This window comes from Alcanivorax sp. DSM 26293 (genome assembly GCF_900107995.1).
GTDB lineage: Bacteria > Pseudomonadota > Gammaproteobacteria > Pseudomonadales > Alcanivoracaceae > Alcanivorax.
This window is the reverse complement of sequence record NZ_FNUM01000007.1, coordinates 174,344-219,710: the sequence shown is the minus strand read 5'-3', so window position 1 is coordinate 219,710 and position 45,367 is coordinate 174,344. Positions and strand designations below refer to the sequence as shown.

Annotated in this window: 37 protein-coding genes (1 of these 37 only partly in view); 16 read left to right on the top strand and 21 right to left on the bottom strand. The window is 57.8% G+C overall.

What is annotated here, in order from left to right; genetic code table 11:
- From C4S63_RS13700 to C4S63_RS13670, 6 genes are all read left to right on the top strand, one after another.
- Nucleotides 1-843: hypothetical protein (locus tag C4S63_RS13700; protein WP_235000025.1), on the top strand; the 843-nt coding region annotated here is incomplete at its 5' end.
- A gap of 239 nt (nucleotides 844-1,082) precedes the next feature.
- Nucleotides 1,083-2,033, top strand: a complete 951-nt coding sequence (locus C4S63_RS13695; RefSeq protein WP_103917902.1) for a helix-turn-helix transcriptional regulator — start codon at nucleotides 1,083-1,085, stop codon at nucleotides 2,031-2,033.
- Between the two features lie 145 nt (nucleotides 2,034-2,178).
- A complete protein-coding gene (locus C4S63_RS13690; RefSeq protein ID WP_103917901.1) occupies nucleotides 2,179-3,354 on the top strand; it encodes a helix-turn-helix transcriptional regulator in 1,176 nt (391 codons plus the stop codon).
- Between the two features lie 291 nt (nucleotides 3,355-3,645).
- Nucleotides 3,646-5,298: an adhesin gene (locus tag C4S63_RS13685; protein WP_103917900.1), complete on the top strand. Its 1,653-nt coding sequence runs from the start codon at nucleotides 3,646-3,648 to the stop codon at nucleotides 5,296-5,298.
- Between the two features lie 566 nt (nucleotides 5,299-5,864).
- Entirely contained in the window at nucleotides 5,865-7,700 is a 1,836-nt protein-coding gene (locus tag C4S63_RS13680) for a hypothetical protein (protein ID WP_146063385.1), read from the top strand.
- A gap of 339 nt (nucleotides 7,701-8,039) precedes the next feature.
- The gene (locus C4S63_RS13670; protein WP_146063384.1) at nucleotides 8,040-10,061 is read left to right on the top strand and encodes a hypothetical protein; all 2,022 of its coding nucleotides are present in this window, start codon (nucleotides 8,040-8,042) and stop codon (nucleotides 10,059-10,061) included.
- A gap of 63 nt (nucleotides 10,062-10,124) precedes the next feature.
- Here the strand turns inward: C4S63_RS13670 and C4S63_RS13665 are convergent, their stop codons facing one another.
- From C4S63_RS13665 to soxR, 5 genes are all read right to left on the bottom strand, one after another.
- Nucleotides 10,125-11,234, bottom strand: a complete 1,110-nt coding sequence (locus C4S63_RS13665) for a helix-turn-helix transcriptional regulator (protein ID WP_103917896.1) — start codon at nucleotides 11,232-11,234, stop codon at nucleotides 10,125-10,127.
- Between the two features lie 189 nt (nucleotides 11,235-11,423).
- Entirely contained in the window at nucleotides 11,424-12,635 is a 1,212-nt protein-coding gene (locus C4S63_RS13660; protein WP_235000024.1) for a helix-turn-helix transcriptional regulator, read from the bottom strand.
- Complete coding sequence (locus tag C4S63_RS13655) at nucleotides 12,628-13,749, bottom strand: helix-turn-helix transcriptional regulator (protein ID WP_103917895.1); 1,122 nt, start codon at nucleotides 13,747-13,749, stop codon at nucleotides 12,628-12,630. The genes C4S63_RS13660 and C4S63_RS13655 overlap by 8 nt, the downstream gene beginning before the upstream one ends.
- Before the next feature lie 520 nt (nucleotides 13,750-14,269).
- Complete coding sequence (locus tag C4S63_RS13650; protein ID WP_103917894.1) at nucleotides 14,270-15,289, bottom strand: isocitrate dehydrogenase; 1,020 nt, start codon at nucleotides 15,287-15,289, stop codon at nucleotides 14,270-14,272.
- Nucleotides 15,290-15,393: 104 nt separating this feature from the next.
- On the bottom strand, nucleotides 15,394-15,843 hold the full coding sequence (soxR, locus tag C4S63_RS13645; RefSeq protein WP_062815437.1) for a redox-sensitive transcriptional activator SoxR: 450 nt from the start codon (nucleotides 15,841-15,843) through the stop codon (nucleotides 15,394-15,396).
- Between the two features lie 158 nt (nucleotides 15,844-16,001).
- Here soxR and C4S63_RS13640 point away from each other — a divergent pair, with 158 nt between their 5' ends.
- Both C4S63_RS13640 and C4S63_RS13635 read left to right on the top strand, forming a co-directional pair.
- Nucleotides 16,002-16,967 carry an ABC transporter ATP-binding protein gene (locus C4S63_RS13640; protein WP_062815438.1) on the top strand — a complete coding sequence of 322 codons (966 nt, stop codon included), beginning with the start codon at nucleotides 16,002-16,004 and terminating at the stop codon, nucleotides 16,965-16,967.
- A gap of 2 nt (nucleotides 16,968-16,969) precedes the next feature.
- Entirely contained in the window at nucleotides 16,970-17,731 is a 762-nt protein-coding gene (locus tag C4S63_RS13635) for an ABC transporter permease (RefSeq protein ID WP_062815508.1), read from the top strand.
- A gap of 158 nt (nucleotides 17,732-17,889) precedes the next feature.
- Here C4S63_RS13635 and C4S63_RS13630 read toward each other — a convergent pair whose 3' ends face one another.
- Complete coding sequence (locus tag C4S63_RS13630) at nucleotides 17,890-18,840, bottom strand: AraC family transcriptional regulator (RefSeq protein WP_062815439.1); 951 nt, start codon at nucleotides 18,838-18,840, stop codon at nucleotides 17,890-17,892.
- A gap of 676 nt (nucleotides 18,841-19,516) precedes the next feature.
- On the opposite strand from C4S63_RS13630, the gene C4S63_RS13625 reads away from it, so the two are divergent.
- From C4S63_RS13625 to C4S63_RS13610, 4 genes are all read left to right on the top strand, one after another.
- Complete coding sequence (locus tag C4S63_RS13625; protein WP_103917892.1) at nucleotides 19,517-20,701, top strand: efflux RND transporter periplasmic adaptor subunit; 1,185 nt, start codon at nucleotides 19,517-19,519, stop codon at nucleotides 20,699-20,701.
- An 82-nt stretch (nucleotides 20,702-20,783) separates the two neighbouring features.
- Complete coding sequence (locus C4S63_RS13620; RefSeq protein WP_103917891.1) at nucleotides 20,784-23,978, top strand: efflux RND transporter permease subunit; 3,195 nt, start codon at nucleotides 20,784-20,786, stop codon at nucleotides 23,976-23,978.
- Nucleotides 23,971-25,380: an efflux transporter outer membrane subunit gene (locus tag C4S63_RS13615; protein WP_103917890.1), complete on the top strand. Its 1,410-nt coding sequence runs from the start codon at nucleotides 23,971-23,973 to the stop codon at nucleotides 25,378-25,380. The genes C4S63_RS13620 and C4S63_RS13615 overlap by 8 nt, the downstream gene beginning before the upstream one ends.
- A gap of 185 nt (nucleotides 25,381-25,565) precedes the next feature.
- Nucleotides 25,566-25,925, top strand: coding sequence for a DUF4189 domain-containing protein (locus C4S63_RS13610; RefSeq protein ID WP_062815443.1), 360 nt, complete (start codon nucleotides 25,566-25,568; stop codon nucleotides 25,923-25,925).
- Nucleotides 25,926-26,001: 76 nt separating this feature from the next.
- On the opposite strand, the gene C4S63_RS13605 is transcribed toward C4S63_RS13610, so the two are convergent.
- Both C4S63_RS13605 and C4S63_RS13600 read right to left on the bottom strand, forming a co-directional pair.
- Nucleotides 26,002-27,231: a trans-acting enoyl reductase family protein gene (locus tag C4S63_RS13605; RefSeq protein WP_103917889.1), complete on the bottom strand. Its 1,230-nt coding sequence runs from the start codon at nucleotides 27,229-27,231 to the stop codon at nucleotides 26,002-26,004.
- Between the two features lie 193 nt (nucleotides 27,232-27,424).
- Nucleotides 27,425-28,606, bottom strand: coding sequence for an alkane 1-monooxygenase (locus C4S63_RS13600; protein WP_103917888.1), 1,182 nt, complete (start codon nucleotides 28,604-28,606; stop codon nucleotides 27,425-27,427).
- A gap of 164 nt (nucleotides 28,607-28,770) precedes the next feature.
- On the opposite strand from C4S63_RS13600, the gene C4S63_RS13595 reads away from it, so the two are divergent.
- Nucleotides 28,771-29,799, top strand: a complete 1,029-nt coding sequence (locus tag C4S63_RS13595; RefSeq protein WP_103917887.1) for an AraC family transcriptional regulator — start codon at nucleotides 28,771-28,773, stop codon at nucleotides 29,797-29,799.
- Nucleotides 29,800-29,847: 48 nt separating this feature from the next.
- Here C4S63_RS13595 and C4S63_RS17655 read toward each other — a convergent pair whose 3' ends face one another.
- Nucleotides 29,848-31,269 carry a fatty acid desaturase gene (locus tag C4S63_RS17655; RefSeq protein ID WP_103917886.1) on the bottom strand — a complete coding sequence of 474 codons (1,422 nt, stop codon included), beginning with the start codon at nucleotides 31,267-31,269 and terminating at the stop codon, nucleotides 29,848-29,850.
- A gap of 253 nt (nucleotides 31,270-31,522) precedes the next feature.
- Between C4S63_RS17655 and C4S63_RS13585 the strand changes: the two genes are divergently transcribed.
- Nucleotides 31,523-32,992: an NAD(P)/FAD-dependent oxidoreductase gene (locus C4S63_RS13585; protein WP_103917885.1), complete on the top strand. Its 1,470-nt coding sequence runs from the start codon at nucleotides 31,523-31,525 to the stop codon at nucleotides 32,990-32,992.
- A gap of 93 nt (nucleotides 32,993-33,085) precedes the next feature.
- Here the strand turns inward: C4S63_RS13585 and C4S63_RS13580 are convergent, their stop codons facing one another.
- Both C4S63_RS13580 and C4S63_RS13575 read right to left on the bottom strand, forming a co-directional pair.
- A complete protein-coding gene (locus C4S63_RS13580) occupies nucleotides 33,086-33,526 on the bottom strand; it encodes a YchJ family protein (protein WP_103917884.1) in 441 nt (146 codons plus the stop codon).
- Nucleotides 33,523-34,107 (bottom strand): TetR/AcrR family transcriptional regulator, encoded by a 585-nt coding sequence (locus tag C4S63_RS13575; protein ID WP_103917883.1) that lies wholly within the window; start codon nucleotides 34,105-34,107, stop codon nucleotides 33,523-33,525. The genes C4S63_RS13580 and C4S63_RS13575 overlap by 4 nt, the downstream gene beginning before the upstream one ends.
- Nucleotides 34,108-34,199: 92 nt before the next feature.
- Between C4S63_RS13575 and C4S63_RS13570 the strand changes: the two genes are divergently transcribed.
- The gene (locus C4S63_RS13570) at nucleotides 34,200-34,616 is read left to right on the top strand and encodes a VOC family protein (RefSeq protein WP_103917882.1); all 417 of its coding nucleotides are present in this window, start codon (nucleotides 34,200-34,202) and stop codon (nucleotides 34,614-34,616) included.
- Nucleotides 34,617-34,716: 100 nt separating this feature from the next.
- On the opposite strand, the gene C4S63_RS13565 is transcribed toward C4S63_RS13570, so the two are convergent.
- Nucleotides 34,717-35,274, bottom strand: coding sequence for a gamma-glutamylcyclotransferase (locus tag C4S63_RS13565; RefSeq protein ID WP_063508360.1), 558 nt, complete (start codon nucleotides 35,272-35,274; stop codon nucleotides 34,717-34,719).
- Between the two features lie 77 nt (nucleotides 35,275-35,351).
- Between C4S63_RS13565 and pdxH the strand changes: the two genes are divergently transcribed.
- Nucleotides 35,352-35,981, top strand: a complete 630-nt coding sequence (pdxH, locus tag C4S63_RS13560; RefSeq protein ID WP_103917881.1) for a pyridoxamine 5'-phosphate oxidase — start codon at nucleotides 35,352-35,354, stop codon at nucleotides 35,979-35,981.
- A gap of 146 nt (nucleotides 35,982-36,127) precedes the next feature.
- On the opposite strand, the gene C4S63_RS13555 is transcribed toward pdxH, so the two are convergent.
- The 9 genes from C4S63_RS13555 to uca form a co-directional block, all read right to left on the bottom strand.
- Nucleotides 36,128-37,042 (bottom strand): bile acid:sodium symporter family protein, encoded by a 915-nt coding sequence (locus tag C4S63_RS13555; RefSeq protein WP_103917880.1) that lies wholly within the window; start codon nucleotides 37,040-37,042, stop codon nucleotides 36,128-36,130.
- Between the two features lie 164 nt (nucleotides 37,043-37,206).
- On the bottom strand, nucleotides 37,207-37,902 hold the full coding sequence (urtE, locus tag C4S63_RS13550; protein ID WP_062817181.1) for an urea ABC transporter ATP-binding subunit UrtE: 696 nt from the start codon (nucleotides 37,900-37,902) through the stop codon (nucleotides 37,207-37,209).
- Nucleotides 37,903-38,119: 217 nt separating this feature from the next.
- Nucleotides 38,120-38,965, bottom strand: a complete 846-nt coding sequence (urtD, locus tag C4S63_RS13545; RefSeq protein ID WP_103917879.1) for an urea ABC transporter ATP-binding protein UrtD — start codon at nucleotides 38,963-38,965, stop codon at nucleotides 38,120-38,122.
- The gene (urtC, locus tag C4S63_RS13540; protein WP_103917878.1) at nucleotides 38,962-40,122 is read right to left on the bottom strand and encodes an urea ABC transporter permease subunit UrtC; all 1,161 of its coding nucleotides are present in this window, start codon (nucleotides 40,120-40,122) and stop codon (nucleotides 38,962-38,964) included. Before urtC ends, urtD begins: the two co-directional genes overlap by 4 nt.
- Nucleotide 40,123: 1 nt before the next feature.
- A complete protein-coding gene (urtB, locus tag C4S63_RS13535; protein ID WP_103917877.1) occupies nucleotides 40,124-41,755 on the bottom strand; it encodes an urea ABC transporter permease subunit UrtB in 1,632 nt (543 codons plus the stop codon).
- A 91-nt stretch (nucleotides 41,756-41,846) separates the two neighbouring features.
- Nucleotides 41,847-43,148 carry an urea ABC transporter substrate-binding protein gene (gene urtA, locus C4S63_RS13530; RefSeq protein ID WP_062817177.1) on the bottom strand — a complete coding sequence of 434 codons (1,302 nt, stop codon included), beginning with the start codon at nucleotides 43,146-43,148 and terminating at the stop codon, nucleotides 41,847-41,849.
- A 25-nt stretch (nucleotides 43,149-43,173) separates the two neighbouring features.
- Nucleotides 43,174-44,139, bottom strand: a complete 966-nt coding sequence (locus C4S63_RS13525; RefSeq protein ID WP_146063383.1) for a hypothetical protein — start codon at nucleotides 44,137-44,139, stop codon at nucleotides 43,174-43,176.
- 106 nt (nucleotides 44,140-44,245) lie between these two features.
- Nucleotides 44,246-44,953: a GntR family transcriptional regulator gene (locus C4S63_RS13520; protein ID WP_063509889.1), complete on the bottom strand. Its 708-nt coding sequence runs from the start codon at nucleotides 44,951-44,953 to the stop codon at nucleotides 44,246-44,248.
- 11 nt (nucleotides 44,954-44,964) lie between these two features.
- Nucleotides 44,965-45,367: the 3' portion of an urea carboxylase gene (uca, locus tag C4S63_RS13515; protein ID WP_103917876.1), read on the bottom strand. 3,221 nt of this gene lie beyond the right edge of the window; only the last 403 of its 3,624 coding nucleotides appear in the window; its start codon lies off the right edge, out of view; it ends in the stop codon at nucleotides 44,965-44,967.

The window sequence follows — 45,367 nt, the reverse complement described above, 5'->3', positions numbered from 1 at the left end:
AAAATCGTGACTTCTTCATGCAGAATCTCCTTCGTGCTAGGTTACGAGAAAATTCTACTTTTGAGCAGGGCTAAATTTCGGGGTGATTACCCTTTGTTGCCAGACAGATCGATAGTGGTTCGTGGGATTTCAAGGAATGATTTCATACCAGTCATCAAGATTGACTCTCAAGGTGGTGTATTGGGTGAGTTGGACATTCAGCCCATGAAATGGAAAGGCCTTGCCAAGGAAATGGGGGTTGCTGAACGCATGGTGCGTTATGCCTTGGAGAGGGAAGGCATCTACTCAGAAGAGGATGTGACGATTGAAACGCCGAAAAGGTTAGACGATGTGTCCGACGTTGAAGACCGGATGGTCATGGTGACTGTGAATGGGAAAAATATTTCCCTATTTCCACATATCGCCAATGCCAAGATTCTGTTAGCGGGTGAAGCGCGAGAATGGAACCCGAATACTCTGTATATGGCTCCTAAGGCCCGCCAATGTTTCCTCGATTCCAGTCGTGAAGAAGGTTATAGCTGCGAGGAATGGAGAAATTTTGTTATGGAAACGGATTTTGAGTCAATGCAGGAGCTAATTAACCAGTTTCAGGAAGCTTCCACAGGAGGAGGTGGCGGAGGGTCTTGTGCGGATTTTCCCGAGTTGCTAACTGAGCAAGAGCGGCAAGCTGCACAGTCATGTGGTACCCAAACATCGCTACAGTTTCAGACTGCTGATGCTCTTTATGATGCCATTGAAGCTAACTGTGAAATGGGGGATTACGAGTCCGCTGAAATAAACTATGAAAGCTACAAGACGCAGGTGGAGCTGGCTCGTAAAACTTACGATACTTACTGTCAGTGAGTTTCATGGAAAGCGGGGCTGCCGACACGGGATCGTGTCGGCAGAGGCATGTATAACACTCGAGACAGTTTTTCAATCGATCAATCCCCACACATAGCGATGCGCGTTTAGGTGTTAGTGCAAAACGCTTGTTTTGCTTGTATTGAGTGATTGGCAGGGCTCTATATACCCCAAATTGGGGATGTGCGACCCGCACACAAAGACTACGGTAATACTGACGATCAGGAAGGGAGCCTGGGGTGCTCGGGGATGATGAACTGACAGAAGTGATGGATGCGATCTATTTCGCCCCCCACCAGAAAGGAGGCTGGCAGGATTGTCTGGCGCGGATAGCCCTCCTTTGCGCGGCGGACTCTGCCCGGCTGTTAATGCTGAGCAAGGATAGCGGCGAGCCAGTCGTGGCGTATCAGAGTCGGGGTTCAGCGCGGCCGGAAAGAGAGCGTGATGCCGACTTGAGCCTGTGCGAGGTTCGTCACGACATGGATGAGGCTCATCTGGGGCTTGTAGTTCAACGCCCGGTGGGCGAGGGGCCGTTCTCCGAGGATGACAGGCGGCACCTTGAGGCACTGATGCCCCATATCGCCAGGGCCATGCGCCAGGAAGTGGTGGCCAGGGTGCTCAATGACCGGCAGGCAGCGGTACAGCAGCACAAGCAGGGAGCCTTGCTGTTACTGGATGGCCAGCAGAATGTGGTGTTTCTGTCTTCCGAGGCAGAGGACTTGCTAAGTCGTACCTCCGCCATGAAGCTTGAAGAGGGGCGCTTGTGTCTGGTCCGGCGCCAGCAACAGGTGGCGCTGGATGCCCTTATTCAGAAATGTTTTGATAGTAAATTCAGCGGGATGATCAATCTGAACGGCAGTGACTCGGAGGCATCGCGCCTATTGGTCAGCACGGTGCAGCCTCGGGATGACAAGCTGTTTCCTTCCCATGGTCTGGTCGCGGTGTTTGTCGTAGCCGGGGAAAGTGAGGAAACCGCCAAAGAGGATGTGATCGGGCAGTGGTTGGGTCTGACCGGATCGGAATCGCGGATTGCCAGCCTTGTTGCCCGGGGGCGGCGTCCGGCGGAGATCGCTGAGGAAATCGAGCTGTCGGTGCATACCGTGCGCCATCATATCAAGAGCATCTACCGCAAGACGGGAGCGCACTCTCAGTCCCAATTGACCGCGCTGGTGCTGAATTTGCCCGCATGAGTCATGAAAGCAGGAGTGCAGGGTGCTATTGTGAAACGTCATGAGGGTTATTATTAACCCGGTAAGACGTCGTCATGCCGGGCTCGACCCGGCACCTTCTCGGCCATGGTACTGAGAGGTTGTCGGCAAAAAAGAGGTTGCCATCGTGTTTGCTGGCAAGGGGTTGAGTGCGTTACTGGATACCCTGTATTACGCACCGTATGAGAAATCAGGCTGGCAGGAATTCCTGAACCGGATGGTCAGCCTGTCTGACAGCCGTTCCGCTCGCATTCTGGTGATGAACAAGAATGCCGACCAGGTATTTTCCGGGGTACAGGTCAATACGGATGCCAAGGCCCACAAGGCCTTTGTGGATCATTTCGTCAATTTGTGTCCATGGCGGCCCGGGCTGGCAACATTGCCGCCCGGCCAATTCTATTCTTCCTTTCTTGACGGCATCTGTGACCAGAAGACGTTCTACCGGTCCGAATTCTTCAATGACTGGGCCCGTGAACTGGATATCCACCATGGTGCCAGCGGCACGATCTGGCAGCATGAGGGGCAAACCATCCAGGTGTTCATGCAGCGCACCGGTGGACAGGGCCATTTCACCCGCGCCGAGACCAATGCCTTCAATGCCCTGGCGCCCCATATTCGCCGGGCGCTGCGGCTGGAAGCCATCATGCATCAACAGAATCAGCAGCAGGACTACCTGGAACGGCAAGGCCGTTTCAATGCCTTGTTGCTGCTTGATGCCCACCAGAATGTGGTCCACATTTCCGAGCAGGCCTGGCAACTGATTCAGGACAATACCGAGCTATACCTGCATGGACAAAAACTCAGACTGCAAGACAAGGCGGCACAGGAAAAGCTGGGCAAACTGCTGACAGCCTCCTTTGCCAGCAAGGCGTCGTTGGCACCGGTCACCGGTGGCGTGATCCCTCTGCCCCGTTTTGCCAGAACCCCGCTTCTGATTCAGGTCATGCCCCTGCACCCGGATGCGGATCGGGCGTTGATGCCGGTGCCCGCCCATTGTGCGCTTTTTCTGCTGGACGGTGAGGCGGAAACGGAATTCGACCTGGACAAACTGGTGGTCCTGTTGGGTCTGACCCAGGCAGAAGCGCGAGTCGCAGCCCTGGTGGCCCAGGGCGAAAAGGTGGCTGACATCGCTACCCTGTGTCAGGTGTCTCCTCATACCGTACGCAGCCAGATCAAGAGCATCTTCCTCAAGGCCGAAGTATCCAGCCAGGCGCAGCTCACCGCCCTTGTCAGGGCCCTGCCGGTGCTACGCTACCAGCCCGCTCCACAAACCCCGTTTCTGTCCGCCGCATCCGGAGAGTAGGCGCAGCGAATAACCCCGGAGTGACGAATTTTCCACCCACCTCGCAAATAACCACCGTCATCCCGGGGTTATTCGCTGCGCTCACCCCTTCGGGGCCAGCCTCCGGCTGTTCTGCGCTGCGCTTGTGCCCGGGACCTCCCTTCGTTGGCAGAGCCTTCGGAAAGGCCACCATGATTTGAAGGGGATAGGAAAAGAGGTTAGTGCCCACTCATCCCCAATTTTGGGGATGCGCGGGAGGGGGCCGAGCAGTGATGATCGAGTCATCTCAATATCGATATGACTGGAGGGATCATGAAAACCTTGAAAATCAGCTCACTGGCGCTGGCCGTGGCGTTAACGGCTTGTGGGGGTGGTGGCTCCTCGTCTGGTGGCTCGTCAGCCCCGGCCGGGCCTTCCACAAAATCCGAAACCGGTGTTTTTACCGACAGTGCCGTAGCGGGTATCAACTATCAAACCAACCCGGGCGGCCTGAGCGGCAAGACCAATGCGCTGGGGGAATACAATTATGTTGAGGGTGATACCGTCATCTTTAGCATTGGCGATACCGAACTGCCAGCCGTAACGGCAAGCGGGCGTGTCACGCCGGCGGATATGGCCGAAGGTAACGATGCGGATGTGGTCACCAATGTGCTGCGGTTGCTGCAGACCCTGGATGATGACGGCAATCCTGACAACGGCATCACCATTAGTCAGCAAACGCTTGATAGCTTTGTTGGCAAGGATGTAGAGGTGAATCAGCCTGCCGCCGCCTTTGAAAGCGAGGCCGAGGCCGCTATTGGCGAAACCCTGGTAACGGAAGGAGAGGCCGAGGCGCATTTCGCCGCTTCTCAGCAGGCGGATCTACGCGGCAGTTGGCTGTTTGAAGATGACTATGGCCGCAATGTATTGAGTTTCCTGGATTATGATCGCTACATCATTGCTCATTCAAATGCTGATGATGGTGATCAAGAGGCTGCAACTGCCGAATGGGGAACCTATACCTGGGATCCCGTATCTGGCGACTTAACCCTGACGGTGTCCGGTGAATCCGATAATAGTGGTGGGTTGTCTGATCTATCAGATGAGACCGTAAAATTGGAGCTGGTTGATAATCAGTTCGTTCTTTCTGTCGGTGAGCTGTCTGATGATCAGTACGAAGCAGACGATACGATAACCTTTACAGCGATTAAAAACGCGGCGAACCCCCTTGTCGGGGCCTGGTATCTGGCAGAAGAGGGCGGCGCTTTCAATGTGCTGACGATTCTGGACGATTCCAACTACACCATAGCGCACAATGCCAATGAGGAATCCTATGAGGGCGCCTCTCCGATAGAGGTGTCTTCCGAGTGGGGAACCTATTCGACTAGCGGTGGCGCTTTCACTATCTCCAGTGTTGAGGCTGAAACGGACGGGCCGGGGGGTCTGTATGATGCAGATTCTCCTAATGCGCTTGAGTCCTATGAACAGCAACCGTGGGGCGACCTGGCCTTTACTCATGCCGACGACGGCAGCTTTAGTTTCAGTCGTATTGGCCGTTTCGCTGTGGAGCTGGAAGACCTGGCCGGGAATGCCAGTACTGTTATCGTCGAGCGTGAAGAAGAAGGCTTCTTCGAAGGGATGAATATTGACTTCAGTATTGACCTGGTTGGCGAAGATGACAAAGCCAATATTTCTCTCAACGAAGATGGCACGGGCACGATGACCTTCTCTCCTGGCTCCGGGGCCGGAGAATCAAGCACCATTGATGCGCCTTGGAAAGCCACCACAAGCGGTACTCTGGTTTTCACTGAAACCATGTCGGACGAGTCCACCGGAAGCTGGACGCTTGCGCCTATCAAAAGCAGTAACTCGGATGCCGTGATTGTTGACTTCCGTCATGTTGATGGCGGCAGCGAGAGTTTGCTCGGGTTCTTTGTCAGTGATGTGGCAAACCCTGTTGGCGAAGGCGAGGTTCTTCCTCAGTAATTCCTTGTCTGTATCCAGAAAAAAGGGGAGCGATGTCTCCCCTTTTTGCGTTTGCTAGATGGTTCGGAGAAAAGGGGCGGCATTCTCCTCAATCCATTGAATATAACCAGTATCATTCCAGGCTCTAGGGGTATCCTTCCGCTGGCAGAGCGTTTGGAAAGACTCCGATGCTTTGAGGTAGACTCCGGGGTGAGATCGGAGTGACGCTGGTTTGATGTATTGTTGTGCTCTTTGCCGTCATGCCGGGCTAGCCCCGGTACCTCCTTCCATTGGCAGAGAACTAAAAAAAATAGAGTGTCCGAGAAGTAAGTATTGTAAAGATAGTTTTGTCGTTGGCGTGGAAATCGAAGTGGCAGCAGATGGGGATATGCGCAAGGCGGGGTTGTCGAATCAGGATAGCATCAAGGCCTTTGTGCTTTATCAGGTGGATTTCTCCGGGTTTATTAAATGATTCTATGAGTGGGGCTTTAGATATGGCTTTTGGTGCTTTTAATAAGTGGGTAGTCAGGTGGTCAATAGCCGTTTTGGTGGCTTCCCTTTCTATGCTGTCAGGTTGTGGTGTAAGCATGGAAGGTAGAGCCAAAAAAACTTACCAGTATCTTGATGGTTATGAAAAAATGAATGGTAGGGAGACTTGGGATATTGGAGGTGGACAAAAATTGAGGGTGACGCCACTGCTTGCGGCAATAATGATCGATCCGAAACGTGCAGAAGAAATGATCAAGGCTGGTGTTTCCGTAAGTTATTCTAGAGATACGTATGCCTCACCTCTTTATTGTGCTGCCTCCAGGAATGCCTGTCGATCGACCTTTGGGATGCCGCCTTACACTGGTGATTACGATGCCGTCGCTATGATGTCGCTTCTTCTTGAGAAAGGTGCGGATCCTGAAATTCGTTTACCTGATGATGCTGGTGAGTGGCATGGAATAGATTCGTATTATGAAAGATATCTCGTCATGAAGCGACCTTTCCCGGAAGCGTTATTCTGCTATTACAATAACTATAGAGATAAAAGTGTAAAGCTTCATGATATCGGCCCCGACCATATGAAGAAATTGAAAGTATTGGTTGATTATGGCTTGGATATTGACGATGGATCGAAGCGGCTCTCCTCTTGCGAGGATGCCGCAAAGAAAATTGTTGGAAGAAAAGGGCAGGTTCCTGAAGTGAATTATAATAATGCCGAGATTAGCCTTGCCATGATGTCCGATATTGATAGGCATGGGGCAGAGGCGTTATCTCGCTGGAAAAACCCGCAACAGTATTATGCTGAATATAAAGAAAAAAGAGAAAAGGAGAGTGCCGAGCGTCAACGTCAGCAGGAAATTGCCCAGGAAAGGCTTAAGGCCAAAAAACAGGCTGTCAGTTCCTATATTGCCTCCCGCCCAGACCTGAGTAAGGCGCTGAATGAAGTGGTGAAAATTGGGGCTGAGAGAGAAGCCGTTTATTCATTCATCAGTAAAAACGGGTTCGGCCGCTTATGCGAAACAGGGAGCAATAATACCTTCTATCAATCTAAAACCTGTTTATCGGAATGGAAGGTTGTCAGGAGGCAGGCGTCGAGCCATTACTCCAGCTTGGATTCTACGTACAAAAAACAGCGGGACTGGTTCGCTGGTCTATTCGGCCAGAATGCCAGTGTCGCTGCAGCGGTCGTGGATGACCGTGTCGCCAGGACTCCGTCAGACAAGAATGTCAAACAGCAATATGCACCGATCGAACAGCAACTAATCCGTATCACGGAATCGGAAGCCCGCGCTGAACGCGCGGAATCACGGCGCCGTGAGCAGCAGCAGATGGCGGATTTCATGAATCATATCCAGACCACGTTCGAGAGAACGAATCGCATGCTGGACCGCAATATGGCGCAAACCCACCGTGTTGTGAATCAGGCGTATGCGTCGCAGCGGGTGCGTGATGTGAGCTCCAGCTCCGGCTATCGGGTGCGTAGTGCTCCGGCAATGCGTGACCTGAACAAGGAGCTGGAAGAGATTGATCGTTCGTTTGATGTCTCGGCCAGCAGTGGTTCAGGCGGTATGAAATCCGGTGGTGTTGCAACAGCGGGGGCAGGTTCTTCTGGGAAATCAGCCTATCGGGTGTGTGGCGGCCCTACTACCGTTCCGGCAATGAATCAGGTGTTTGATGTCCGTGGCCTCAACAGCGGCAAGGCAAGCCCGGACTATCAGTGCCCGGCGGGTGGCAAACCTGTCGTAGCAGGTGCCTATAATCTGGAGACGGGAAATATCACTTGGTTAAACCGGCCGCCGACTTACAAGCAGGAGCCGGTTCGTGGTGAGAATGGCCGGCCGAATGGTGCCCGTGTTTCCTGGGATGCCTACCGTTACGTGTGCCTGTGCAGTAATAGTGGTTCCGGTACTCCGGCTGGTGGGTATCAGCAGTAGGTTTGCTCGAGCTCGCCCTGAGACTCCTTTCGTTGGTAGGCGCTTGGAAAGGCTGCAATGGTTTGAGGGAGGCTCCGGGGCGAGCCCGGAGTGACGAATTTACCACACGCCTCGCCAATAACCACCGTCATCCCGGGGTTATTCGCTGCGCTCACCCTCCGCTCCGGACTTTGAATATAACCAATGTCATCCCGGGGCAAGCCCGGGATGACGATTTTCAGAGGTTCGCTAATTTCCGGATTTTGTCATTAATTCCTATGACATCCCCCATATTGGGGATGTCCTCTGCCGAGAAATCATGCACCTTCAGTATCAAACGAATTATCGGGGGGGATTCGGATGAAAGAACAGTCTTCGGCATGGAGCAGTACCATTTCAGTTTGCGCAAGGATGCTGGCTACATTGCTTTTGGCCAGCATACTGTCTGCCTGTGGTGGTGGCGGTGGGTCTTCTGGTGATTCTGGCTCTCCAGGATCAAGCCAGACCGTTCGCGGAGGACACATTGTGGACTACCCTGGTAGCCTGAAAAGCGGAAAAGCCTATACCATTCGCTTTAACAAGCTAGAAGGGCCCAATGAAATTCTCATTTCAGGCGAGACCCAGCAAGGCTTTCTCCGGGACAAGAATGGGGAAGCGGAAACCGTTTTCCTGCAGTTGGTCAGAACCGATGAACTGGATCTTCGTTTTATTCTTCCCCCTGGCATCGAGAATGGCGAATATGTTCTGACTGTCATTCTTGACAACCTGGACCCCTTTGATTTCAGCATCAAAGTAACACAGCCAGACTTTGTGGAATTTGAAACCGCACGCTATTACCTTCAAGACCACATCAATACCAGCCTCTTGGAGTTGGATGCCCTGATTGCCCAGTTACAGTCACAAAACACAGCCCCTGAAAATGTGAATGACGTTATTGATGCCCGCAACGCCCTTGAGGCGGTCAACCTCGACCAACTGACCCTTGAGGATATCAATTTCCTTTACCGGGTTATTCAACAGCAGCAGGCAATGCTCGTGGGTACTGAGGCCAAGGCACGTGCAGCCTATAATGAGCTGACTTGCAGCACCATGAGCGACCAGAAAATCAAGGAGGTCATTCGCGTCGCCAGGGGCGCTGGCCTTATTGCCATTGCCAGCTATGGCGCCACCGCAGCACCGCCTCTGGCCGCTGCCATGGCCGCTATTGGCGGTGCCACCCTTTACGTCAACGCGAAGAAGCTGGTTGATGGGTTTGATGACTACTGGGACGGGTGCGTTTACCCGGCAGATGCCGATTTGGTTCCTGGCCTCCTTCAATCAAAATCCGCAATGGCCAGATCAGCCCCTGCCATCGATTACCCGAACGAACTTGAACTCAACGCCGGAACCGCAAAAACTTACCAATTAAACCGGACTCTTGGGGTAGCGGAATCTCTGCGGGGTGACTTCTATCAACTCATCAGTTCGATTTCCGAAATCGCCGAAGATTACCCATACCTGGTTCCCGAAGTTATCCGGAGTAAAATCACCTCTTACCTGCAAGATGAAGAGTTTCATGCCAGAAGCAGTGCTCTCAGCATCCAGAGCATATCGCCATCAAATATCCAGGGCGAAATCATCGCCATTGATGACGCTACCTTCTCACTTTCCTTCACCGCAGACAGCGATTTCTATACCGAAAATAGCGAAAGCCAATTTGAGTTCAATCTTTACGATGCAGATTACGAACAAAACATCCGCTTTATTGCGAATTTAGGCACCAAACATTGCCCAAGTTATTTCACCAAACCCTCTGACACCATCAGCATCGTAGAGACGGAGGATAACTGCCTTGTCACAGTGATCGATTCTCCAAGCAACCCGTCAGACAGTGAGATTACCGAGTTTGTTTATGGAGAAAAGCGCCGGTTTGAGAAACGTGAAAAAGATCTGGTTGTTTATAAAGAGGATTATTGGCTGAACGGCAACCTGGCCAGCGTGGTCGATTACTATCCGCTAAGGCAGAACAGCAACGGCACCTGGGTTAACCTGGTTGAAAGCATCTATCATTACTACGAAAGCGGCCTCATTAATAGTGAAGAGCTATCAATGGATCCCTTTCAAGCCAAGGGACAGTGGTTCAGCCCAACTAAAACTCTCGTTGCCTATGACGAGCTTGATGCCGATGATCACGGAGAAGTTTACACCGAATATCTTTGGTCTGACCCATTGCTTAATGATGATGGAAGCTATGCAGTCTGTGAGCAAAGCAGAACCCACTGGAATTACGGCTACTATACCGCCTTTGAACATCAGGAAGAGTTTGATGAACAAGCCGGTTATTGGACGTCTATAGATTCAGACAACATCAATCATTGCGATTATTACCCTCAACCCTATTAATCGGCTGTTGTGCGCCCCGGGGTGACGTTAGTTGAGTCATGTACGGAGTGACGGAGGTGAGTACTACCGCAACAACGCGGCCAGAATCCGGCTGATCAGTTCCCCCTGCCGGGAACAGCCGGTTTTCTGGAAAATCTGTTTTATCTGTGAGCGCACCGTGGAGACGCTGCGGCCCAATTGATCGCTGATTGCCTGTACGTCTTTGCCGCTGACCAATGCCTCACAGACCTGGGCTTCGGCCGGTGTCAGGTCGAAATAGGCGGCGATATGTTCCGCTCCGGGGAGCTGGCGGTTGTCCGGTTCGTAGACGCTGACCAGGGCACCACCGGCAAGCAGGTCGCTGCTTTCGATGGGACGGATCACAAAGATCAGTGGTGTTCGGTCTTGGCGTTTGAGGAACAGGGTTTCGCTGCAATAGTCTTCCTTGCCCATACTGGAGCGAACGACCTGGGCAGAGGTGCGGAAGAAGGCGGCCTGTACATCCTTTTCGGCAAAGTTGAAGCGCTCGTCGCGGATACTCAGGCAGCGTTCACGGTTGATCAGCTCGCGCGCTGCCTTGTTGGTGTAGAGGATGGTCGCCATGCTGTCGAGGACAAAGGTGGCGTCGGGGAGGACGTCAATAATGGCGGCCAGTGAGGAAGCGGCCTGGTTGCGGGTTTCCAGTTGCCGGTAAAGTTGTACCGTCTGGCGAATATGCGGTACCAGCCGATTGAGCGCATCCAGTTCGGCTTGCTGATAAGGGCCTTGTGCAACGGTGCGCTGGATGGTGAGTACGAAGCTGTGGGTGCGGGTGTTATCGACCAGCAGCCAGGCGGAGTCCAGCATGTCCTGCTCATTTTCCCATTTGGAATAGTCTTCGTCGGGCTGGAAATCCGGCAGCAGTGGCAGGGCCGACTGGAACAGGCCCGGCGTCTGCTTGACCGTCTGATTGGTGACCACGTCCTGGGCGATCATGTTGTTTTCCAGATACCAGGTGATGAATTCTTCGGACAGGCCGTGATACCAGAGGTGCTCCATACGCAAGGGGTGCCGGTTGATGACCAGTAGCTGAGCGGCACAGCCCTTGATAGCGTTGGTCAGTTTTTCCAGAAAGGCATGAAAGCCTTCCCGATGAGTCAGAGAGCGGTAGAGAGCTTGAATCAGATCTGGCTCATTCTGTAAGACGAGTGCCATGGTCTTTTCCTGTTTGTCACTGGGCCCACTTCATGCGTGAAGTGAACAATATCATTTCGGAGCTATCCCCGGATCAAGCCCTGGGCCTCAATCAGATCATCGCGACGTTTCCAAACCGCTCCGCCAACGGAGTGAGATCCTAGGTGAGCCCGGAATGATGTTGGTTCTTTCAGCGTTAGCAGAGGATTCTCACCCCAACGCCCTGACCAGCATGGAAACCAGCTCGGTCTGTTTGTGATAGCCATTTTTCGCCAGCAGGTTTTTGATGTGTTGGCGGGCGGTATGGATGGATATCTGTTTTTCCTCGGCGATGTCGCTGGCGCTGAGACCTCGAATTAGCTCCACAGCGACTGCCGCTTCTGCCGGCGTGCATTGAAACAGCGATTGCAGTCTGTCCAGGTCGGGGGTCAGGTTGCTGTCGAAGCTGAACAGCTCTGCCAGTACGCCATTGTTCTCGGGGCTTTCCGTTACCAGAGGTGTCAGGCAGACGGAAAGACGCTCGTCGCCGTTGCGGATAAACAGGGTGCGCGATGCCAGGTTGCCTTTATGGGAATGGACAATGCAGGTGGTGATGGCGTCCTGAAGTTTACGGGTCAGGCGTTTGTCACTGCTGTGCAGGCGCTGGTCATCACCAATGAAAAGGTTGCCGGTGTTGTCGAGCAGCCCTCTGGCGGCGTTATTGGCCTGGGCGATGTTGCCCAGGGCATTGAACACGATCAAAGGCTTGTTGACATGGTTGAGTGCCATGGCCAGGTTTTCGTTGTCGCTGTTTGACTGGTATAGCTTCAGGTGCAGGGCAACGGCATTTTCGATATGCGGCGCCAGCAGGTTCATCTGCAATATTTCGTCATCGGTATAGGGGCCGAAATCCCGATGTCGGTTGGCCATGAAAACCACACGGGTATCGCTTTCCAGGGTCACCAGCATGCCGGCGCTGTCACCCATGCCCACGGTTTCCGCCCAGGCCCGGCTTTCCGGGCCGAGAATATCCAGTATGGTGCGGCTGCTGTCGCCGTGCAGAAAGGAATCGAACTGACGCGGCGGCAATTGCACATAGCGGGTCAGGGCTTCATCCCGTTCCGGCAGGTCGCTGTTGATAAACCACTCCTCGAACCCTTCCGGGTAACCGAAGGTCCAGGCGTAGAGCACGCGCTGCGGATTGGCGGTGACGCCCATAATGCCACCTTGCAGTGCCTTGAAGTGTTGCTGGAAAGCATCGAAGAACGGCTGGAAGCCGGCATTGTCGTGCAGGCAGCGGTAGAGGGTGCTGATCAGTTGGTTGTAGGCATGCAGCTCGTTGCTATCCAGAGAGGGAAGAGGCAGTGATGGTTCCTCCCGGTCGGCTTGTGGAGACGCTGCAAGAGAGAGCTCGTTCATGATGCCGGTGCTTTTATTATCCAACCTGCATCACTCCTGACAGCAGGGTGCGGATTACGTCCTGCTGTTTCTTGACGCCCATCTTGAAGTAGATGCTTTTCAACTGGCTGCGCACGGTATCGACGCTGACACCATGCTGCTCGCTGATCTGGTTTGGTGATTGGCCGTTGACCAGGGCCAGGGCCACGCTGGCTTCCGCCGGGGTCATGTCATACAGGGAGCGCAGGGCCTCGGCCGGCAGATTGAAGGTGGAATCAGGGGCGCACAGATACAGCGCCACGCTGCCGGCGGGTTGGGGGGCGTCGGTCAGGAAGCCTTCCAGTGGTGCGAGCATCAGGTTTATTGAATGCTCGCGGTCCGGGTGGTTGAGCCCCATGGCCTGGTTGTGGGTGGTGACGTCCTGTCGGTCGGCAGTCATTAATCGGGTCAGCAATTCCTGTAACTGCTGGTTCTCCTGCGGGTAGTGGGCTTGGAGGTGGTTGTGGCGGTTGATGGTTAATGCCTGGTGTTGCGAGAGCATGGCCTCGGCAACCGGGTTGCAGTAATTCACGGTGCCGTCTGGCCCCAGAATAATCAGCCCGGTCATGAAACGGCCCAGGGCGGACTCGAGGGTCTGCTGCCGGGTGCGCAGGCGATGAAACTCCTTGTGAATGCGCAGGGCCCGTTTGAAGTGCGGGTAGAGCCGTTGCAGGGTCAGGCAGTCCTCGGCAGAGAAAGGTTCAGCCTGGAAAGAACGGTGCAGACCGATGCCCACATGCCATTCGTCGTCGTTATAGACATTCATGCCGGCCAGAAAACCGATGTCGTTGGGCTTGAGAATAAAGCGGTAGTAGAACGGGTGGTCGGCCTGGATTTCCCGGGCCTGGATGATCTGGCGGGCCTTGCCGAGTGGCTCTTGGCGTTGCAATTGGAAGGTGTGGTCGTATTTCGATATGCCGAACCGGTAGGCCGTCCTGACGGCTCGTGGCAGGCCATGGGCGCCGATCATGCCGCGGATGCGACATTCATGATCGTCCATGATGATGGCGCCGGAACGGGCATTGAGCAGCTCGCACAGGCCGGTGGCAACAGTATCCCAGTGCCCCGGGTTATAGGAGGCTTCGTAGATCTCCCCCACAAAATTCAGTAACGCGTCCATGGCTGGGCAATTCCCCGTCAGGCCTGTTTCGCTAATCCTCCAGGAATGCTGAAACTGGCCGCGCCCTTTATTGTGGGCTGTAACCCCCGAGTGGGTTTGAATTTAATAGAATATAGGTAAATCGGCTTAAAAATGGAAGTGGGTCACAAAGTGGTTGTGACGGGGCAGGGGGTTGCCCCGGTATCACCCACCCCTTGCAGATAACCAACGTCATCCCGGGCTGGCCCCGGGACCTCCCTCCGTTGGCAGGGCACTTGGAAAGGCTACGATGGTCTGATGGAGGCTCCGGGGCGAGCCCGGAGTGACGAATTTCGCACCCGCCTCGCAGGCAGCCAACGTCATCCCGGGGTTATTCGCTGCGCTCACCCCTTCGGGGCCAGACTTCGTCTGTTCTGCGCTGCGCTTGTGCCCCGGGACCTCCTTCCGTTGGCAGAGCATCGGGAAAGGCTACGATGGTTTGAAGGAGACTCCGGGGCAGGCCCGGAGTGACGAAGGCTTGGCGGGGAATCATGATCAACAATTAACGGTTCTGTTCCAGCCTGCGCACCAGCTCATCAGTAAACTCACTGGTGCTGGCGCGGCCGCCCAGGTCCGGGGTGACGATCTCGCCTTCGCCCACCACCTGGCGCACGGTGCGGCGCAGCTGTTTGGCCTTGTCGTGCATCTCAATGTAGTCGAGCATCAGCGCCCCGGCCAGCATGATGGCAGTGGGGTTGGCGATGCCCTGGCCGGCAATATCCGGGGCGCTGCCGTGGACGGCTTCGAACAGGCCACCATGCTCGCCGATGTTGGCGCCGGGGGCCACGCCCAGGCCGCCGATCAGGCCGGCGCAAAGATCGGAAAGGATGTCGCCGAACAGGTTGGTGGTGACGATCACATCGAAGCGATGCGGGTTCATGGCCAGCTGCATGGCGCAGGCGTCCACGATCATTTCCTCGTGTTCCAGCTGGGGGTAGTCCTCGCGCACCTTGCGGGCCACGTCGAGAAACAGGCCCGAGGTGGACTTCATGATATTGGCCTTGTGCACCACGGTGACCTTCTTGCGGCCCTGCTTCACCGCGGTTTCGTAGGCAAAGCGCAGCAGGCGCTCGGATTCCGTGCGGGTGATGCGGCTGCGCAGCTCGGCGGTTTCGCCATCCTCGCTGACGGTCTGGCCCAGGCCGGAATAGATGCCTTCGATATTTTCCCGCACGGTCATGATGTCCACGTTGTCATAGCGGGACTTCACCCCGGGAATGGACAGGGCCGGGCGCACGTTGGCGAACAGGTCGAAGGTCTTGCGCAGGGTCACGTTCACGGACGTGAAGCCGCCGCCTACCGGCGTGGTGATCGGGCCTTTCAGGGCCAGGCGGTTGCGGCGGAGCACTGCCAGGGTTTCTTCCGGTACCAGATCCAGCCCTTTGTCCAGGGCGGTCTGCCCGGCAATGGCATATTCGAATTCAAGGCCGCAATCCAGGGCTTTCAATACCCGCACCGTGGCATCCACGATATCCGGTCCGATTCCGTCGCCGGGAATCACGGTTACGGTATTCTTGTTCATGCTGCCTCCTGATTGCGAAAGTTGCCAGCATCACATTGTGCCCGCTGAAGATGTCAAAATGAATGCCGACCATGGTCGCAAGGGCGCTGTAAGCCTGAGCCCCCCTAGAAATGGGGCCCCGGGCCTTTCTCCGAGAGGGAGTCAAAGGGATTGCGTAGCCGGCAGGCCTTGATGGACAGGCAGCCACAGCCGATACATTCGTTGAGCTGGTCGCGCAGTACGGTCAGGTCATTGATGCGCTCGTTCAGGTGAATGCGCCATTTGGCGGACATGCGCTTCCAGTCGCGGGCGGTGGGGCTGCGGCCATCGGGCAACTCGGCCAGGGCCTCGGCAATCTCCGCCAGCGGGATGCCGATACGCTGGGCCACCTTGATGACGGCCACCCGGCGTAACACATCGCGATGATAGCGGCGCTGATTGCCGGCACTGCGTGAGCTTTGTATCAGGCCTTTTTTTTCATAAAAATGCAGGGCGGAAACGGCCACGCCGCTACGTTCAGCCACCTCGCCAACGGTGAGGGCCTTGTGAATATCGTCTGCACAGGACAGGGTCATGATGGAAGCCTTTGCTGATGAACGTTGACCTTAACCAAGGTTAAGGTCTTATGCTGCCAAACCGTTATCATCCTTGCCAGCGGGTGGGCGTTATTTCGGGCATAATATGGCGGCTCAGGGGAGACTCTGAGTCAGCAGGTCCAACAAAGGAGAAAGTGGTGAGTGCTGTTATTTCCGTGAAAGACCTGAACAAGATCTATCAGGGTGGTTTCCAGGCCCTGAAGCACATCAATCTGGATATTCATGCCGGGGAGATCTTCGCCCTGCTGGGGCCCAACGGGGCCGGCAAGACCACTCTGATCAGCATTATTTGCGGTATCGTCAACCCGTCCAGTGGTACCGTGCTGGCGGACGGTTACGATATCGTCCGCGATTATCGCGAAGCCCGCAGCGCCATTGGTCTGGTGCCCCAGGAATTGTCCACCGACGCCTTCGAGACGGTCTGGGATACGGTGAGTTTCAGCCGGGGCCTGTTTGGTAAACCCCGTAACGATGCCCATATCGAGAAGGTCCTGAAGGTGCTGTCCCTGTGGGACAAGCGGGACAACAAGATCATGATGCTGTCCGGTGGCATGAAGCGGCGGGTAATGATCGCCAAGGCACTGTCCCACGAACCCAAGATCCTGTTTCTGGATGAGCCTACTGCCGGGGTGGATGTGGAATTGCGCCGGGAAATGTGGGAGATGGTTCGCCAGCTTCGCGAACAGGGCGTGACGATTATCCTGACTACCCATTACATCGAGGAAGCCGAGGAGATGGCAGACCGGGTGGGTATTATTCGTCAGGGAGAAATTATCCTGGTGGATGACAAGGCCCGTCTGATGCAGAAGCTGGGTCGCAAGCAACTCACCGTACATTTGGCCGAACCCCTGGAAAGTCTGCCAGCCGGTCTGGGCAGCGATGCGCTGGCCTTGTCGGACGACGGCTATGGGCTGATTTATACCTATGATGCCAACCAGGAAAGCACCGGCATTGCCGAGCTGCTGCGGGCATTGAATGCTGCGGGCATCGAGTTCAAGGATCTGCATTCCCGACAGAGTTCCCTGGAAGATATCTTTGTGGACCTGGTCCACAACGGCCAGCCCGCCACGGAAAACGCCACCCCAGCCGGAGAGGCCCGATGAAACTGAATATCTATTCCATTCGCGCCATCTACAAGTTCGAAATGGCGCGCACCTGGCGCACCCTGATGCAGAGCGTGGCCTCCCCGGTGATCTCCACCTCCCTGTACTTTGTGGTGTTCGGCTCCGCCATTGGTTCGCGCATGGTGGAAATTGGCGGCGTCAGTTACGGGGCGTTTATTATTCCCGGCCTGATCATGCTTACCCTGATGACACAGAGCATTTCCAATGCCTCGTTCGGTATCTACATGCCCACGTTTTCGGGAACGATCTATGAGGTGCTGTCGGCGCCGGTCTCCTATGTGGAGATCGTCATCGGTTATGTGGGAGCAGCCGCGACCAAGTCATCGATACTGGGCGTTTTGATATTGATCACGGCGCGCTTCTTTGTGGACTATGAGGTTCAGCATCCCTTCATGATGTTCGGCTTTCTGCTGCTTACCGCGATTACCTTCAGCCTTTTCGGGTTCATTATCGGGATCTGGGCGGATACCTTCGAGAAATTGCAGATCATTCCCCTGATGATCATTACCCCGCTGACCTTCCTGGGCGGCAGCTTCTATTCCATCGACATGCTGCCACCGTTCTGGCAAACCGTGACCCTGTTCAATCCGGTGGTCTATCTGATCAGTGGTTTCCGTTACAGCTTCTTCGGCAGCGCCGACGTACACATCGGCATCAGCATCGGCATGACCCTGTTCTTCCTGGCCATCTGTATCGCTCTGGTGTGGTGGATTTTCCGGACGGGATATAGGCTTAAGAGTTGACAGTTGATAGTGGACAGTTGACAGCTACGCGAGTGATTTTTCGGTAGCTAAAACGCAAGAGGCCGCGCCCATAGGTTGGGCGCGGCCTCTTGCGTTTCAGTTTAAATCGTTGCCTGTCCGCGACGCTGTCAACTGTCCACTATCAACTGTCCACTGATTCACGCGCTTATCTGCTCTCCCCGCAACTTCAACACATCCGCTTTCGGTGGCGCGCCAAACATGCGGCTGTATTCGCGGCTGAAGTGGGAGGGACTTTCGTAGCCTACCCGGTAGCTGGCGGTGGCCGCTTCCAGGCCCTCGGTGAGCATCAGGCGGCGGGCTTCGTAGAGGCGCAGTTTTTTCTGGAACTGCAGTGGCGACATGCGAGTGACCTGCTTGAAGCTGTGGAACAGGGTGGACTCGCTCATGTTGGCTTCTTCTGCCAGCTCCTTCACTCGCAATGGTTCGGTGTACCGGCCACGCAGGGTGGAGATTACCCGGGAAATCCGGTTGGCCTGGGAGTCCGCAGCCACGAACTTGCGCATGCGCGGGCCCATCTCGCCGATCAGTGCCCGGTAGATGATTTCCCGCCGTGCCAGCGGTGCCAGCACCTGAATATCTTCGGGGGAATCCAGCAGGCTAAGCAGTCGGTACAGGGCGCCCTGCATGCGTTCGTCCATGTAGGACATGCACAGGCCGCAACTGATTTCCGGGCAAGGACTGTCCGGGTCGAAACTGGCTACCTTGTCACCCAGTTCCAGCACCAGGTCCGTTACCTCCTGCGGATCCACGGTGATCTTGGCAGCGAGATAAGGGCGATCCTTGCAGGCATCGACGATCTGTCCCTGCACCGGCAAATGCACGGAACTGGCCAGGTAGCTCATGGGGCCATAGACAATTTCCCGGTCGCCGAGCTGAATGGTCTTGGTGCCCTGCAGAATAAAAATCAGTGAGGGTTCATAGACGGTGGAACCGCAGGCCGTCAGCCCATCAGAGCGATACAAGTCCACACCTTCGATAGCGGTTTGGCGCATGCCGCTGCCATCGGCCCAGCGACCGACGATATCAGCCAGTTGCTGCTGGGGTCCGGCGCTGAGATTGCGGGGTAACTCCGGGGTTGTCACGGTCATGGCCTGTCCTCCTGTTGCTGGCAGTATACGCAGAGCGCTGCCAGCCCGTGTGCCCATTGAGTCACTTTCTGCAGGATCAGGCAATCACTGCGCAGAAACCGGCAATACGTCATGACTACCCTGGTGGATACGGCAAGCCGGGATACGGCGCCCGGCTTGTCCAAAAGCCTGGCAGGTCAATACGGTGTGCTTGAGGTAATGGCCTTTGCGTAGGGTCATTTGAGAATGCAGCCTGGTCGCTCACCTCATCCTTCGTTGTTGTCACTTGCCTGAAATTACAATGCAAGGCGGCCTTCATATTGCCGGATCGCCCTTGCCGGGTTTATCACTTTTTGCCTTGCTAACAGAATCGGGCAATCTTCACGCAGTAACCCGCTACCGCCGAACTGGCGCCTCTCCGTATCGTGTTTTCCCTGACTGGCCGATCTGTTGGTGATCGTTTGCTGTTCCGTCTGGCTTACGGCCAGAGACGGCGCCTATGAGGAAGATAGCAAAAGGCCGAATCGAATCTGTATTGACCTCAACTTAGCTTGAGGAAATAGAGTGGCTGATCTGTTGGGGGTGATTGGCTTCACCAGAGAATCAGTCATCCCGGTTTTTTTTGTGCGCTGTCGATTGTTGTCGTGGGTATTCGATAACTCGGCAGAGCTGGGTGGTGATAACAGGAGTTGCGGAGATGGAAAGTTTGAGTGGCGAAAGCGCCAGTGGTGCCGGTGTCTATTGGGCACTATTGGTGGCATTGATGGCGGCCGTGTTTCTTGCCGGTTGCGATGCCCGTAGTGAAGCCGGACAACAGATGCCGGCGCCGGAGGTGGATGTGGCCCGGGTGATTGCCGAGCCGGTGACGCTTTGGGAATCCTTTACCGGCCGGGTAGTGGCGCCGCAAACCGTGGAGCTGCGGCCCCGGGTCAGTGGCTATATCGACCAGGTGGCGTTCGAGGAAGGGGAGCTGGTGAAGGCCGGTGATCTGTTGTTCCAGATCGATCCGCGTCCTTACCGGGCACGTTTGCAGGCGGCTCGCGCAGAGCTGGAGCAGGCCAGAAGCCAGCTGGAACTGGCAAAGAGCGAAGCGGGCAGGGCGAAAACCCTGCTGGAAAGTCGCGCCATCTCCCGTGAGGAATATGACCAGCGCAGTGCTGCCCTGCTCAGTGCCAAAGCGCTGGTAAATGCCGCTCGTGCGGCGGTGGATACGGCGGAGCTGGATCTGCAATACACCCGCGTTACTGCCCCGGTGGATGGCCGTACCGGCCGTGCCATGGTGACCCGGGGCAATCTGGCCAATGCGGACCAGACCCTGCTGACCACGCTGGTATCGGTGAATCCCATGCATGTCTATTTCGAGGCCGATGAGCAATCCGCGTTCGACAGCCTGCAGGTGCCTGGCGCGGGGAAGTCCGCCACGGTGCGGATCGGCCTGTCCGGGGAAGCCGGGTATCCGCACCGTGGCACGCTGGATTTTATCGACAACCGTCTCAACAGCGGCACCGGCACCCTGCAGTACCGGGCGGTGCTGGACAACCCGGATGGCATTTTTAAGCCGGGGCAGTTCGCGCGGGTGGAAATGCCGGTGGCCAAACTGGACCGCGCCCTGCTGGTCAGCCGCAAGGCGGTGATGACTGATCAGGACCGTCGTTTTGTCTACGTGGTGGACGACAACAACCAGGTGGTGCGTCGTCAGGTGACACCGGGCCGGTCGGTGGAGGATCTGCTGGTGATTCATCAGGGGCTGGAGAGCGGCGACCGGGTGATCGTCAACGGTATCCAGAAAGTGTTTGGCGATGGCATGCCGGTGCAGCCCAACCAGGTGGCCATGCGTTCTGCCAATGACGAGCAGCCTGCCATCGCGGTAGCGCAACCGTAATCCATCAACGCCGGGTAATCGCCCGGCAAGGGAACGACAAAGCGCGGCTGTGCGTCGGCACGGCTGACAGGAGTCTTTTGCCATGAATTTCTCGCGTTTTTTCGTCGACAGGCCGATCTTTGCCGCGGTGTTGTCGATCATCATTTTTGCGGTGGGCCTGATCTCGCTGCCCAGCCTGCCGGTGAGTGAATACCCGGAAGTGGTGCCGCCGTCGGTGGTGGTACGTACGGTGTACCCCGGCGCCAACCCCAAGGTGATTGCCGAAACCGTGGCCACGCCGCTGGAGGAATCCATCAACGGCGTTGAGGGGATGATGTACCTCAAGTCCGTGGCCGGGTCCGATGGTGTGCTGCAGATGACGGTGACGTTCCGCCCGGATATCGATGCGGACGATGCCACCGTGCGGGTACAGAACCGGGTGAGCCAGGCGCTGGCACGGTTGCCCGAGGATGTGCGGCGGCAAGGGGTCACCACCCAGAAGCAGTCGCCCACCTTCCTGATGGTGGTGCACCTGACTTCCCCGGACGGCCGCTACGACACGCTTTACCTGCGCAACTATGCCCGCCTGCATGTCCGTGATGCGCTGGCGCGGATTCGCGGTGTGGGCGATGCCCAGGTTTTCGGTGGGGGTGACTATGCCATGCGTGCCTGGCTGGACCCGGACAAGATTGCCGCCCGCAGTCTGACCGCGGCGGATGTGGTGGGCGCCATGCGCGAACAGAACGTGCAGGTGTCCGCCGGCCAGCTGGGCGCCGAGCCCATGCCGAGCAGCGATTTTCTGACTCTGATCAATGCCCAGGGTCGTCTGCGCACGGTGGAAGAGTTCGGTGACATCATCATCAAGACGGGCACCAATGGCGAGATCGTTCGTCTTTCCGATGTGGCCCGTCTGGAGTTGGGCGCCGGGGATTACACCCTGCGTGCGCAACTGGACAGCAAGGATGCGGTGGCCATCGGTATTTTCCAGGCCCCTGGCGCCAATGCGCTGGAAATTCGCGATCAGGTGGTCAGCACCATGGACGAAATCGCCACCCGTTTCCCGGCCGGGGTGGATTACGAAACCGTCTATGACACCACCATCTTTGTCAGTGATTCCATCAAGTCAGTCATCAAGACCCTGCTGGAGGCGGTACTGCTTGTCGTGCTCGTGGTGACCCTGTTCCTGCAGACCTGGCGGGCGTCCATCATTCCCTTGCTGGCGGTGCCCATTTCCATCGTCGGGACATTCGCGGCGCTCTATCTGCTCGGCTATTCCATCAACACCCTGACCCTGTTCGGGCTGGTGTTGGCCATCGGTATTGTGGTGGACGATGCCATCGTGGTGGTGGAAAACGTGGAGCGGAATATCGAAGAAGGGCTGACGCCCCTGGCCGCTGCCCACCAGGCCATGAAGGAAGTGTCCGGCCCCATTGTGGCTATCGGCCTGGTGTTGTGTGCGGTGTTTGTGCCCATGGCATTTCTGGATGGGGTTACCGGGCAGTTCTACCGGCAGTTTGCAGTGACCATCGCCATTTCCACGGTGATTTCCACGATCAATTCGTTGACCCTGTCGCCGGCGCTGGCAGCCATGCTGCTCAAGCCTCATAGCGCGCCGAAGGATCGCCTGACCAAAATCATCGATGCCTTGTTTGGCTGGTTGTTCCGGCCGTTCAATCGCTTCTTCAACGCCAGTTCGGAGCGCTATCAGAGTGGTGTGGCCCGTTCCCTGCGCCACCGCGGCATGGTGTTCGTGATCTATGCGCTGTTGCTGGCGGGCACCGGGTTGATGTTCAAGGTGGTGCCGCCGGGCTTTATTCCCACCCAGGACAAGATGTATCTGATCGCCGGGGTAAAACTGCCGGAAGGGGCGTCTCTGGAGCGCACGGACCAGTTGCTGCAGCGGGTGGTGGATATCGGCATGGAGACCGAAGGCGTATCCCACGCGGTGGCCTTCCCCGGGCTCAACGCCCTGCAGTTCACCAACACATCCAATACTGGCCTGGTGTTCTTCCCGCTGGAGCCCTTTGATCAGCGCAGCCGGACTGCCGCGCAGATCAATGAAGAAATCAACGGGCGCATCGCCGGCCTCAAGGAAGGTTTTGCCTTCTCCTTTATGCCGCCGCCGATTCTCGGACTGGGTAATGGCAATGGTTACCAGATGTTCATCGAGGATCGCGGCAACCTGGGCTATGGCGAGCTGCAGAACGCGGTGAATGCATTCCAGAATGCGATCGCCCAGACACCGGGCATGGGTTTCCCGATCACCAGCTACCAGGCCAATGTGCCGCAGCTGAATGCGGAAGTGGATCGTGAACGGGCCAAGGCCCAGGGCGTGCCGCTCACCGGGTTGTTCGATACCCTGCAGACCTATCTGGGCTCCACCTACGTGAACGACTTCAACCGTTTCGGACGCACCTGGCAGGTGATCGCCCAGGCGGATGCGCCGTTCCGTGACAGCGTGGCTGACATCGCCAACCTGAAGACCCGCAACATCCATGGCGAGATGGTGCCCATCGGCTCCATGGTCACCATCAGCGAGGATTTCGGTCCGGACCCGGTGTTGCGCTACAACGGTTATCCGGCAGCGGACCTGGCCGGTGAGGCGGACCCCACCATGCTGTCCTCCGCCCAGGCCATGGACGTGCTGAGCAACATCGCCGAGGACGTGTTGCCCGCCGGCATGACGTTCGAATGGACCGACCTGAGCTATCAGCAGGCCACCCAGGGCAATGCCGCGTTGCTGGTGTTCCCGCTGTCGATCCTGCTGGTGTTCCTGGTGTTGGCTGCTCTCTACGAAAGCTGGACCCTGCCGCTGGCGGTCATCCTGATCGTGCCCATGTGCATGCTCTCGGCACTGCTCGGTGTGTGGTATTTCCAGGGTGACAACAACATCTTCGTGCAGGTGGGCCTGGTGGTGTTGATCGCGCTGGCCTGCAAGAACGCCATCCTGATCGTGGAATTTGCCCGCGAGCTGGAGCTGCAGGGCAGGGGCGTGGTGGACGCGGCGCTGGAAGCCTGCCGCCTGCGGCTGCGGCCCATCATCATGACGTCCATCACCTTTACCGCTGCCGTGGTACCGCTGGTGCTGGGTAGTGGTGCCGGATCGGAAGTGCGTCAGGCACTGGGTGTGGCGCTGTTCTTCGGCATGCTCGGGGTGACCCTGTTCGGCTTGTTCCTGACGCCGGTGTTTTATGTGGCACTGCGCAAGCTGGCCGGCGGCAAGCCGCCGGTGAGCCAGCATGCATCCACCATGGATGGCGATCCCCATGGTCGCCTTGAAGGAGAGAGCCATGCGTAAGTTTTCTGTCGCCGCGGTCACTCTGTTGCTGAGTGCCTGTGCCGTGGGCCCGGACTATCAGGCGCCGCCCACCCCGGAGCCGGAGGCGTTCCATGCAGCCGAACTGACGGCGGCATCCCGGCAGCCGACCGAGCAGCAGTTCTGGGCAGGCTTCGAGGACCCGTTGCTGGGGCAACTGATCGACCAGACCCTGGCCGCCAACCACAGCCTGCAAGCCGGCCTGGCCCGCTATGATCGGGCCGCCGCCTTGCTGTATGGCGCCAAGCGCGAGCAATGGCCCAGCATTACCGCCAGTGCCAGCGGCGCCGAGCAGCACCTGGCGGACGTGGAGCGCACCCCGCCCGGTGCCGGCCCGGAACGGGTGGAGCTGTACCAGGCTGGCCTCGCCGCCAACTGGGAGTTGGACCTGTTCGGTCGATTGCGCCGGGCCACCCAGTCGCAACAGGCGGAGCTGCAAGCCGCTGGTGCTGACCTGGGCGCGTTGCAGGTGGCGCTGGTGGGGCAACTGGCCAGCAGCTACTTCGAGCTGCGCGGGCTGCAACAGCAGTTGCAGGTGGCCGAGCAGAACGTGGCGCTGCAGGAGGAAACGCTGGATATCGTGTCTGCCCGGGTGGATGCCGGTCGCGGCACCGAGTTCGACCGGGTTCGCGCCCGCTCCCAGCTTCAGCGCACCCGGGCAGCGTTGCCCACCCTGCGCGCCGGTATCCGTGCAGCCATGCATCGCATCGCCGTGCTCACCGGCCAGCCGCCGGCGGCGTTGATTGCCACACTGGAGAGAGATACGGGTTTGCCGGGAACGCTGCCGGTGATCCCGGTGGACAGCCCCGGCGATGTACTGCGCCGTCGCCCGGATATTGCGGCGGCGGAACGGCGCCTGGCCGCGGCCACCGCCCGCATCGGGGTGGCCACGGCGGACCTGTTCCCGCGCTTTACCCTCAGTGGTTTGCTGGGTTCGGTGGCGGCGGACAGCAGCGATTTGTTCAGCGGCCCGGCGGAAACCCGGCGGGTGGCGCTGGGCATTGACTGGACCTTCCTGGATCACGGCAAGGTCAAGGCGCGTATCGATGCCGCCGATGCGGACAGCCGCGCCGCCCTGGCGGAGTATCAGCAGGCGGTGCTGTCGGCCCTGGAAGACACCGAGACCCGCCTGGTCCGTTACCAGCGCGCCCGCCAACGGGCCGGGCATCTGGAGCAGGCAGCAGAGAATGCCGAGCAGGCCGCCGAGCTGGCCCGCACCCGCTATGAGCGTGGTTTTATCGGCTACTTTGAGGTGCTTGCCGCGGAGCAGGAACTGACCGCCACCCGGGATGCCCGGGTACGCAGTCAGACCGATGTGGTGCTGGCCATGGTGGCCGTGTACCGCGCCCTGGCCGGTGCCCCGACCCAACAGCAGGATCAATGATGCGCCGGGGTGGAGGATTATCCGGGGGTATCCACCCCATCAGGTTTCCATTCTGAGAGAATCTCTCTGAGGGAGTTGCCCCGGCCCCATGGTTGATACCTCATATAGGGGATGTGCCCGTTGCAGCCAGCGCCTAAGCTGATTCACGGATCTCACACAATGAGAACACCAAGGAGAGGGACATCATGAACATTCAGAGTCTGGTTTTGCTGCTATCCCTGGCAATGGCATCCGTCGCCGGAGCGAACGGTGCCTTGGCGATCGATAGCAATCAGGGAGATCAATACGGCTTCAGCTATGACTACGGCACCCTGTCGGAAGCGCAGAGTCGTGCCTTGAGTGAATGCGGTTATGGTTGCCGGGTGGTACAGACCTTTTCGTCCGGCTGTGCGGCCTACGCCGCGGACCAGGCGCGGGGCAGCACGGCCTATGGTTGGGGTACCGCGTCCAATGGTGGGCAGGCGCAGAATACCGCCTTGCAGTATTGCCGTAGCCGGGGAGGTCAGCAATGTATGGTCCGCGCCTGGGGATGTAATTCCCGCTAGCGGTTCCAGGACACAAAAAAGCGGGCCAGCGGCCCGCTTTTTTTTATGGTTCCCGGGAAGTAGAGACCTGCCGGTATCAGTCGATCACGGTGAAGGTCATGCCGGCTTTTTCCTGCAGGCGTTTCAGCAGTGAATCACCGAGCAGGGACGATGTGGTCCAGAACCCCCCGGGCGCATCGGCGGGCACATCCTGGGCCAGACAGGCGGCGGCTTGCCCCAGCAGCTTGGCGGTGGAGCCGTAGCCCGGGTCCGCATCGCCGGTGACTTTGACGCGGATGCTGTCGTTGTTGTCGGTCACCCCGAAGAAACGGATATCGTAGAACCCCGCTTTCTGGGCTTCCGGGCTGGGGCCTTCGCCGGGTTGCGGCACCACGAATTTGTTGAGCAGCCAGCGGGTGGGTTTGATGGCGGCGGCAGCAAAGAACAGGCCGGTGCCAGTGCCGATCCCTAGGGCTTTCATGCGCCCGCCCATGCCCGGGCCGGCCAGCATGGCTTCGTTATAGGTGAAGTTGTCCCCGTAGGCGTTGCCGTTAAGCGCGTTGGAGCGATGCACGATGCGGCTGTTGATGGCATCCATTACGAACGGTGCTGCCCAGGCGCCGAAGTCGTCATCCTTGCGCGGCATGCTGATGCTGTCCTGACGGGCACTGAAGCCATGATTGGGCGGGCAAAGCAGGTAGGGGTTGGCCAGCTTCTTGCGCAGAGCCGGGTCTTTGCCGGCCTCTTCGGCAATGTTCATCATGCTCGCTACGGTGCCGCCGGACACGCCACCCTTGGCCACTTTGACGCGCATTTTCACCCGGGTGGCGGGGGCCTTGAAGCGGGCCCGGGCCTGCTGCTGCAGGAAGTAGGTGCCCATGTCCGAGGGAATGGAATCAAAGCCACAGCAATGCACGATGCGCGCGCCACTCTGTTTGGCCTGGTCTTCATATTTTTCCAGCATGGCGGCGATCCACTGCACTTCGCCGGTCAGGTCGCAGTAATCGGTGCCGCTGCTCACGCAGGCGCGGATCATGGGTTCGCCATACAACGCATAGGGTCCTACGGTGGAGATCACCACCCGGGTCTGGGCGCAGAGAGTATCCAGGCTGGCGGCATCGTTGGCATCGGCGGTGAGCAAGGGCAGCGCGCTGCCGGCCTGGCCCAGTTGGGCTTTCACCTGCTCCAGTTTGTCTTTGGAGCGGCCCGCCGCGGCCCATTTCAGATCCCCATCCACCCCGTAAATGTCAGTGAGGTACTGGCAGAGAATCTGGCCGACAAAACTGGTGGCGCCGAACACCACCACGTCAAACTGTGCATCACTCATGGGAACTCCTTGGCAATGAACGCAAAGCGAAATCGGAACGACTGTCCAATGATGGACCTATCCTAAGGGATTGATAGGGGGAAACATAACCGGGAAACAGCTCAGTGCCTCCTCGGTTTTGCAAAACCGCGAATGATCGCGGCAAAAAAAAGCCCCACCAAGGAGGATGGGGCAAATGCCATACCCGGTTTTACTAAGACGAGGGTTTGATCTGGTACTTGCGAATCAGCGCATCGCGGCGCGCCGGATCAAAGTTGATGTTGGCAGCGTCATACCCGGCGTGTTCCAGCATGCGCCGGTCCATGACCTTGAACCACAGGGGCGGCACATAACTGATCAGGAACATGCCGAAGTAACCGTTGGGCAGTGTCGGCAGATCCTCGAAGTGTCGCAGGCTCTGATAGCGCCGTGCCGGGTGGGCATGGTGATCGGAGTGACGCTGCAAGTGGAAGGACGCCCAGTTGGAAAACATGTGATTGCTGTTCCAGCTGTGGTGGGGCTGGGTGCGCTCGTAGCGACCGGTGTCATCCTTGTGGCGAAGCAGACCATAGTGCTCCACGTAGTTGGCGGAGGTGAGCTGCAGGTAGGACCACAGGGTCACGGCGGCAATGAAGGGCACCATTTTCCAGCCAAACAGGGCGATGATGCTGCCCCAGATGATCAGGCTGAGCAGGCCGGGCTGCAGGATCTCATTGTGCAGTGACCAGACTGTCTTGCCTTCCTTCTGCAGCCGCCCTTTCTCCAGCTGCCAGGCCCGCTTCATGGTGCCGGGAATTTCCCGCAGGGCGAATTTCCAGATGGACTCCCCCAGCCGTGAGGATGCCGGGTCCTCCGGGGTGGCCACATCCCGGTGGTGGCCCTTGTTGTGTTCGATGGGGAAATGGCCATAGCCCAACGGTGCCAGCACCAGCTTTGCCAGCCAGCGCTCGGTGCGGGTTTTCTTGTGGCCCAGTTCGTGACCCAGGTTGATGCCGGCGGCGCCACAGATGGTGCCGGTCAGCAGCACCATGGCGATAATGCCATGCAGCGGCAGTGAGTGGGTGCCAACAAACCACATGCCGAACAGATAGGCACTCAGCAGTATGGGGACCAGTGCATAGGTCATGCGCCGATAGAACGGGTCGGCCTCCAGTTGCGGCACGACCTCTTCCGGCGGGTTGCTTTGATCTTCACCAATCAGCATATCCAGCAGCGGAATGGCCAGGTAATAGAAGGCCAATGGCAGCCACAGCATCCATGGTTCGCCGGTGGCCATCACCATCAACGGACCCAGGAAAACCGTGCCCGGGACAAAGAGGGAAACAATCCACAGATGCCGCTTGCGATCGCGGTATTCGACGCCGGAGGGGCCGATAAAGACGCCAGCTTGGCTCATGCTATGACCTCGTTGGTTGTTAGTGGTATCCGAGTTTCACCATGGTGTGCCTGCCGCGGCCGCTCCGGCACCCCGTCAGGTGGCAATAAATCGTCATAAAGTGACAGACTAAACAGGCAGTTTAGGGGTAGGCTGGGGCATCATGACGGTCAGGAGTGTGGCGAATGGTGGACAAGCAAATGGATCGGCTCAAACCGGCCATTCATCCCACTTACAGCCGGGTGCTGTGCGCCCATCTGAAGCAGGAAGGCTTCAGCGATGCGGATATTTTTTCCGGTACCCGGCTGGCCTGGCAAGAGCTGCTCAGTGAGCATCGCTATCTGAGTCTGGAGCAGCTGTCCCGCTTGATACGCCGGGCCCAGCAGCTCACTGAAGAGCCCTGGATCGGGCTGAAGATCGGGGCGAATACGCCGGTGACGGCCCACGGCGCCCTGGGTTATGCGGTGGTATCGGCCCCGGATATGCGCACCCTGCTGTCAGTGGTGGCCCGCTTTGTGGGAGTGCGGTTGCAACTGATCCAGCTGCGCTTCGAGGAGCATGATGGCTGGGGCCAGTTATGGTTGCATGAGAACGTGGATCTGGGGGACTGCCGGGAGTTTCTGCTGGGGGCCCTGCTGGGCACTTACTTCCAGATGACCGATGCGGTTTCCGCCGGACGGATTCGGGAAGCCCGGGTCCAGCTGCCTTTCCCGCGTCCCGTCTGGGCGGCGCACTATGAGCGTTTGCTGGGCTGTCCGGTCATTTTCGGTGCGGACCACTTTCTGGTTGAAATGCCGCCGGAGCAGCTGGGATCTCCCTGTCTGACGGCAGACCCGACCATGCATCGCAATGCCACTCGGGATTGTGAACACCAGCTCAAGCAGCTGGAAAAGGGGGGCGCGTTCAGTCAGCAAGTGAGCATGGTGCTGCTGGATTGCCAGGGAGAGCTTCCTTCCCTGGAGGCCATGGCGGAGAAATTTGCCATGTCCACGCGCACCCTGATTCGCAAACTGAAAGCGGAAGATACCCGTTACCAGGAATTACTGGATGATGTTCGAAGTGAACAGGCCGCCTGGTTATTGACGGAAACCAGCCTGCCCATAGAGCGCATTGCCGAGCAGCTGGGCTACCAGGATACATCGAACTTCAGTCGTACCTTTCGCCGCTGGTTTCAGACCACGCCTCTCGCCATGCGAAAGGCGTCCCGGGTGTAAAAGACCCCCGGCGCACAGGGGGGGATATTGCTTGCCGGGGTTGCCCTCTCAGTGTTGCTTGAGGACGAAATCCACTTTCTCGCGTACCGCACAATCCGGGCAGGGCCAGTCATTGGGAATCTGCAGCCAGCGGGTGCCCGGAGGAAAGCCTTCATTTTCCTCGCCACGGCTTTCGTCGTAGATGTAACCGCAGTTGGGGCACTGAAACTGGTGAGGGGTATCGAGATCCTGTTCCGCCTGACGGGCAGCCGCCACGGCACCCTCTGCCACATCCGGTTCCGAGTCGGCGCTTTGATAGGTCACGGCGGGCTGCTGCCATTTTTTCAGCAGTTCCTCGCGCTTGTCCGGTTGCAGATTGGCCAGGCTAAGATCGCCCTTGTAATGCTGATAAACCAGCGGATCCATTTTCTGGTACCAGACAAAGGGGATATAGGCCGGCATCAGCATGGAGGCATAACCGGAAGGCAGCTGCGGGCTGTCGTCGAAATGCCGCAGGGCCTGGAAGCGCCGGGTAGGGTTGGCATGATGATCGGAATGGCGTTGCAGCTGATAGAGGAACAGGTTGGTAACGATATGGTTGCTGTTCCAGGAGTGTCTGGGTTCGCAGCGCTCATAGCGGCCATCGGCCTTCTTCTGGCGAAGCAAGCCATAGTGTTCCATGTAGTTGATCACTTCCAGCAGAGAGGCACCATAGAAGGCCTGAAGCAGCAGGAAAGGCAATACGATCCAGCCCAGCCACAGGGTCAACAGCCCGAACAGCACCACGGTCATCAGCCAGGCCTGCAGGTTTTCATTTTTCAGTGACCACAGTGGCTCTTCGCAACGTGCCAGGCGCTGGGCTTCAATCTGCCATGCGGATTTGACGCTGCCGATCATGGTGCGCGGCAGGAAGCGCCAGAAGGATTCCCCCATGCGGGCACTGGCCGGGTCCTCTGGTGTGGCCACGTTCTTGTGATGGCCCTTGTTGTGCTCCACAAAGAAGTGACCATAGGCCACTGGCGCCAGTGTGATCTTGGCCAGCCAGCGTTCGGTTCTCGATTTCTTGTGTCCCAGTTCGTGGGCAGTGTTGATGGCGATCCCGTTCACCGCGCCGACACTGAAGACAAGACCGACCAGACCCCATAACGGGACTTGTCCCTGGGCCACCAGCCAGGCACCCAGAATCGTGGCCAGGTATTGCATGGGAATATAGGCATAGACGATCAGGCGGTAATACTTGTCGTCTTCCAGTTGTGGGACGGCAGACTCCGGGGGGTTATTGGTATCGGTGCCGATGAGCCAGTCGGCAAACGGGATCAGGCCATACACCAGGAAGGGACCACCCCATAGCAGACCGGGCCAGTCCCAGATAAACAGGTAAATGAGTAGAAACGAAACAGCCAGCACCGGAATGGCGGGGCTGAGTAACCAAAGGTAACGTTTGCCGTCATGCCAGTCAGAAAAAGCGGTGGTTTGTTCTGCTGATTTCATCTCTCCACCCTACGTGCCAGGTTGTGACTTTTACGCTATACCCAATGTTGCGGGTGGCCAAGCCATGGTTTGTATTAACTTGGCAACCTGCCTGCACTTTTTGCGGCAATAATTTGCATTTTAAGAAAGATCATAAAAGGATTGTTTAAGACACAAAGGCACGATGGGATAGAAAAAACGGTCGCAGCGCCGTTTCCCCAACAAGCCGGTGAAAGATAGCGAATGCATCGCTCAATGTTTCGGGAGAGACGATATGGATAAATCCAACGATTCTCGAGAGTATGACGTGCTGATTATTGGTGCCGGATTATCCGGCATCGGCGCCGCCTGTCATCTCCAGAAAGCGTGCAGCGACAAGACGTTTGCCATTCTGGAACGCCGGCAGGCCATGGGGGGAACCTGGGATCTTTTTCGCTATCCGGGTATCCGTTCCGATTCGGACATGTTCAGTTTCGGTTACGGCTTTCGTCCGTGGAATGAGTTGCAGGTGCTGGCGGATGGCCCTTCCATTCGGAATTATATCAAGGAAACGGCTGACGAATTCGGAGTCAGCCAGCATATTCATTACGGGTTGACGATTACCGGCGCGGACTGGTCTTCCGATGAAAAAATATGGACAGTGACAGCGCGACAGGAACGTCATGGAGAGACAGAAAAATTCCGCTCCCGTTTCCTGATCGGCTGTACCGGTTATTACAATTATGATCAGGGTTATCTGCCGGAATTTCCCGGCATGGAACGTTTTCAGGGGACCTGCGTGCATCCCCAGCAATGGCCCGAGGATCTGGATTACCGAAACAAGAAAGTGGTGGTGATCGGCAGCGGCGCCACCGCCGTTACGCTGGTTCCCGCCATGGCGGAAGAGACCGCGCATATCACCATGCTGCAGCGCTCCCCGTCCTATATTTTTTCGGTGCCCGCCTATGACAAGTTTTCTGAATGGTTGGACCGTGTATTGCCGTCTGGCTGGGTGTATCGCATGGCCCGCTGGCGGAATATCAAACTGCAGCGTTTGATTTATTTGTTGGCAAAAAAGTATCCCGATTTTACCCGCAAGCTTTTGTTGTCCAATGTCCGGCGCCATGTGGGAAAAGATTTCGACATGACCCACTTTCAGCCTGTCTATCAACCCTGGGACGAACGACTCTGTGCGGTGCCGGATGCGGATCTTTTCCGGGATTTGCGTGAGGGCAAAGCGGACATCGTCACCGACCACATTGATACCTTTACGGAAAACGGTATCCGTCTGAAATCCGGCCGCGAACTGGAGGCGGATATCATTGTTACCGCCACCGGTCTGAACTTGCAGGTACTGGGGGGCATGGAGCTTTCCATCGATGGCGCTCCCCTGGATGTCAGTGAACGGATGACCTACAAGGGCGTGCTGATGGAAGGGGTTCCGAACATGGCCTGGATTTTCGGGTACACCAATGCCTCCTGGACCCTGAAGGCGGATATTGCGTCGGCCTATATTTGCCGTCTGCTCAATTATATGGATTCGGAAGGCATGGCGGTGGTAACTCCGCAAGGGGACAGCGATCTGACATTGGCAGACAGGTCAATCATGGATGCCCTGGCTTCCGGCTATGTGAAGCGCTCCAGTCATAAGCTGCCGCGCCAGGGACGTCACCATCCCTGGAAGGTTATGAACCATTACAGTAAAGACAAGCACATGCTTCTGGAGGAACCCGTGGAAGATGGCTTGCTGTCCTTTTCCCGCTAATCCCGGGCAAGAGGAATAAGCGCGAGTTACGAGTTACGAGAAGCAAATTGATGCTGCCTTTCGCGCCTCGTGACTCGTTTCTCGCTACTTCCCTCACCCACAACACTTCTTGAATTTTTTTCCGCTACCACAGGGGCAAGGGTCATTTCGGCCGCGCTTTAGCGGGATTACCGAGGGCGTGCCGTCCAGGTAATACCAGTGGCCGTTTTCGCACACGAAACGGGAGCGTTCCTCGAGCACACTCAAGCCCTGGCGATCCTTGCTGGTAGCGCGAAAGTGGACCCAGCCGGTATCGCCCTCTTCACCGCTGGCGATAATTTCCAGGGCAAGCCACTGCGGGTCATCATCAAGATTCAGTCCAGGGGGGCGCTGGCTCAGGTGCCAGCTCTGGGCGATGTAATCGGTATTTTTCAGCGCAAAGGCGGAAAACCGCGAGCGCATCAGCGCTTCTGGCGATGCGGCGGGTTTGCCCTGGTGAAGGGGCTGACAGCAATGTGCGTAGTCCAGTCCGGACTGGCAGGGGCAAGCGCTCATGGGCTCTCTCCGCGAAAGCAATCGAACAGGGCCAGCAGATCCTGGCGCAGTCTGGGCCGATTGTCGGCCCGGGGATCATTCAGTACCAGCGCATTCATGGCGCCGTTAAGCAGCACGGCCAGGCCTTCGGCACTGCCGGAAAACTGCAGGGCGCCTTCTTCCATGGCTTCACGGATGCCTTCACACAACAGCGGGAAGCTGTAGCGCTCGTCCAGGGCTCGCCAGCGTTCCTGGCCCAGCACGGAGGGGGCTTCGACCACCAGGATGCGTCGCACATCGTCCCGCGCCATGAAGTCTACCCAGGCCAGACTGCCGGCTTTTAACGTGGCCAGGCTGCCGCGCTGCCCGGCCACCGCCTTTTCGATGGCGACCATGGCTTCCCGGCTGAGCAGATCGCAGACCGCTTCGAACAGCTCTGCCTTGTTGCGGAAATGGTGGTACATGGCGCCCCGGGTGACCCCGGCGCCGGACAGAATGGTCTCGGTGCTGGTGTCCGCGTAGCCCTGTTCGGCAAACAGGTGACGGGCAGCATTGATCAGGCAGCCGCGGGTTTGGGCGCGGCGTTGGGCATTGGTGGCCATGAAATCCTCTTTCGGTTGACAAACAGACTATCAGTTTGTTTTTATTTTCTCAAAACAGACTAATAGTCTGTTTTATCCCAAGGAGGTATCCGATGAAGATCCGCGACCGTTACCCCATTGTGGTGACCGAGCATAAAGTGGCCTGCCGGGATTTCTGGCAGCGGTATTTTGGTCTGGATGTGTTGTTCGACAGCGACTGGTTTGTACTGCTTGGAGACGCGCAGCAGGGCAGCGTGGTGGCGTTCATGAGTCCGGATCATCCCTCGGCACCGCCGGGTCCGGACACCTTTGGTGGACTGGGTATGTGTCTGGAGATCGAAGTGGAGGATGCCCGCCAGGCGCTGGCGGATTTCCAGTCCAGAGGGGGGGCGGTGGCGTACCCGCTCAGCGACGAGCCATTCGGTCAGCGCCGCTTCGGCCTGCGTGACCCCTCCGGATTATGGGTGGATGTGGTGGATCAGATTGCGCCGCAGCAAGGCTATTGGGATCGGTACATGCAGACGGTGTGAGGGTGGTCGTTGGAGCTTTGCTCGCAAAACAAATTCCCGACAAATGTGCCGACGTAAACCTTCGCTTTGCGAGCAAAGCTCCAACGGTAGACGGCAAAGCCTAGAGGCTCAGCAGGTGCTGCTCGATGGTAAAGACATGCTCATCGTCAGCGTCCAGGGCGCGCAGGGCTTCAGCAAGCTGCAGCAGATAGTCCCGGTTACTGCCGCTGGGACCGTGGCTGGTGGCAATGTGACGGGCAATCAGCAGCTCGTCGCTCTGGCCGAGAAAGGCGGCATTGTCCTCGGTGGCGATGTAGACCAAGCCGTCAGCCTGATCGCCATCGGCGAAGGTCAGCGGGGTGCGAAATCGCAAATAGCCATTTTTCTCCCGGTGGTCCAGATGCTCGAACACATCCGGGGTGATGCGGTAGGCCATCCCGGTGCAGAGGGCGCCCGGTGCCGGTATCAGCGTAACCACACGGCCCGGGTTTTCCGGGGTGCCTCGATGGTCGTGGGATCCTTGCCAGAAGCGGCGCGCCCAGTCGCGGATGGTAGCGGGGCGGCGTTCCAGAAAGGGAAAATCCGCCTTGTAGATCAGCGAGCCATAGCCAAACAGCCACACGGGCTGGTGTGGATCCAGCGGGTGGCGCCGGCGGTTCTCTGCAGAGGTGTCGAGCATACTTTTCTTGATCCCGGTTCGGTGTCTTCACGGTCTCGGCGTTATACTCCGGGCTCAGTCTCACTGCCGGGGAAACCATGAAAGACGTGCGCGAAGAATATCATGCCGAGGGCCTGAGCGAAGCGAACCTCCACACCGATCCGGTGGAGCAGGCCCGGCGCTGGGTGGATGAAGCCATTGAGGGCGGGCTGCCCTTGCCCAACGCCATGACCCTGGCCACGGTCAGTGCTGACGGCCAGCCTTCCAGCCGGGTGGTGTTGCTGAAAGGAATCGAGGGCGGTGGCTTTACCTTTTTCACCCACTACGACAGTCGCAAGGGGGAAGAGATTGCGGCCAACCCCAAGGTATCGTTCACCATGTTCTGGCAGCCCTTCGATCGGCAACTGATCGTGATCGGTGAAGCCCGAAAAGTGGATGAAGAAGAGTCCGACAGTTATTTTGCGTCGCGGCCCTATGCCAGCCAGATCAGCGCCGCCATCTCCCCCCAGAGCCAGCCCGCCAGCCGGGAATGGCTGGAAGCGGAAGTGGAGGCTTTGCAACAGCAGCACCCGGAAGCGCCCGTGCCCCGACCAGCCAACTGGGGTGGCTACCGTATCATGCCCACGGAAATCCAGTTCTGGCATGGCCGCCCCAGTCGATTGCATGATCGCTTTCGCTATCGCAAACAGGCAGACGGGAGTTGGGTGCGGGAGCGGCTTGCGCCGTGAATTGATAGTTAATAATGAATAATTAATAACGCGCGCAAGAGCACCGGAGCTATCCAAACCAAGAGGCCGCGTCCAAACTCTGGGCGCGGCCTCTTGCCGTTTGAAAGACTCGCAGCGTCAACCCGCGAGCTATTAATTATTCATTATTAACTATTAATTGCCTTTCGCCGCCAAATCGTCGCCAACAACGATCCGGACAGATTGTGCCAGATGCTGAACAGGGCCCCTGGCAGGGCGGCCATGGCGCTGAAGTGTTTTACTGCAAGCGCCACACCCAGACCGGAATTCTGCATGCCCACTTCGATGGCCAGGGTGCGGGCGCGCTTTTTGTCCAGACAAAGCAGGCGCGCGATGCCATAGCCACTGGCCAGGCCGAGACCGTTATGGGCCACCACGGCAATAAAGATGGCCATGCCGGCCTGGGCAATATGGCCCTGGTTCAGGGCGACGATAATCCCGATCACCCCCACAATGGCCGCCACGGACACCAGCGGGAAGACATCCCGTAGCGGTGCCAGCTGGCGGGCAAATCGGGTATTGAGAAAACAGCCCACGGTCACCGGCAATAGTACGATCTGCAGCAGGGAAATCAGCATGCCATCAATGGGCACCGGGATGCGCTCCCCCAGATACACCCAGGTCAGCAAGGGCGTGGCAACCACCGCCAACAGGGTAGAGGCAAAGGTAATGGCCACTGACAGAGCCACATCCGCCCGCGCCAGATAGGCGATCACGTTGGACGCGGTGCCGCCAGGACAGGCACCCACCAGCACCAGCCCCACCAGCAATTCCTGGGGGAGCTGCAGGGCGATGCCGATGGCAAAGGCGAGCAGTGGCATCAGGCTGTACTGCAGCAGCAGGCCCAGGCCAATGGTGCCCGGCTGGCGCAGCACCCGCTGGAAATCCTCCCAGGTCAGCGACAGGCCCATGCCGAACATGATCAGCATCAGTAGCGGCACAATGGCCCCCTTGCCGCCCACCAGCAGGGCCGGCTGCCAGTAGGCCAGCAGGGAAAACAGCAGGGCCCAGAGTGGAAAGAGTTGGGTCAAGCGGTGGAGCATTGCGGTCGCCTGTCAGTGTGCAAGGCGGCCAGTGTAAGCTGACTAGGGTATCGACGCACAGGAGCAACCCGTCTTTGTCTGCAGGAGCGTCGCTGGCGGCGCGATATCAGCCTATGGAATCGCGCCGCCAGCGACGCTCCTACGTCAAAGGGGAGTGTTGATGATCAAACGGTCAGATAACTCTTGATCAAGGTATCATCCAACTCACCCATCTCGCCTTCCGCCACCTTGCTGCCACGGTCAAGAATGGCAAAACGGTCAGCGGTGGCACGGGCGAAGTGCAGCTTCTGCTCCACCAGTAACACGGTGAGGCCTTCTTCCTTGTTCAGGGTTTTAATCACCCGGCCGATCATGTCGACGATATTGGGCTGAATCCCTTCGGTGGGTTCATCAAGGATCAGCAGTTTCGGGTCCAGCGCCAGGGCACGGCCGATGGCCAGTTGTTGTTGCTGTCCGCCGGAGAGATCGCCGCCGCGGCGGTTGCGCATTTCATGGAGTACCGGGAACAGCTCGTAGATGCGATCCGGGATTTTCCTGCTGCGATCCGGACGGGCCTGCAGACCGGTTTCCAGATTCTCCTCCACGGTGAGTAGCGGAAAAATTTCCCGCCCCTGGGGCACATAACCGATTCCTGCCCGGGCCCGTTCTTCCGCCGCTTGTTTGGCATAATCGAGCCCGTTGAATTCAATGCTGCCGCTTTTCACCGGTAACAATCCCATGATGGTTTTCAGCAGGGTGGTCTTGCCCACACCGTTGCGGCCCATGACGCACAGGCATTCGCCCTGGGTTAGCCCCAAATCCAGATCCCAGAGGGTGTGGGATTCGCCATAGTACTGGTTGACGTTGTTCAGTTTCAGCACGGTGTTAACTCCGTAACAGTATTTCGAAGCCGCTCTCTGCGCTCTGCGAGTATGAGGCACGAATGCCTCGCTCAATTGAGAGTGCCGAGAAGCGAGTAACGAGTTGCGAAAACCCAAAAATCTTTTGCCTTTCGAGACTCGCTTCTCGTAACTCAAAACTGGATGCTTGAGCCTCATAATGGCAGAGCACAGAGAGCGGCGCTCCTACAGGGGGCTGTTATTCGCCCAGGTAAACTTCGATGACTTTGGGATCATTCTGCACCTGCTCCATGGTGCCTTCCGCCAGTACGCTGCCCTGGTGCAGCACGGTGACGGTGCTGGCGATGGAGCGGATGAATTCCATGTCATGTTCGACGACAACCACCGAGTGTTTGCCGGCCAGGCTTTTCAGAAGTTCCCCGGTGCGTTCCACTTCCTGGCGGGTCATCCCGGCGATGGGTTCATCCACCAGTAGCAGTTGTGGTTTCTGCATCAGCACCATGCCGATTTCCAGCCACTGCTTTTGTCCGTGGGAAAGCAGGCCCGCCACCTTGTGTCGGTCTTCAAGCAGACCCACGGTGGCCAGAGTGTCCTCGATCCAGTTTGTCTGTTCGCCGCTTAATCGGGTGAACAGGGAATGCCAGGGCCCTCTGGGACCGTTCATGGCCAGCTCCAGGTTTTCAAAGGCGGTGTGTTCGGGGAACACGGTGGGTTTCTGAAATTTTCGACCGATGCCGGCCATGGCGATGTCGGTTTCGCTCATGGCTGTCAGGTCCAGGGTCTGACCGAAAAAACAGGTGCCGCTATCCGGTCGGGTCTTGCCGGTGATCACGTCCATCATGGTGGATTTGCCTGCGCCGTTGGGGCCGATGATGCAGCGCAGTTCGCCGGTCTGGATGTACAGGGTCAGATCATTGAGGGCCTTGAAGCCGTCAAAACTGACGGTGATATCTTCCAGATAGAGAATGTTCTTGCCACTACCGGAATCCAGCTGACCGGGCGCCACGGCACGGGTGCCCTGGCGCATGAAATCGAAGACCTGGTCGCGGCGAAAGGTGTCGCGCAGGTTATCCAGTGCGCTCATGGGGCCTCTCCTTCTGCCGGGGTGAGGGTGTCGTTATTTGTTTTCTTTGGCGGGAATTGTTTGCGCAGAGCCGCCCATCTCTGGCTGACCAGACCCACCAGACCTTGGGGCAGAAACACGGTAACCGCCACAAACAGCCCGCCCAGGGCAAACAGCCAGGCCTCGGGCATAACGCCGGTGAAAATGGTCTTGCCGTAGTTGACCAGGATGGCGCCGATTACCGCCCCATATAAGGTGGCGCGTCCGCCTACCGCTACCCAGACCACCAGCTCGATGGAATTGAGCGGCGAGAATTCCCCCGGGTTGATGATGCCCACCTGGGGCACATAGAGCGCCCCGGCAATGCCGGCCAGAATGGCGCTGACGGTGAAGATCCACAGTTTGTAATGTTCGGTACGGTAACCCACAAAACGGGCCCGGGATTCCGCATCCCTCACCGCCATGACCACCCGGCCCAGCTTGCTGCCGGTGATCCAGCGGCACAGCACAAAGGCTATGGCCAGAGAGAGGGCGGTGGCGATCAGCAGGCCCACACGTGTGCTGTCGGACTGCAGGGAAAAGCCCAGCAGTTCCTTGAAGTCGGTAAGACCGTTGTTGCCGCCAAAGCCCAGTTCGTTGCGGAAGAAGGCCAGCATCAGGGCATAGGTGAGTGCCTGGGTGATGATCGACAGATAGACGCCGGTAACCCGGGAACGAAATGCCAGCCAGCCGAATACGAAGGCCAGCAGGCCGGGGACCAGCAGGATCATCAAGGCGGCAAACCAGAACTGATCGAAGCCCTGCCAGTACCAGGGAAGCTCGTCCCAGTTGAGGAACACCATGAAGTCGGGCAACTCCGGATTGCCGTAAACGCCCCGGTCGCCGATCTGGCGCATCAGGTACATGCCCATGGCATAGCCACCCAGGGCAAAGAAGGCCCCATGACCCAGGCTGAGAATGCCGCAATAACCCCACACCAGATCCAGCGACAGGGCCAGCAGGGCGTAACACAGGTACTTGCCCAGCAGGGTGACGGTGTAGGCGCTCACGTGCAGTGGCGAGTCCGGCGGGAAAAACTGGTTGAGCAGGGTCACCACCAGGGTGGCGCCCAGCAGGACGCCCATAAAGGTTTTCGCGGTGCGATCACTGAAGGCACTTTTGAAGGTTGAGTCTCGCATATTACTCCTCCGCGGCCCGGCCACGTTGCGGGAACAGACCCCGTGGTTTGCGCTGGATAAACAGGATGATGAAGATCAGCACGATGATTTTTGCCAGCACGGCTCCGGCCATGGGCTCCAGCAGCTTGTTGGCGATCCCCAGGCTGAAGGCGGCGGTGAGAGTGCCCCACAGATTGCCGACACCGCCGAACACCACGACCATGAAGGAATCGATGATGTAGCTCTGACCCAGGTTGGGCCCCACATTGGTGAGCTGTGCCAGGGCCACCCCGGCGATGCCGGCGATACCGGAACCCAGGCCGAAAGTGAGCGCATTGACCCGCTCGCTACGAATCCCCATGGCGCGGGCGGTGGTCCGGTTCTGACTGACAGCTCTGACCTGCAGGCCCAGGCGGGTTTTCTTCAGCAGCGTGAGCAGGGCCAGAAACACGGCCAGGGCAAAGAAAATGATGTAGAGGCGGTTATAGGTCAGTGAGAACACCGGGTTGATTTCCAGTGCGCCACTCATCCATTCCGGTGTTACCACGGTGCGATTCAGGGGCGAGAAAATCACCCGCACCGCCTGCTGCAGAATCAGGCTCACCCCGAAGGTGGCGAGCAAGGTTTCCAGGGGACGGCCATACAGGAAACGGATCACAAAGCGTTCAATCAGAATGCCCACCAGTGCCGACACCACAAAGGCGGCAGGAATGGCGATCAACAGCGACCATTCGTGGCTGTTGGGCAAAATTTGTTGAATCACATAGGTGGTGTAGGCGCCGATCATGATCAGCTCGCCATGGGCCATGTTGATCACACCCATGACCCCGAAGGTGATGGCCAGGCCGATGGCGGCAAGCAACAACACCGAGCCCAGGCTGAGGCCGAAGAACAGGGTGTCGGCGGTCTGGTAGCGCTCGATGCGGGCTTCGATGCGGGCCAGCGCCTTTTCTGCCGTGCGCACTTCCGCCGGGTTGTCGCTGGCAGCCACCCGGTCGCGCAGGGCGTTCTTGGCCGCCGGATGCAGACTGTCGGCCAGAGCGTCGATGGCATTCAGGCGGGCGGCCAGATCGTCGTTGTCCAGGGTGGCAATGTTCAGGGCCACATCAATACGGTCCTGTACCCGGGCAACGGTTTCCTTGGCCCGGCGGGCTGTCAGTGCCGAGAGCATTTCCGGGTCGGCATTGCCGATCAGCTGGCCGGCGGCCTGATAGCGTTGCTCGCTGTCCGGGCTGGCCAGGTCGCGCAGGGCCAGTTGATTATTGATGACGGTACGCAGGCGGTTATTGATCACCACCGGGCGGGCATCCCGTGATCCCACCTGTTGTTGTTCGGCTTCGCTGACGGGGTCCAGCAGTAGCCAGCCGTCACTGTTCTTGCGACCCAGTAAAATGGCGCCGCTGTCCCGGTGTTGCACCAGGTCGCGGTTCATCAGGGCATTGAGCAAAGGCACCACGCGCGGGTGGTCCTGCTCGGCCAGTTGGCGAATGGCCGTTTCCTTGTCATCAAAGCTGCGGCTGGCCAACTGGTTAAGAATATCGTGGAGGCCGGGGCCTGGGGCCGGGCCTGTGTCTGTGGCCAGGTCGGCCAGCACCGTATTGCACAACGCTGCCAGCAGCAGGGTTGTCAAAAACCGGCCAATAGCGTGACCCATAGTGGGCTCCTTACAGACTGGGTGTATCGAAAAAAGCCGGTTACCAGCGTGCGCGTTAGCGCACACGGATAACCGGAGAGGGTCGGATCGTTTACTGCATGGCTTTGCTGCCAAGGCACTGCTTGGTCTTGGTGTTGTAGTTGCCGCATTTCGTCGGCGCGCTCCAGTCGGAAATCAGGTCCTTGGAGCCGGGCAGGTAATCGGACCAGGCATCGCCTTTGACCAGACCATCGGTTTCCCAGACCACGGCGAACTGGCCGTCATCCTGGATTTCGCCGATCAGCACCGGCTTGGACAGATGGTGGTTTTCATTCATCACCGCCATACCGCCAGTCAGGTTCGGGGTTTCCATGCCGATCATGGCTTCCGCCACTTTATCCGTGTCCGTGGATTGGGCTTTTTCTACGGCCTTCACCCACATGTTGAAACCGATATAGGTGGCTTCCATGGGATCGTTGGTGACGCGTTTGTCGTCCTGGGTAAAGTCGTGCCACTGGGCGATGAAGGCATCGTTGGCGTCGTTGTAGACACTCTGGAAGTAGTTCCAGGCGGCCAGGTGACCCACCAGCGGGCCGGTGTCGATGCCGGACAATTCCTCTTCACCCACGGAGAAGGCCACCACGGGAATGTCCTGGGCGCTGACGCCCTGGTTGCCCAGTTCCTTGTAGAAGGGCACGTTGGCATCGCCGTTGATGGTGGAGACCACTGCGGTTTTCTTGCCCTGGTTACCGAAGGCCTTGATGTCGCTGACAATGGACTGCCAGTCGGAATGCCCGAACGGGGTGTAGTTGATCATGATGTCCTTGTCAGCCACGCCCTTGGACTTCAGGTAGGCTTCCAGGATCTTGTTGGTGGTTCGCGGGTACACATAATCGGTACCGGCCAGCACGAAGCGCTCCACACCCAGTTCGTTGATCAGGTAGTTGACCGCCGGGATGGCCTGCTGGTTGGGGGCGGCCCCGGTGTAGAACACATTCTTGGACGACTCTTCACCCTCGTACTGCACCGGGTAGAACAGCAGGCCATTGAGTTCTTCCACCACTGGCAGCACGGACTTGCGGGACACGGAAGTCCAGCAGCCGAAGATTACATCCACACCTTGCTGGCTGATCAGTTCCCGGGTTTTTTCGGCGAACAGGGGCCAGTTGGAGGCCGGGTCAACGACCACGGGTTCCAGCTGCTTGCCCATCACGCCGCCCTTCTTGTTCTGCTCCTCGATCATCATCAGAACCGTGTCTTTCAGGGTGGATTCACTGATGGCCATGGTGCCGGACAGGGAGTGCAGCACCCCGACCTTGATGGTGTCAGCGGCCATGGCGGCGCCGCTGTAGATAAGGCTGCCGGAAAGCATGATTCCTGCAGTGAGTCGTTTCAGTGTGTTTGAAAATTGCATGGCAAAACTCCTTGTGGTGTAGCACTTACATCTGTAGTTGCAGACCCAGTACAAAGGTGTCGTTATCGCTGAACAGCTCGTCGTTACGATCCTGGTAAGCGGCACTGATACGGGCGTTATGACCCTTGATGATGTAGTTCAGATTGAACTCGCTGATGTCACCCTCGGCGCCATCGGTCACTTCACCCTCGGTGTAACGGATCACCGGTTGCAGCCGGCCCGGACCGATTTCCTGGGGGAACAGGAAGCCGGCCAGCACGAAGTAGCCTTCGCTTTCGTCGCCGCCCAGGCCGCCCAGACCGTCGTACTGGTAATAGGCGCCTTCGAGAGTCACTGTGCCGGCGCCGGTGTTTTTCTCGAACAGGGCATCCACGCTCCAGGCGGAGTCAGACCCCTGGCTCTGGCCAACCAGACCCACCGCCAGAATGTCCTTCTCGCCGTAATAGGTGCTGGAGTTGTAGTAGCCCGGTTCCGGATCGAGCAGGTTGAGAGTGAGTCGGCCGCTGTACAGCAGATCGTCGTCATCCTCGGCGGGGACCGGATCCTCCGGACCTTCGGTGACCGAGAACTGCCACTTGAACTGGCCCTCGTTGGCCTGGCCCCAATAAGCGACGCCGTCGTCACGACCGGCGAAGATGGCCGGATAGGCTTGCACGGACGGGAAATTCCAGGTGGTCAGATAGTACGGCCCGGACAGGTTGGAACGATCACTGGCGGGCAGGAATCGGCCGGCCCAGATGTTAAAGGTGTCGGAATACTCGAACCGGGCAATGGCATCGAGCACCCGCACCTTTTCTTCAACACCGTCGTATTCGGTGTTCACGGTCATCTTGATGTTGTCGGTGACCTGGCCGTTGATGTACAGCCGCACACTGTCCAGATTGAAATCACTGGAGCTGGATTCACCGTCAGGCGCTGCGTTTTCCACACTGGTAAAGCTGGTGCGCAGGCCTCCGCCCACAGAGATTTCCGGATCGATATCGGCACTCATGGCTGATATCGGTGTGATGAGAGCGGCCATGGCAAGCGCGCTCGTTACTGCTTCCTTTCGTAACATGGGTATCCCCCCATTGATGAATGAAAAAGGTCACTGTGTATCAGTCGTCGTTGTCTGCCTTGCCGCTGTGCATCCGGGCTTCATGAAGCATGTGCAGCGTTATTTTTCGCACTTCATTGCGTGAGCTTTCGATATGAGCGCGCAGCTGAATCTGCGCCTGCTCGCAGCGGCGATGCTGAATGGCTTCCAGAATGGAGCTGTGTTCCTGATAGGTGGCATCAATACGCGGTGGCTTGGTGAAATCCAGGCGGCGAATGATGCGCAGACGTTCGGTCAGGTCATGATGAATGCGTGCCATCTCGGTGTTGCCAGCGGCTTCCACCAGCATTTCGTGAAAGCGCTCATCCAGTCGGCTGAGAGTGTTGCCGTCTTCCAGTCTTTCCGATTCCGGCACGCACCAGATGCGAATCAGGTCATCGAGTTTGGGTGAGTTGTTTTCCTGCTCGCAGATCTTGCGTACCGCAGCGCATTCAAGAATGGTGCGCACATCGTAGAGTTCTTCGAAGTAATCGAAGTCAAAGGGTTTGACCTGCCAGCCGCTGCGGAACAGCACATCCACATAGGATTCCCGTTGCAGCCGGAACAGGGCTTCACGAACCGGAGTGCGTGAGGCGCCCATGCGTTCGGCAATCTCGTTTTCGCTGAAGCGGTCACCGGGCATCAGGCGAAAGTCGAAGATGTCGCTTTTCAGCTGCTGATAGATGCGGTCCGCCAGGTTGCTGGATTTTTTTTCTTTATGCGCTTTCATGGCATTTCCTCTCAGGCCACCGCTTTCGGATCAATGACCAACACCGGATCCCCGGCATGGATGATGGAGCCGGGCTGGCAATGCAGACCGGTGACCTTGCCGCTGGCATTGGCGACGATTTCGAATTCCATCTTCATGGCTTCCACGATCACCAGGGGCTGGCCTTCGCTGACCTGTGAGCCTTCTTCCACCAGCAGCTTCCAGACATTGCCGCTGATTTCGGCGCTGACCAGATGGCCATCTACCTGGCCGATATCCGTTTTACTGCCCATCAGCGCGGATTCCACTGCCGCGTCTTCGTCCTGCCAGCGCGCCACTTCCTCTCGGAAGGCCACATCGCGGCGGGCGTTGAAATCGGCAATTTCCTGTTCGTTGTTTTTCAGGAATTGGCGATGCTCGGCCAGGCTGAAGGGC

Coding starts and splice junctions, on each gene's coding strand:
- C4S63_RS13685 (WP_103917900.1), top strand. CDS start 3,646: ATGAAAACCTTGAAAATCAGCTCACTGGCGCTGGCCGTGGCGTTAACG.
- C4S63_RS13680 (WP_146063385.1), top strand. CDS start 5,865: ATGGAAGGTAGAGCCAAAAAAACTTACCAGTATCTTGATGGTTATGAA.
- C4S63_RS13670 (WP_146063384.1), top strand. CDS start 8,040: ATGAAAGAACAGTCTTCGGCATGGAGCAGTACCATTTCAGTTTGCGCA.
- C4S63_RS13665 (WP_103917896.1), bottom strand. CDS start 11,234: ATGGCACTCGTCTTACAGAATGAGCCAGATCTGATTCAAGCTCTCTAC.
- C4S63_RS13655 (WP_103917895.1), bottom strand. CDS start 13,749: ATGGACGCGTTACTGAATTTTGTGGGGGAGATCTACGAAGCCTCCTAT.
- C4S63_RS13650 (WP_103917894.1), bottom strand. CDS start 15,289: ATGAACAAGAATACCGTAACCGTGATTCCCGGCGACGGAATCGGACCG.
- soxR (WP_062815437.1), bottom strand. CDS start 15,843: ATGACCCTGTCCTGTGCAGACGATATTCACAAGGCCCTCACCGTTGGC.
- C4S63_RS13630 (WP_062815439.1), bottom strand. CDS start 18,840: ATGACCGTGACAACCCCGGAGTTACCCCGCAATCTCAGCGCCGGACCC.
- C4S63_RS13625 (WP_103917892.1), top strand. CDS start 19,517: ATGGAAAGTTTGAGTGGCGAAAGCGCCAGTGGTGCCGGTGTCTATTGG.
- C4S63_RS13620 (WP_103917891.1), top strand. CDS start 20,784: ATGAATTTCTCGCGTTTTTTCGTCGACAGGCCGATCTTTGCCGCGGTG.
- C4S63_RS13615 (WP_103917890.1), top strand. CDS start 23,971: ATGCGTAAGTTTTCTGTCGCCGCGGTCACTCTGTTGCTGAGTGCCTGT.
- C4S63_RS13610 (WP_062815443.1), top strand. CDS start 25,566: ATGAACATTCAGAGTCTGGTTTTGCTGCTATCCCTGGCAATGGCATCC.
- C4S63_RS13605 (WP_103917889.1), bottom strand. CDS start 27,231: ATGAGTGATGCACAGTTTGACGTGGTGGTGTTCGGCGCCACCAGTTTT.
- C4S63_RS13600 (WP_103917888.1), bottom strand. CDS start 28,606: ATGAGCCAAGCTGGCGTCTTTATCGGCCCCTCCGGCGTCGAATACCGC.
- C4S63_RS13595 (WP_103917887.1), top strand. CDS start 28,771: ATGGTGGACAAGCAAATGGATCGGCTCAAACCGGCCATTCATCCCACT.
- C4S63_RS17655 (WP_103917886.1), bottom strand. CDS start 31,269: ATGAAATCAGCAGAACAAACCACCGCTTTTTCTGACTGGCATGACGGC.
- C4S63_RS13585 (WP_103917885.1), top strand. CDS start 31,523: ATGGATAAATCCAACGATTCTCGAGAGTATGACGTGCTGATTATTGGT.
- C4S63_RS13580 (WP_103917884.1), bottom strand. CDS start 33,526: ATGAGCGCTTGCCCCTGCCAGTCCGGACTGGACTACGCACATTGCTGT.
- C4S63_RS13575 (WP_103917883.1), bottom strand. CDS start 34,107: ATGGCCACCAATGCCCAACGCCGCGCCCAAACCCGCGGCTGCCTGATC.
- C4S63_RS13570 (WP_103917882.1), top strand. CDS start 34,200: ATGAAGATCCGCGACCGTTACCCCATTGTGGTGACCGAGCATAAAGTG.
- C4S63_RS13565 (WP_063508360.1), bottom strand. CDS start 35,274: ATGCTCGACACCTCTGCAGAGAACCGCCGGCGCCACCCGCTGGATCCA.
- pdxH (WP_103917881.1), top strand. CDS start 35,352: ATGAAAGACGTGCGCGAAGAATATCATGCCGAGGGCCTGAGCGAAGCG.
- C4S63_RS13555 (WP_103917880.1), bottom strand. CDS start 37,042: ATGCTCCACCGCTTGACCCAACTCTTTCCACTCTGGGCCCTGCTGTTT.
- urtD (WP_103917879.1), bottom strand. CDS start 38,965: ATGAGCGCACTGGATAACCTGCGCGACACCTTTCGCCGCGACCAGGTC.
- urtC (WP_103917878.1), bottom strand. CDS start 40,122: ATGCGAGACTCAACCTTCAAAAGTGCCTTCAGTGATCGCACCGCGAAA.
- urtB (WP_103917877.1), bottom strand. CDS start 41,755: ATGGGTCACGCTATTGGCCGGTTTTTGACAACCCTGCTGCTGGCAGCG.
- urtA (WP_062817177.1), bottom strand. CDS start 43,148: ATGCAATTTTCAAACACACTGAAACGACTCACTGCAGGAATCATGCTT.
- C4S63_RS13525 (WP_146063383.1), bottom strand. CDS start 44,139: ATGAGTGCCGATATCGATCCGGAAATCTCTGTGGGCGGAGGCCTGCGC.
- C4S63_RS13520 (WP_063509889.1), bottom strand. CDS start 44,953: ATGAAAGCGCATAAAGAAAAAAAATCCAGCAACCTGGCGGACCGCATC.